Genomic DNA, 57,671 nt, shown 5'->3' with positions numbered 1-57,671 from the left:
GTTGAGGTCGCCGGACGCCGACAGGACGGAGGCGGCGGCCGTCGAGGTCTCACTGATGGCGTCGCGGAGCGAGCCGATGTTCATGACCAGCGTCTGGTTGCCCTGGGCGGTCGACTGCGCGTTGGTCGAGATCTCCCGCGTCGCCTGGTCCTGCTGCTGGATGGCATTGGAGATGTTCGAGGTGATCTCGTTGATGCCGCGGACAGCCTGGCCGATCTCGCGGACCGCGTCGACCGCGGTCTTGGTCGAGGCCTGGATCAGGCCGACGTTCTGGCTGATCTCCTCGGTCGCCTTGGCCGTCTGCCCGGCCAGCGCCTTGACCTCGTGAGCGACGACGGCAAAGCCGCGGCCGGCCTCGCCGGCGCGGGCGGCCTCGATGGTCGCATTCAGAGCGAGGAGGTTGGTCTGCTCGGCGATGGTCTGGATCAGGGTCAATACGCCGTCGATGCGCTGGGTGGCGGCGGCAAGGCCCTCGATCTCCGTGACCGACTTCTCGGTGCGTTGGCCGGTCTGCTCGACGGCGCCGGCCGACTGCCGGATCTGCCGGCCGATCTCCTCGACGGACGTCGACAACTCCTCGGCGGCGCTCGCGACGGCGGAAACGTTGGTCGAGGCCTGCGACGTCGCGCCGGCTGCGGTGACCGCGCGCTCGTTGGCGTCCGCCGTCAGCCGTGTGATCGCCTCGGCGGTGGCGCGCATCGCGGCGGCGTTCTCGGTGACGGTCCGCATCACGCTGCCGATTGCGGTGCGAAATTCCTCGACCGCGGTTTCGATGTGGCGGGCCCGGGCTTCGCGGATTTCGGAGTCCTGCGAGACCTGGACATTGAGGTCGCGGTTGTGGGCCATCGCCTGCTGGAACACGCCGATGGCGCGGGCCAGCTCGCCGACCTCGTCGGCGCGCCCGGCATACGGCACTTCGACGTTCTCGGCGCCGGTGGCGACCTGGCGGATCGTCTCGGTGATCTGAGACAGCGGCCGAGCGATCGAGCGAGCGATGATCACCACGCCGGCTGCGACCAGAACCAACATCAAGCCGCCAAGGCCTGTCAGCATGAGCGAGAGCTTGTTGTTCAGCGCCGCCTTCTCGGCGATCTTTCCTCCGCGCTCGACATAGACTTTGGACAGCGCTTCGAGGTCCGTGTTGAGCGCCTTGCGCACGGAGCGATTGGCGTCGTTGTCGCCCCACTCGCGTCCCGCAGCCGGGCTGATTTCATTGGCGCGGCGGACCAGTTCGGCGCGGAATTCGACGAATTGCTCGATCCGCTTCTTGAACGTTGCGAATTGCTGGGCGTCGTCGGCCTGTACGATCGCCTGCCACTTGTCGACGACCTTCAGAATCTCGGCGTTGAATTTGAGCAAGCCGTTGCCGTATTGCTTCACGACGGCCGGATCTGTCGACATGTAGACGCCACGCGACTCCATCACGACGGCATAGACGAGGCCGTTGACCAGCTGAACGTTGTGAGCGGCGAGATTGACCGTCTCGATGGCTTTGATGAGCTCCGTGGCCCGCCGCGAGTTGTAGTCGGACAGCCAGGTGATTGCGGCGGTCAATAGCGCAAACAACGCGAAGATTGCATAGAGCTTGACTGCGATGGATCGGCGCGTGGCCGTCTTCGTTGACGTCGGGCGTGAGGTCATGAGGTGAGACACCGCGAGTTTTTGCTGCGACGGAGGAGGCGCTTGATTGTTAATAGTTATGCAAAACCTTCATGGAGAAAGCGTTAAGTGGACACCGTCAGTATTATACAACCACAGCGTACTTTGCTTGGCGTTTCAATCGATTAGTTGGTGCTCCGCAGCAGGGGCGGGCGCCGGGGCGTCCGGTTGACTACGGAGGGCATGCGCCCTTTCGAGGCCCCTCGTTCCCTTGCAAATGCATTGCAAACCAGTGACCGCGCGCACGCGCGCTCAGCAATTGGTCGCCGATCGGAGACAGGCGGGAGCGGTCGTCGCGCTCGACCGATCGATGATCCATCTGATTGGAACCTTGGATCGCCCGTCGCATTCCGCCATCCGTATTGCGATACATTGGATCAGGTCGCCTCATCAGGTCGCGTCTGATCATGCCTGGCAGCGTGAGCATCGGGCACGCGGCGGGGACGTCGCGCCTTGCGACAGGAGCGGAAAACTCGATCGCACCTCAACTTTTCCGGAAGGGGTGGCGAAGCCTTGTCTTCGGCCGTAAGGTAACCAGTTAGCGGGTTGTCGCGAGGGGCAGTCGATGAGATTCGAGGGCATCGAAACGGTACGTCGCATTCTCTGTGTGTTTCCGCGCTACACCTCGTCGTTCGGAACCTTCGAGCATGCCTATCCGCTCACCGACGGCATCCAGGCCTTCATGCCGCCGCAGGGGCTGCTGCTGATCGCGGCCTATCTTCCAAGCTCCTGGCAGGTGCGCTTCATCGATGAGAACATCCGCCCGGCGCGGGACGAGGATTTCTCCTGGGCCGAAGCGGTGTTCGTCAGCGGCATGCACATCCAGCGTCAGCAGATGAACGACATCTGCCAGCGGGCGCACGCGTTCGACCTGCCGGTCGCGCTCGGCGGCCCTTCGGTCAGCGCCTGCCCGGACTACTATCCGAGCTTCGACTATCTGCATGTCGGCGAGCTTGGCGATGCGACCGACGAGCTGATCGCGCGGCTGGCGCGGGATCCGTCACGGCCTGCGCAGCAGGTCGTGCTGCGGACCAGCGAGCGGGTGGCGATGACCGATTTCCCGGTGCCGGCCTATGAGCTCGCCGAGGTGAAGAAGTACTTTCTCGGCAGTATCCAGTATTCCAGCGGCTGTCCCTATCAATGCGAGTTCTGCGACATCCCCGGCCTCTATGGGCGCAACCCGCGCATCAAGTCGCCGCAGCAGATCATCGCCGAGCTCGACAAGCTCAGGGAATGCGGCGTCACCGGCTCGGTCTATTTCGTCGACGACAATTTCATCGGCAACCGCAAAGCGACGGCGGAGCTGCTGCCGCATCTGATCGAATGGCAGAAGCGCACCGGCTATGTGATGCGGCTCGCCTGCGAGGCCACGCTCAACATCGCCAAGCGGCCCGAGATCCTGGAGAAGATGCGCGAGGCCTATTTCATCACCATCTTCTGCGGCATCGAGACGCCCGATCCGGATGCGCTGACGGCCATGCAGAAGGATCACAACATGATGGTGCCGATCCTGGAGGGGATCAGGACGATCAACAGCTACGGCATGGAGGTCGTCTCCGGTATCATCATGGGGCTGGACACCGACACGCCGCAGACCGCGGACGCGCTGCTGCAGTTCGTCGAGGAGAGCCGGATCCCGCTGCTCACGATCAATCTGCTGCAGGCGCTGCCGAAGACGCCCCTGTGGGATCGCCTCGAGCGCGAGGGCAGGCTGGTCCACGACGACGGTCGCGACTCCAACGTGAAATTCCTGATGCCCTATGACGAGGTGGTCACGGCGTGGCGGCGCTGCATGGAGGTGGCCTATGAGCCGGAGCGGCTGTTCGCGCGCTACAAGCACCAATGCGACACCACCTACGCCAACCGCATCGAGGTGCCGGTCAGCGACGAGATGAAGAGCTGGCCGAACGTCAGGCGCGGCCTGGTCATGATGGGCAAGATCTTCTGGAAGGTGGGCGTGCTCGGCGACTACAAGCGGCCGTTCTGGCGCTTTGCCTGGAGCCAGCTCAAGCGCGGCGAGATCGAGAATTTCATCGCCGTGACGCTGATCGCGCATCACCTCATCATGTTTGCGCGCGCCGCCTCGCGCGGGCATCAGAACGCGTCGAACTACTCGATCCGGCTGCGCGAGGCCGCCCTTCCTGCGGGGTGATGGCCTCGCCGGGGCAGGGCAGCGGGGCGCTCGCCGGCGCCGCGGCCTGCTCCGGCAAGGACGGCTCAGTCGGATACCGGTCCTTGAGTCGTTCAGGTTTCGAGCCCCGCGTCCGTCGGGGCCGTCCACCTCTTTTCAAGCACGGCAGAATCGTGGCGTGATCGGAAGCCGTCGCGGCTCGCCGTCTTGTGTGGCCGCGCAAGGTTGCGGCCGGGGAGTGAACCCTGCTAGACCGCCTCGACGAATTTTCACGTGTTTTCAAGGATTAGCTTCGGCTGCGGGCCACAATGCGGTCATCTCTGCTTCGCTGAGCGGCCTTATTTCTGCCCTATGCGCTCAGGCCTTCCGAATTGGGCCGCGCCCCAACCACTGGACACCGCATGCTGGAAGTCAGGCACGACAACGAAGTCCATGTCGAGAAGGTCGAGCACCGGCCGGCCGACAGCATCGCCTTTGGCATCGAGCGGCTCGGCCTCCTCGCGGTCAAGGCGCCGATCTTCTCCTGCGTCGTCCTGCTCGTTCTCATCGTGGCGGCGGTGTTCGGCATCAAGCGCATCCAGATCGACGATTCGCTCAGCCAGCTGTTTCGCTCCGACAGCAAGGAATTCCACCAGTACGAGGAGGTGACGAAGAAGTTCCCGGCCGAGGAATTCGACGTCCTCGTCGTGGTCGAGGGCAAGACCCTGCTGGCCCGCCAAAACCTCGAGAAGCTTCGTGACTTCGTGACCGACCTGCAACTGGTCGAGGGTACCCGGGGCCTGGTGTCGCTGTTCTCGGCCCGTCAGGCGCCGGCGCCCGGCAAGCTGCCGGCCGCGCTGTTTCCGTCGGATCTGCCGGAGGGCGAGGCCTACGACAAGTTCATCGAAACGGTGAAGTCCAACGAGATCATCCGTGGCAAGCTGTTGTCGGAGGACGGCACGCTGGCCCTGATCGTGCTGTCGCTCGAGCCCAAGGTGGTCGCCTCGAACGATCTCGGGAAGGTGGTGGGCGACATCCGGAAGCTGATGGCGGATGACCTCGGCGACACCGGCCTGAATGTCCAGCTTTCCGGCGTGCCGGTCATGCAGCTCGAGATCCGCAACGCGGTGGAGCGTGACGGGCTGACCTACAACATTCTCGGCATTCTCGCCGGCTGCGTCATCGCCATCATCTTCTTCCGCAAGGTCTCCTTCATGATCGCGGCGGCGTTTCCGCCGCTGATCGCGATCATGCTCGCGCTCGGCGCGCTCGGGTGGGCCAATTTCAATCTCAACATGTTCCTGAACGTGATGACGCCGCTCATCATGGTCATCAGCTTCTCCGATTCGATGCAGCTCACCTTCGCCGCTCGCGACCGCCTGATCGCGGGGCAGGACAAGGTGACGGCGTTCAAGAACGCCGTGCTGGTCGTCGGCCCGGCTTGCGTCCTGACCCACGCCACCGCCGGCATTTCCTTCATCGCCCTGCAGTTCTCCGACAGCGACCTGATCCGCAAGTTCGGCGAGGCGGGGCTCGCCGCCACCATCATCGCGCTGGTCGCGGTGCTGTCGCTGGTGCCGGTGTTCGGCGTGCTGCTGGTGCGCAACGAGAAGACGTTCGCGGTCAAATTCCAGGGCGCCGACGCCGGCGTCCAGGCGCTGCGCAATTTCTGCTACTGGATCGCGGTGCGCATGGTCGGCCGTCCCGGCCTGTTCAGCCTGATCGCGGTGCTGTTCGTCGGCTCGCTCGCGGTGGTGTATTCGACCCTGGAGCCGCGCTATCGCCTCGCCGACCAGGTGCCGGACAAGCAGCAGGCGGTTGCGGCGAGCAACCGGCTCGATGCCAAGCTGACCGGCGCCAATCCGGTCAACGTGCTCATCCAGTTTCCGAAGGGCGCCTCGCTGTATGCCCCGGAGACCCTGCAGACCATCGCCGACGTCCATGCCACGGTCGAGAAGACCGCCGGCGTCGGCAACGTCTGGTCGGTTGAGACGCTCCGGCGCTGGCTGGCCGAGAAGGCCGGCTCGTCGGATACGGCGACGTTGCAGGAATACGTCAATCTGATCCCCGAGCACCTCGTGCGCCGCTTCATCGACAAGGAGCAGGATGCCGTCGTGGTCGCCGGCCGTGTGCCGGATATCGATTCCAGCCAGCTGCTGCCGGTGGTCGACAAGCTCGACCGCGAGCTCGATGCGGTGAGAAAGAAGCATCCCGGCTATGAAATCGCCGTCACCGGTCTCGCCGCCATCGCCGCGCGCAACTCGGCCGGCATGATCGAAAAGCTCAACCATGGGCTGACGATCGAGTTCGCGCTGGTGGCGATGTTCATCGGGCTGGCCTTCCGGTCCTGGGTCGTCATGCTCGCCTGCATCCTGCCCGGCATTTTCCCTGTCGTGATGTCGGGGACCGTGCTGTGGGCCATGGGGGAGGGGCTGCAATTCGCCAGCGTGGTGGCGCTCACGGTCTCCTTCGGCCTCGGCCTGTCGGCCACCATCCACTTCCTGAACCGGCTGCGGATGGAGAGCGCGCCCGGCGTCAGTGCCGCGGTCGCAGTGGAGCGTGCCACCGTGTTGGTCGGACCGGCGCTGATCCTCACCACCGTGGTGCTGGCCTGCGGCCTGGTCGTCACCGTGTTCTCGGATCTGCCGTCGCTGCGGCTGTTCGGTTGGCTGAGCGCGTTCTCGATGGTGGCGGCGCTGTTTGCCGACCTCTTCATCCTCCGCCCGACCGCGATGTTCCTGATCAACCTGTCGCAGAAGCTGAAGCGCAAGCCGCTCTAGCCCAGGCTGTTGCGTAAACCAGGGCCGTTATACCCGCGAAAGCGGGTAATCCAGTACGCCGTGGCCTATCGGTTCAACTACGACAGCCTCTGGAACACTGGGCGCCCGGTCCTGTCTGCGCCTTCGGCTTCGACGCGGCTAAACACCTTGAGGGCGCGCCGAAGCGTGAGCGAAGGCGGCAAACCGGGCGACGACAACGGTGGGTCTCATTCGTATCCGACGGCTGCGGAAGCACCGCAAAACAAAACGGCCCTGACATTGTCAGGGCCGTTTGCGCATTCGACTGCCCGTGAGCGCGCGACGCGCTCCGGTCCAAAGATCAGGTCTTCGACATCGTGATGTTGACGCCGCGAATCTCGCCCTTGGAGGAGATCTGCACGACCTGCTTGTTGCCGCTGGTCCGCAGGGTGATGCTGGCGGCGAAGCCGGCGGCCTGCACGAACACGTCGATCTGGCCGTTGCCGGCGGTGCCCTGCAGCTCGCCGTTCACGTTGCGGCTGGATTCGCTCCAGTTGCCGGAGATGCGGTCGCCCTGGCTGGTGACGTCACTGGACAGGAGGAACTTGTAGCTGTCGCTGGCGCATTGCAGGCTCTGCTTCAGATTGGCGCCGGCCACCTTGTAGCTGGCCTTGCAGCGGATGCGCTCGGTGGTGCCGTCCGACAGCGCGACCGTGCCGTTGCCCGACCACGAGCCGTCGAAGCCGGCGAACGGGCCCGACTGAGCCTGAACTGCGGTCGCCGCCACGAACAGTGCCGCTCCGAGACCGGCGGCCTTGACGACGTGCCCAGAGAAAGGTGAGCCGAACAGTTTCATATCGAGTTTCCCATCCAAAATGACACCGCTGTGTCGGCGTATGCCGCCGCTTCGAACACTTGGTGTTCTCGCCGAAGGTTAGGTTCAAATGACGGCCGGTCGGGCGCTGCGACCGGATGCCATGATGCCCGCCGATACCGTGCGACCGGTCGGCGCCGAATGGTCGTCCTCGCAAGACGGCTGCACGCAAGCCGCCTCGACGGCGCCCGCATCTAACGGTCCGCGCGGCATGCTTGCAACAGCCAAATGCGAAAAACGTGTTCCGAGAATAACGCCCTAGTATCAACGCCTTGTTTGTGCCAAAGCTGTGATCTCCGAGCTTGATCCGCTCGGCATCATAGGGCGCAAATTTGGCCGCATTTGGCAGCGTACCTCCGGCGCTGGGGGGCTTGCGGTCCTTGCCAAACCAAACAGGTGTTTCCCGGGCAGCATCGGCGATCCGGGAGGTCTCCTCTGCTGTCAAAATGAAGGAACACGATGCGTAAGATTTTCCTGGCACTTTCCCTGCTGTCGTCGGTGTCCGTTTCCACCGGTGCGTTCGCGCAAGGCCGCGGCGGCACGCCCGAAGAGCAGGCGGCCTGCACGCGTGACGTTCAGAAGTTCTGCCGTGCGGTCATCGATCAGGGTGACTTCACGATTCTGGCGTGCCTCAAGGAGAACCGCCCCAAGATCAGCTCGGCCTGCGATCAGGTGCTGAAGACCCACAACCAGTAAGCGGTTGCCGTTCGGAACGGTTGTTTCCGAACTCTCTTGGTTAACGACCGCCGGCCCGCCCCCTCGGGGCAGGACGGCGGTTCGCTTCTATGGGCTGCCCGACATCGATTGCATTGGTTTTGGCGGGATCTTCGCCTATATGGGGGGCGAGCAATCCGTTCGCATGAGCGAAGCGGCGGGCATTGTTTTCGGTAGCGCCCCTTCAACCTGATAGCTGTTTCGTCCATGACCACCGCGAGCGATTTGCGATCCGGCAAGACACACCGGGACGAGAACTTTCCGGTGGCGTCGTGGATCATCCGTCCTGAGCATCGGGCGCTGATCCTCGCCTTCTACAATTTCGTGCGCACCGCCGACGACATCGCCGACCATCCGAGCCTGCCGGGCGACGAGAAGCTGCGGCTGCTCGACCTGCTCGAGGCTGAGCTGACGGGAACGGGCGAGACCCAGGACGTCGCCGTCAGCCTGCGCCGGGCGCTCGCCGGGCGCGGCATGTCGCCCCGGCACGCGCTCGATCTGCTGGTTGCCTTCCGGATGGACGTGACCAAGCTGCGCTACGAGAACTGGGACGAGGTCATCCACTACTGCCGCTATTCGGCGATGCCGGTCGGCCGCTTCATGCTCGATGTGCACGGCGAGTCCACCGCGACCTGGCCGGCCTCGGACGCGATCTGCGCCGGCCTTCAGATCAACAACCACCTGCAGGACTGCGGCAAGGACTACAAGGCGCTCAACCGCGTCTATCTGCCGCGCGACGCGCTGGCCGAAGCCGGCGCCACGGTCGAGATGCTCGGCGCAGCCAAATCGTCGCCGCAGCTCTTGAGCTGCCTGCAGAAGCTCGCCGTCCGCAATGCGGCGCTGCTCGAGGAGGGCAGGGACCTCAACAGCGGCGTCAAGGATTTCCGCTTCGGACTGGAGATCGCCGTGATCCAGGCCTTCGCCGACCGCATCGTGGCGTTGCTGAAGGTGCGCGATCCGCTGAGCGAGCGCGTGCACCTGTCGCCCATCGGCATGCTCGGTCTCACCTTCACCTCGGTGATGGGCGAGATCGGCCGCCGCGTGGCCGGGCGTCATCCCCAGACCAAATCGGCAGCCGGCGCATGACCCTCGAGGCGACCGCGGATAACGTCGATCACGGCACGGCGGCCTCCGGCAGCTCGTTCTATGCTGCCATGCGCATCCTGCCGCGCGCCCAGCGCGATGCGATGTTCCAGGTCTACAGCTTCTGCCGCGAGGTCGACGACATCGCCGATTCCGACGGCCCGCGGCCCGAGCGGCTGGCGGCGCTGCAGAAATGGCGCGACGACATCGACGCGCTGTACCAGGGCAACCCGCCGCCGCGGCTGCGCGACTATGTCGCGTCGGTGAAGACCTTCGGACTGAAGCGCGAGGACTTCCTCGCCATCATCGACGGCATGGAGATGGACGTGCCGGCGGAGATCCGCGCGCCCGATCTCGCCACGCTCGACCTTTATTGCGACCGCGTGGCGAGCGCGGTCGGCCGCCTCTCGGTGCGCATCTTCGGCATGCCCGAGGAGGACGGCATCCTGCTCGCGCACCATCTCGGCCGCGCGCTGCAGCTCACCAACATCCTGCGCGACATCGACGAGGATGCCGGCATCGGCCGGCTCTACCTGCCGCGCGAGGCGCTGCTGTTCGCCGGCATCACCAGCGACGATCCGGTCAAGGTGATGCAGGAGCGGGCGCTGCCCAAGGTCTGCAACTCGGTAGCGGTCAGGGCCAAGACGCATTTCGAGAAGGCCGACGAGATCATGCGGCGAAATCGCCGGCGCGCCGTGCGGGCGCCGCGGATCATGTCGAAATATTATCGCGCCGTGTTCGACCTCCTGCTCGAACGCGGCTTCGCGCTGCCGCGCGAGCCCGTCCGCGTGAGCAAGCTCACGAAGATCGGCATCATCCTCCGTTACGCAATCATCTGATGCAGAAGACAGCTCACATCATCGGCGCCGGCGTGTCCGGCCTTTCCGCCGGCGTGCGGCTCGCCAACGCGGGCTACATCGTGCACGTCCACGAGGCCACCCAGCAGCTCGGCGGCCGCTGCCGGTCCTATTACGACGCCGCGACCGACCTGGTGATCGACAACGGCAACCATCTGCTGCTGTCGGCCAATCATCACGTGCTGTCCTATGCCCGTGCGATCGGCTCGGAAGCGGGGCTGGTCGGGCCGGAGAAGGCGCAGTTCGCATTCGTCGACATCCGGAGCGGCCAGCGCTGGCTGCTCGATCTCGGCAACGGCCGGCTGCCGCTGTGGGTGTTCGACGAGGGCCGCCGCGTGCCGGATACCAAGCTCGGCGACTATCTCGCATTGTCGCCGCTGATCTGGGCCGGCACGTCCAAGACCATCGGCAGCACGATTCCCTGCAAGGGCGCGCTGTACGACCGGCTGGTGCAGCCGCTGCTGCTCGCGGCGCTGAACTGCGATCCGCCGGAGGGCTCGGCGGGGCTCGCCGGCGCCATCGTCCGCGAGACGCTGTTGGCCGGCGGTCAGGCCTGCCGGCCGCTGATCGCGCGCGACGGGTTGTCGGGCGTGCTGATCGATCCGGCCGTGAAATTCCTGGAAGGCAAGGGCGGCAGCGTCCGGATCGGTCGCGAGCTGCGCGGCCTCGACAATGCAGGCGGTCGCGTCACCGGGCTCAGGTTCGGCGGTGATGAAACCGTCGCGCTCGGTTCCTCCGACGTCGTGGTGCTCGCCGTGCCGCCGCGGCCGGCGATGGCGCTGCTGCCGGGACTCACGGGGCCGACGAAATATCGTGCCATCGTCAATGCCCATTTCCGCATCACGCCGCCGCGCGATGCACCAGCTCTGCTCGGAGTGGTCGGCGGCCTGGTCGAGTGGCTGTTCGCCTTCCCGCAGCGGCTCTCGGTCACCATCAGCAATGGCGATCGCCTGGTCGACATGCCGCGCGAGGAACTCGCCGCCGCGATCTGGGCCGACGTCTGCAAGGCCGCCGGGATCTCGGGCGAGCTGCCGCCGTGGCAGATCGTGCGCGAGCGTCGCGCCACCTTCGAGGCGACGCCGGAGCAGAACGCGCTCCGGCCCGGAGTGAAGACGGCGTTCGGCAATCTCGCTCTGGCGGGGGACTGGACCGATACCGGCCTGCCGGCAACCATCGAAGGCTCGGTGCGCTCCGGCGACCGCGCCGCGAATCTCCTGCTCGGGCACGGCTGACGGGCGCAGGGCTGCCGAATCTGGACGCGCCGTCAGGCCGCCTGCGCCGCGAGTCTCACATTTTCGTGGCGTAGTTCTTGCTTAAAGTTCCACGCCTGGAGGCGCTGGCGCGATCTGTTCCAGGGCGGAACAGGGGGCGGCGGGGCCAAATGGCAACACCCGGCAAAAAACGCATCGGGTGCGGGTGCAGTGCGGCGCAAACGGGGTTTCCTCGTGGAAATTTTCTGCGTAATCCTCGGTTTGTTAAGGTCTTTCCGCTCTGGCGCCGCCGCGGCTGAGGCTTTGGAACAAGAGACGGAGACGTCGGATCACGCGACGTCCGAGAAGGTGTCAGGGGTCGGATTGTGAAGTTGGGGATGGGGGACGACACGTCCGCGGATCGCCCGATTGATCCGCGGCCGGTCTTGGTCGTGACGGGCTTGGTGCAGGAGGCCCGGATTGCTGCCGGGCCCGGCATGATGGTGATCTGCAGCTCGAGCGACCCCAGGCAGTTGCGCTCGCTGCTCACCGTGTTCGATCCGACCTCGATCCGCGGCGTCGTCAGCTTCGGCGTGGCCGGTGGCCTCGATCCGAGCCTCAAGGCCGGCGACATCGTCGTCGCCACCGAGGTGACCGCCGGCGATGCCCGCTGGCTGTCGGGCCTGTCGCTGCGCGAGGAGCACATCGCCCGCGCCGCCCTGAAGAAGCGCCGCGTCGTGCGCGGCGTGCTCGCCGGGGCCGAAGAGGTGGTGGTGGCGCAGGCCCGCAAGGCGGCGCTGCGCATGAAGACCGGCGCGGCCGCGGTCGACATGGAGAGCCACATCGCTGCCGCCTATGCCGCCGAGTACGGGCTGCCGTTCGCGGCGCTGCGGGTGATCTCCGATCCCGCCCATCGCACCCTGCCGTCGCTCGCCAAGGATGCGATCAAGCCGAATGGCGACATCGACCTGCCGATGATCCTGCGCGGTGTCGCCCGCAATCCGGCCGTGCTGCGTGGCCTGGTGTCGACCGGCATCGAGTTCAATCGCGCCCTGCGCTCGCTCCGCGGCGCCCGCGACCTGCTGCTGAGCGGCCTGCTCGCGGCTGAGCATTTCCTCGAGACCGAGCCGCTGGCCGTCGCCGAGGCGTAAGGCTCCGGCTGGCGAATGATCGTCGGCTTTATCGGCTAAGGCTCCGATAATTCCCGCTTGCTCCGTGATTGCGAGCGCAGCGAAGCGATCCAGAGTGGTGTGCGGAGCCCTGGATTGCTTCGCTGCGCTCGCAATGACGTGTGGAGAGAGCTTCGCTCAGAGGCGCAATCCCTGCACTGGGGCGGAGCGGCGCCTACGAGCCCATAGCACCTCGACGAAAACGGCCGCCGGTTGCCCCGGCGGCCGCTTCGCTGTGGTTTGATGGTCGGGCGGCTCAGGCGGCCGTCGAGGCCTTCTGCTGCGCCTCGATCGCTTCGTCCTTGCGGATCTCGGAGAGGCGCTTCTGCACCTCAGACGAGAACACGTATTGCGCCGGGCGCTGCTTGGAGAGGTCGATCTCCGGCGCCATCGGGCCTTCGGTCTTGATGCCGCGCAGCGACACGAACATCGCCTTGATCGGGTTGGTCAGCGCCGCATTGGCGGCGGTCGCCTCATAGCCGCAATGCGCCATGCAGTCGGCGCACTTCTCGTACTTGCCGGTGCCGTAGGAATCCCAGTCGGTGGTCTCCATCAGCTCCTTGAAGGTCTTGGTGTAGCCTTCGCCGAGCAGATAGCAGGGCTTCTGCCAGCCGAAGATGTTGCGCGCAGGCATGCCCCAGGGGGTGCACTCGAACTCCTGGTTTCCGGCGAGGAAGTCGAGGAACAGGCCGGAATGCATGAAATTCCACTTCTTGCCCTTGCCGAGCTTGAAGACGTCGCGGAACAGTTGCTTGGTCTTGGTGCGGTTGAGGAAGTGCTCCTGGTCCGGCGCGCGCTCATAGGCATAGCCGGGCGACATGGTCACGCCGACGCCGAGCTCGGTCGTGAAGTCCAGGAACTTGGCGATCTCCTCGGCCGGGTGGCCGTCGAACACCGTGGCGTTGACGTTGACGGTGAAGCCGCGCTCCTTGGCGGCCTTGATCGCGGAGACGGCGCGGTCGAACACGCCCTTCTGCGACACCGCCTTGTCGTGATGCTCGCGCAGGCCGTCGAGATGCACCGAGAAGAACAGGTAAGGCGACGGCTCGAACAGGTCGAGCTTCTTCTCCAGGAGCAGCGCGTTGGTGCAGAGCGAGACGAACTTCTTGCGCGCGACGAGGCCGCGCACGATCTCGCCGATCTCCTTGTGGATCAGCGGCTCGCCGCCGGGGATCGCGACCATCGGCGCGCCGCATTCGTCGGCGGCGTCCCAGCACTCCTGCGCGCTCATGCGGCGGTTGAGGATCGCGTCGGGATAGTCGATCTTGCCACAGCCCGCGCAGGCCAGGTTGCAGCGGAACAGCGGCTCCAGCATCAGTACGAGCGGATAGCGTTTCCGGCCGAGAAGCTTCTGCTTCATCAGATAGGCCCCGATACGCAGTTCCTTATGGAAGGGGATTGCCATTACGTCTCTTCTTTCTGGACCAAACGAGGACCGATCAGCCCGCGACCAGCTCGGCCGGCAGGCGGAATTCGATGTTTTCTTCCCGCCCCGGGACCACCGCGACCTCGACCGGTCCGATGCGCCGCAGGGCTTCGATGACGTCGTCGACAAGCACTTCGGGAGCCGAGGCGCCGGCAGTGATGCCGACGGCCTTGGCCCCCTTCAGCCAAACCGGATCAAGCTCGCTGCCATCAGCGATCAGATAGCTTGCGACCCCGGCCTCGGTGCCGATCTCGCGCAGTCTGTTCGAGTTGGAGCTGTTGGCGGCGCCCACCACCAGGATGACGTCCACCAGCTTGCTCAAGTCCCTTACCGCAGATTGGCGGTTCTGTGTCGCATAGCAGATATCCCGGATATCGGGACCTTGAAGGTCTGTAAAGCGGGCTTGAAGGGCTAAAATGATGTCCCGGGTGTCGTCCACGCTGAGCGTGGTCTGGGTAATATAGGCCAAGGGGGTGTCGAGCGGCAGAGGCAGGGCGGCCACATCGGCCACGTTCTGCACGAGGTAGACCGGGCCGGGAACCTGGCCCATGGTTCCCTCCACCTCCGGATGGCCGGCATGACCGATCAGTACCAGGGTACGTCCCTTGGACATGTAGCGCTTGCCCTGGTTGTGAACCTTCGTCACCAGCGGGCAGGTGGCATTGAGCACCGGCAGCCCGCGGGCGGCCGCTTCCTCCTCGACCGTCCGGGCGACGCCGTGGGCGCTGAACACGGTGACGGCGCGCGGCGGCACCTCGGAGAGGTCCTCGACGAAGATGGCGCCCTTGGCCTTCAGGCTCTCGACCACATGCTTGTTGTGGACGATCTCATGACGCACGTAGACCGGCGGGCCATACTTCTCCAGCGCGCGCTCCACGATCTCGATCGCACGCACGACTCCAGCACAAAAACCGCGCGGCTGCGCGAGATACACCTGCATGGGACGTCCAGCCACGTTGCCTCACTTTCGACCCGGCACCTCCGTGCGTGCGACAGGGTTGCAATAATCGCACCAGCGAGTGCCCCCAATGGCCCGCCACACGGATGGAAACGCAGGGCTTTGTGTCAAAAATCGAGCGAAGAGAAAAGCCGGTCTGCAAGTCGCTCGCATGTGATGCGTCGCACGCAGCCCCCGAGAGGTTGCAGGTAATTTAGTAATTATAAATTAGATCAATCAATTGAGTTGGTTATGCTCTCACTCGTTCGTCACTTTACCGCCGAGAACAGCCGCTATATCAGCCGGCCCGACGGTTCCGTGCATCGTTCAACTTGATCCGCCGTCGAGGGACCATCCTCGTCTTCAAGGTTGGGCCAGGCCGGGTCGGGGCGCGCTCAGGATGTGTGCGTCCGGGGCTCGCCCTGATCGGGGAACTCCGCCATGAAGCGGACGTTTCCGCCCAGCTCTCTAAACATTAGAAAGTCACGAAGTGCTGACCACGTTTGTCGTCTCGATCGTCAAGGCCTGCACCCGGTTTGCCTGGCCGACATTGATTGCGGCCCTGCTGCTCTCCGTCGGCGCGGGCTTCTATACGGCGCGTCATTTCTCGATCAATACCGACATCAACAAGCTGATTTCGCCTGATCTCGACTGGCGCAAGCGCGACCAGCAATATGAGCAGGCGTTCGATCGCGATCGCATGATCCTGGGCGTGGTCGAGGCGGCGACACCGGAGCTGACCGGCGTGGCGGCTGATGCGCTTGCCAAGAAGCTCAAGGGCGACACCGCGAACTTCTCATCGGTCGAGCTGCTCGGCGGCGGCGAGTTCTTCGCCAGGAACGGCCTGCTGTTCCTGCCGACCGAGGAGGTCAAGCAGCTCACGGACCAGTTCACGGCGGCGGCGCCGCTGGTCGAGATCATGGCCGGGGACCCCTCGATCCGCGGCCTGACCGGTGCGCTGGAGACCGGCCTTGCCGGCGTCAAGCGCGGCCAGGTCAAGCTCGACAATGCCGCGCGGCCGTTCGACTACATCTCTCAGACGGTCGAGACCGTGCTCGACAAGGGCGATGCGACCTTCTCCTGGCGCCAGCTGATCTCCGACAAGCCGCTCGAAGACAGCGACAAGCGCGCCTTCATCCAGTTCAAGCCGATCCTCGACTACCAGGCCCTGGAGCCCGGCAAGGCGGCGACGGATGCGATCCGTCAGGCGGCGGCCGAGCTCGATTTCCCGCACCGCTTTCACGCCCGCGTGCGGCTGACCGGGCCGGTGCCGATCGCCAACGAGGAATACGCCACCGTGCAGGAAGGCGCCGTCGTCAACGGCATCGGCACCGTGGTCGTCGTGCTGATCATCCTGTGGCTGGCGCTGCATTCGGCCAAGATCATCTCGGCCGTGTTCATCAACCTGTTCATCGGCCTCGCGCTCACCACGGCCGTCGGCCTGATGATGGTCGGCTCGCTCAATCTGCTGTCGGTCGCGTTCGCCGTGCTGTTCATCGGCCTCGGCGTCGATTTCGGCATCCAGTTCAGCGTGCGCTATCGCTCCGAGCGGTTCAAGAACGACAATCTTCCGGAAGCGCTGGCGGAAGCCGCGCGCCGCTCCGCGGTGCCGCTGTCGCTCGCGGCGATGGCGACGGCTGCCGGTTTCCTGTGCTTCCTGCCAACCGACTACAAGGGCATCTCCGAGCTCGGCGCCATCGCCGGCGCCGGCATGATCATCGCGTTCCTGTCGTCGATCACGGTGCTGCCGGCATTGCTGAGGATCCTCAATCCGCCCGGCGAGAAGGAGCCGGTCGGCTACGCCTTCCTGGCGCCGGTCGATCATTTCCTCGAGAAGCACCGCGTGCCGATCATCGTCGGCACGCTCGGCCTGGTCGTCGCCGGCCTGCCGCTGCTCTACTACATGAAGTTCGACTTCAACCCGATGAACCTGCGCAATCCGCGCGCCGAGTCGATCGCGACCTATCTCGACCTGCGAAAGGATCCGAACACGGGCGCCAATGCGATCGACGTGCTGACGCGCTCCGAGACCGAGGCCAAGGCGATCGAGGCCAAGCTGGCGAAGTTGCCCGAGGTGGCGCGCGTGATGTCGCTCGACAGCTTCGTCCCCGAGGACCAGCCGGCCAAATTGAAGCTGATCGCGCAGGGCGCGAAGGTGCTGGGGCCTGCACTCAACCCCGATCAGGTCGATGCGGCGCCGAGCGACAAGGAGAATGTCGACGCCCTGAACTCGACCGTCGACAATCTCCGGCGCACCGCGGGCGAGAGCAACGGGCCGGGCGCGGTCGCGTCGCGGCGGCTCGCCGACGCGCTTGCCAGGCTCGCGGGCGCCAGCGAAACGGTTCGCAACAAGGCGCAGGCGGTGTTCGTCGAGCCGTGGAAGATCACGCTGACGCAGCTCAGCGCCACTCTCCAGGCGCAGCCGGTCAGCCTCGCGAACCTGCCGCCGGAACTGGTGTCGCAGTGGAAGAGCAAGGACGGACTGATTCGGGTCGAGGCGCAGCCCAAGGGCGATCCGAACGACAACGACAATCTCAGGCGATTCGCCAACGCCGTCCTGACGGCCGAGCCCAACGCGATCGGCGGTCCGGTCTCGATCCTGAAGTCCGGTGACACGATCGTGAAGGCATTCATCCACGCCGGCATCTACTCGCTGGTCGTGATCAGCCTCCTGCTGTGGGTGACCTTGAAGCGCTTCAGCGACGTGCTCATGACGATCGTGCCGCTGCTGGTTGCGGGCGCCGTGACGCTGGAGATCTGCGTGCTGATCAAGCTGCCGCTGAACTTCGCCAACATCGTCGCCCTGCCGCTCCTGCTAGGCATTGGCGTCGCGTTCAAGATCTACTACGTGGTGGCGTGGCGCGGCGGCCGCACAAATTTGCTCCAGACCAGCCTGACCCGGGCGATCTTCTTCAGCGCACTGACGACGGCGACCGCATTCGGCAGCCTGTGGCTGTCGAGCCATCCCGGCACGTCCAGCATGGGCAAGCTGCTGGCGCTGTCGCTGGTCACCACGCTCGCCGCCGTGCTGCTGTTCCAGCCGGCGCTGATGGGCAAGCCTCGCGAGATCAAGGAGCAAGAGGGCTCGTGATCACGGAATAGAAAAAGCGGCCGATCTCTCGGCCGCTTTTTTTTGTTCGCGTGACGGACGCCCGTTAGTTAGCGGGGGCGCGCGATCTCGGGCAGCAGGCAGATATCGCCGACCTGGTCCGCGGGCTTGTGTCCCGGCTTGGCCGATGCGGTTGCGCCACTGCCGACGCCGGTGGTCGTCTTGGCCGCCGGAGCAGGGGCCGGCGCGATTGGTTTCTGTGTACCTTTGGCCATGCTGTTCACAGGGCTCGACGGAATCGGCGGAGCAACCCGCGTCCAGGTCTCGCCGCCGCACAGGAAGCCGAGCACGCAGCCCTTGATCTCCAGGTGATCGGGGTCGACCGGCGTGATGGTGGAGCTGTAGAGCTGCCCATCCTTGGCGTTGTAGACTTGGCCTTCCCACGCGTCTGCGCCGGGCTTCTTCTTCATGTCGATCAGGATCGGCATGCCGAGCGTCGGGCGGCTCTGGCGGGCCGGATCGGGGTTGTTGCTGTCGCGTCCGCCCGGGGTCTTCTCCCAGGCCACGACGCCCCACATGCTGCCATTACATTGTGCGACTCGGATGTTCGCGACGCCGTCGGCAACCCGCCAGTCGCCGGTGGGGTCGGCCGCGAGCGCGGAAGAAATTCCTGCTGCGAACACGACTGCGGAGTATGCTAGTGTCGTCGACATGAGATATCTAAGGCGATGCAACATTGGCAGAAACCCGTGCTTGCTTTGATGGTGCGAATGAGGGCAAAACGCCGCATTGCGCGTTTTCAGTTGACGTCACGTCCATCAACCGAAGTATGTAGCCGATGCTAAAACCCAATCTAGACGTTTCCGAGATGTTTGTGGAGCGCCAAGCGCAGCGCAGCACGATGCACTCTCGGCATCTGAACGAGCAGCTTGTCCGCGTTCTCAAAACGATTGGATATGATGTTGGGTTCCAGAAAGGACAAGGGCAATATCTCTACGATCGTGATGGGGCCCGTTATCTTGACCTGCTCAGCGGTTTTGGCGTCTTTGCAATCGGCCGCAATCATCCGACACTGCGCGCCGCGCTGAAAAGCGTCCTCGACACCGACCTGCCGAATCTCGTTCAGCTCGACGTCTCGACCTTGGCGGGCGTTCTTGCCGAGCGGCTGCTGGAATATGTCCCGTATCTGGACAAGGTGTTCTTCGCCAATTCCGGCGCCGAGACCGTGGAAGCCGCGATCAAATTCGCGCGTGGCGCGACCGGCCGGCCCGGCATCGTCTATTGCGGGCACTCCTATCACGGTCTCACCTATGGCGCGCTGTCGCTGACCGATGATTCGAACTTCCGCAACGGCTTCGAGCCGCTGCTGCCGGGTTGTACGGCGATCCCTTTCAACGATCTCGCCGCGCTCGAGCAGGCGCTGTCGTCGCGCGAGATCGCAGCGTTCATCGTCGAGCCGATCCAGGGCAAGGGCGTCAACATGCCCTCCGACGAGTTCCTGCCGGGTGCCGCTGCGCTCTGCAAGAAATACGGCACCATCTTCATCGCCGACGAGATCCAGACCGGCATGGGACGCACCGGCCGGTTCCTCGCCGTGGAACATTGGAACGTCGAGCCCGACATGGTGCTGCTATCGAAGGCGCTGTCCGGCGGCCATGTCCCGGTCGGCGCGCTGCTGACGCGCAAGCAGATCTTCGACAAGATATTCAACCGCATGGATCGCGCCGTGGTGCACGGCTCGACCTTCGCCAAGAACGACCTCGCGATGGCCGCCGGCATTGCCACGCTCGAGGTGATGAAGGCCGAGAAGCTGGTCGAGGCCGCCGCCAAGCGCGGCGCCGAGCTGCGGCTGGCGCTGACCCGGATGGTGCCGGGCTACGAGCTGCTCAAGGAAGTCCGCGGCAAGGGGCTGATGATCGGCGTCGAGTTCGGTCCGCCGAAATCGCTGCGCCTCAAGGCGTCGTGGACCATGCTGGAGAGCGCCAACAAGGGCCTGTTCTGCCAGCTCATCACGGTGCCGCTGTTCAAGGATCACAAGATCCTGACCCAGGTCGCCGGTCACGGCCTGCACACGATCAAGCTGCTGCCGCCGCTGACCATCACCGAGGAGGACTGCGCCTGGATCGAGCGCGCCTTCGACGACGTCATCGCGCAGAGCCACAAGGTCCCCGGCGCGATCTGGTCGCTCGGCAAGACCCTGGTCGACAACGCCATCCGCAAATCGGCGTGAGCTGACGAACATGTAGGGTGGGCAAAGGCGCGACGCGCCGTGCCCACCATCTCGATCCTCGCAGGACCTTTGGTGGGGCACGCTACGCTTTGCCCGCCCTACGAAGGGCTTGTCATGGCGAGCGAAGCAATCCAGCCTTCCTTCGCGCCTCGGGATTGCGTCGCTTCGCCCGCAATGACGGAGCGCGCGAGAGCGACTCAGCTGCTCCCACCCATCTTCCGCTCGAACCGCTCGCCGAACTCCTCGAGCTCGTCGCCGCCGATATCGCTGATCGCCCAATAGCTGAGGCCGCGGTCGCGCCAACTCCTGATATTGAAGCCCTGGATCGTGTCCATCCGTGCGGCGCGGCGCTCGGTGGACGAGGTCTGCGCCACGAACAGATTGATGACGTGCTGGCGGCGGCGATAGACCACCGCGCCGATCGGGCGGGCATCGACATAATCGAGCCGCCCGCCGATCAGGGTGAATCCCTCAGCGGTGAGGTCGATCACTGGCGGCGCCACGTCGAGCCTGCCGTTGAACCAGGGCTTGACGGTGTGCTGGTCGGTCGAGATCACGTCGGTCAGGTGGCCGGCCTGCAGCGAGCGCAGATGCGCCGAGACGATCTCGGCCTCGATCCGCTGCTGGTCGTCATTGCGCAGCACGATGGCGACGAGACCGGTGGCGGCCAGCGCCGACACGGCCGAGCCCATCGCAAAGCCCTTCAGCAGCGAGCGGCGGCTCGGCCGGACGGCAAACGGAGTAACGACGGCCGCCTCGACCGGCGGCAGGGCGGCTTCGATGCGCTGGCGCAAGGCGGCGGGCGCCTTGTAGCCGAGGTCGGCGCCGGCGAGCATCTGCTTCATCTCCCTGATGGCAGCAAGCTCCGCAGCGCAGCGCGGGCAGGTCGCGACATGGGCTTCGACCTCGAGAGCGTGGCCGGCGTCGAGCTCGCCATCGGCCAGCGCGTGGATCAGGATCTCGGCTTCATCGCAGGTCATGGCTAGAGCTCCTCCTGCGCGAGCCAGGCGGCGCGCAGCATCGCGCGGGCGCGGGCGAGACGCGACATCACGGTGCCGACCGGCACGCCGGCGGCCTCCGCGATCTCGCGATAGGACAGATTGTTGACCTCGCGCAGCACGAACGTCTCGCGGAACGGCTCGGCCAGCGTGTCGATCATTCGCCGGATCGCCGAGGCATCGCGCTCGCGCAGCACGGCGGCTTCCGGCGTCTCGGTGCTCTCCTGCCACAGCGGCGGCTGCTCGGCCGCTTCGGGCGCATCGTCGAGCGCCTTGACCGGCGCGCCGGCGCGGCGCGCGAATTCGGCGTGGCAGACATTGCGCAGGATCGCAAACAGCCACGGCTTCATCGCCGGACCACGGTAGGTGTCGAAATGCTTCAGCGCGCGCAGGTAGCATTCCTGCACCGCGTCCTCCGCGTCGGCGGCGTTGCGCAGCAGATAGCGCGCCAGCGTGTAGACATCGTCGAGATGCGGCAGTGCCGCCTCGCGGAAGCGTCGCGCCCTCTCGGGATCGTCACTGGCTGTCGTCACCGGCGTGGTCTCCGGCCCGGTTCGCGGTCGCACGGCGCGGCCGGCGCTACGCCGCCGACCGGTCCATGCGACGATGCTCATGCCCTGGTTCGCGATGCTACTCAACCTTGACCAGCCCCGTCATGTGCGGATGCAGCGAACAGAAATATTTGTAGTCGCCGGCGGCTGCGAAGGTGAAGGAGAAGCTGTCGTCGGTATCGAGCGTTTTCGACCGGTATTTCCCAGCCGACACCACCGTGTGCGGGATGTCGTCGTGGTTGGTCCAGGTCACGGTGTCGCCGACCTTCACCGTCACCGCGGCCGGGGTGAAGGTGAAGTTGTCGATGGTGACCTTGATGGTCTCGGCGCGCAGCGGCGTGGCGCCGAGAAGCAGCGCGGCGGCGAGGCAGGCGCCGCGAACAACAGACTGGCTCATTGCGTTTCCGTCCTCAGCCGGCCAGCGGCGTGTCGATGATGGCGAGCCGCTCGGACCCGACCTTGAAGTCGATGCTGGCGATGCCGAGCAGGCTGCGCAGCCTGGCGTCCTCGACCTTCATCGGGCCGGGCGAGGGCGCCGTGCCCGGCGCCGGCTGCGGAAAGGCGGTCGAGCGCGCGGTGTGGAAGGTGACGTTACCCTCGACCTTCTGCATCACCTGATGAATATGGCCGTTCAGCACCGTCACCGAGCCGAACCCCTTCAGGCTGTCCAGCGCGCGGCCGCCATCCTCGGTGCCCCAGCCCCATTCCGGATATACGGTCCACAACGGGATGTGCGCGAACACGACGACCGGGGTCGATTTCGAGCGGCCCTTGAGATCCTGCTCCAGCCAGGCGAGCTGCTCGGCGCCGAGATTGCCGAGCCCGCCGGCCTTGAGATCGACCACGTTGACCAGCCCGATGAAGTGTACGCCATTGGCGTCGAACGAATACCAGCCGGAGCCGCGCGTGCCCTTGCCGTAGCGCTCCTTGTAGAGCTTGACGTCCTCGTCGAGGAAGTCGTGCTCGCCGGGCACGTAGTGCACGTCGAGCCGCGTCTGCGAGATGATGCGATCGGCGTCGTCGAACTCGGCCGCCTTCGACAGATGCGAGATGTCGCCGGTGTGGATCATGAAGGACGGCTTCACCGGCATCGCCTTGATGCGGTTGACGGCCTCCTCGAGCGTGCCGAGCGCGTTGGGATTGGCCGGCTTGTCGAAGCCGACATGGCTGTCGCTGATCTGCAGGAAGGTCAGGCCGGAGGCGGGCTGCTCGGCCGCCCGCGCGGCGTCGACCAGGCCGAGCGAACGCGGCACGCCGCCCGACAGCGTCCAGAGCACGCCGGTGCCTGCCCACGTCATGCACTCCAGCACCTTGCGACGGCTGACGCCGTTCTCGTCGTGATCACCAAGGCTCATCGTCATCTCCCGTTGCCCGTCATCGGGCTTGCGGGTGAGAAGAGCGATGGCGGCCCGGTTTTATTCCCGGCTTCTCGCGATCGAAACGCGATGACGTGTTCGTGATCATGCCGGCCATGGCCGGCGGCTCACCTGCTCGCGCAGGATGTCGGCGCAGGGCCGCGCGAAATATACAAGCGGCGTGCGCCGCCGAAGGGCGGCTGAGGGACTGGATGCGACGTCGATGCATGAGCGCGTGATCCCCAACCTGCAACGAACCGAGCTGTCTGCCGATCGGATCGTGCCGCTCGATCGCGCCAGGACGTTCATCACGCTCTCGGTCGTGCTCTATCACTCCGCCATCAACTACACTCATTTCGGCCAGGGCGGCGACCGCATGCACTGGCTCGGCTTCGACCTCGTCGCGCTGTTCAACGACAGCTACTTCATGTCGTGCATGTTCTTCATCTCCGGCCTGTTCGTGCCGGCAAGCCTGGCGGGCCGGGGCGCGTCGGACTATGTCGGGCGCCGCGCGCTGCGGCTCGGCGTGCCCTACATCGTGTCGATCCTCGTGATCATGCCGATCGCCTATTACCGATACTACGTGGCCGAGGATCAGTTCGCCGCGGTGTGGTGGCGCATGATCAGCGAAGGGCCGTGGCCGTCCGGCTCGGCCTGGTTTCTCGGCGTGCTGCTGGGGTTTGATATACTGGCTGCGCTCGTCTGCGTCCTGGCGCCGCAGGCGATCGGCGCAGTCGGGCGCTGGGCCGGGGCGTTGCTGCACTATCCGCTCACTGGCTTCCTGATCTTCCTCGTGATCGCCAACCTGGCCTATCTGCCGCCGCATCTCGGCTTCGGCGACGGGCTGTGGTTCATGCCCGGACATTTCCCGCTGCCGTTGCAGGCGAGTCGCGCGCTGCTCTATCCGGCCTTCTTCATCGCCGGCGTGGCGATGGGAGCAGGGGGCCTGCGCACGGGTCCGTTGGCGCAGGACGGTGCGCTGGTGCAGCGCTGGTCGATCTGGTTCGGTCTCTCCTATGGCTGCTATGGCGCGATCCTGTTGCTGGCCTACGCCCATCACAACTGGATCGCGGACTTCGACTCGCCGCCGCTGTGGTGGCGCGCCGCCTATGGTATGGCGGTGGCGAGCTTCTGCGCGTCGATGGCGTTCGGCGTGCCGACCTTCTTCCTGCGCTGGGCGAAGGCCCCCCTGACGCTGATGGACCGCATGCAGCCGTCGGCCTACGGCATCTATCTGCTGCACTTCCTGCCGCTGCTGTGGCTGCAATATCTGGTCTACGACCCGGCGTGGCCGGCCGCCGTGAAGTTCGCGATCGTGCTGGTGGGCACGCTGTCGGTGAGCTGGCTGGCGACCGTGCTGTTGCGCCGGATTCCGCTGGTGGCGCGGATCATCTGATCCGTTATGCGCGGCGGCAGCTACCGTCGAATTCCTCACCGTAACACTTGGAGTCAGCAAGACGAGGCGTGGTGCGAGTGAATGCGCCCTCGCGCTTTGTGGGAGAGGGCATGTAGGACGGTGCAGCAAGCTCGGTTGGGTGAAGGGTATGCCTCAACGAGCGTCGCTCGCCGAGAGATACCCCTCACCCAACCGCGCGCGTGGATAGGCCGAAGATGCCTTCTCCCACAAGGGGAGAGGGCGCTGTATCGTACAGCGCTGTGTGTCGACGCCATCGATGCCGTGGGAACTGCGCGCGCGAGTTCAGCGCAAGGCGAGCGGGGTCGCATGCGCGCTTTGTCCCGGACGATCGTCAGCGCCCATCCTCCAAAATCATCGTCGCCGCCTTTTCCGCGATCATCGCGGTCGGCGTGTTGGTGTTGCCGGAGGTGATCGTCGGCATGATCGAGGCGTCGGCGATGCGCAGGCGGTCGATGCCGCGGAAGCGCAGCCGCTCGTCGACCACGGCCATCGGATCATCGGCGGAGCCCATCTTCGCCGTGCCGACCGGATGGAAGATCGTGGTGCCGATGTCGCCGGCGGCCTTGGCCAGCGCCGCGTCGTCATCGCCGACAGAGGGGCCCGGCAGGTATTCCTCCGGCCTGTAGGCGGCGAGCGCATTCTGTTTCATCAGCCGGCGGGTGACGCGGATGGCGTCGGCCGCGACCTGGCGGTCGTCCTCGGTCGCCAGATAGTTCGGCGCGATCGATGGCGCTTCATCGATTGCTGCGGAGCGGATGCGGACGCTGCCGCGCGAGGTCGGGCGCAGGTTGCAGGCGCTGACCGTGATCGCGGGAAAGCGATGCAGGGGATCGCCGAACTTGTCGAGCGACAGCGGCTGCACGTGGAATTGGATGTTGGCGCGGTCGCGCGTCGCATCCGAGCGCGTGAAGATGCCGAGCTGCGACGGCGCCATGGTCAGCGGCCCGCGGCGCCGGAACGCGTAGTCGAGACCCATCAGGCCGCGGCGGACCAGCGAGTAGTAGGTCTCGTTCAGCGTCTTCACGCCCGTGACCTTGTAGATCGCGCGCTGCTGCAGATGGTCCTGCAGGTTGCGTCCCACGCCCGGTCTGTCGAGGACGAGGTCGATGCCGAGCGCGCCGAGCCACTCGGCCGGGCCGATGCCCGAACGCTGCAGCACCTGCACCGAGCCGATCGAGCCGGCGCTGAGGATGACCTCGCCCCTGGTGCGGGCCTCGATGGTCTCGCCGTTCTGCCGGAAGCGCACGCCGACGGCGCGGCCGTTCTCGATGATCAGGCGATCCACCATCACCTGCGTTTCCAGCCGCAGGTTCGGCCGGCTCAGCGCCGGCTTGAGGAAGCCCCGCGCGGACGACCAGCGCCGGCCGCGCTTCTGGTTGACGTGGAAATAGCTGATGCCCTCATTGTCGCCGGTGTTGAAGTCGGGGATGCGGCGCAGGCCCATCTGCTCGGCGGCGTCGCCGACTGCATCCAGCACCGCCCAGGACAGCCGGGGCGCCTCGATCCGCCAGCCGCCGCCGACGCCATGGTGTTCGCTTTCGCCGAGAAAATGATCCTCCAGCTTCCGGAACACCGGCAGCACGTCGGAATACGACCAGCCGGCGAGCCCGAGCTGGCGCCAATGGTCGTAGTCGGCGGCCTGGCCGCGCATCGAGATCATGGCGTTGATCGCCGAGCAGCCGCCGATCACCTTGCCGCGGGGGTAGGCCAGCGAGCGGCCATTCAGCCCCGGCTCGGGCTCGGTGCGAAACATCCAGTCCGAGCGCGGGTTGCCGATCGCGAAGAGGTAGCCGACCGGAATATGGAACCAGATCCAGTTGTCGTTGCCGCCGGCCTCGAGAATCAGGACGCGGGCCTTCGGATCGGCCGAAAGGCGGTTGGCGAGGATGCAGCCGGCGGTGCCGGCGCCCACCACGATATAGTCGTAATCCCCCTCGAGCTGTCTCGGCATCGGCATTCCCTTCCCATCGTTGCCAGCTTTTAGTCAGCCCGGACCGACCCGGACAAGCGCCACGTTCATGGCTGGTTGACCGAGCCATGAGACGGGCGCAGCCCTTATCTTGGGCGGTGCGGCTTTTGCATGCTAAACAGGCGCAAAATCCCACCGGAGTTACGAGATTCCCCATGCCCATCGTCAACCGCGTCGCCGATCTGCAGCCCGATATCCAGGCCTGGAGGCGGGATATCCATTCGCATCCGGAGCTGCTTTACGACGTGCACCGGACGGCGGCCTTCGTCGCGGATCGGCTGCGCGAGTTCGGCTGTGACGAGGTCGTGACCGGCCTCGGCCAAACTGGCGTCGTCGGGGTCATCAAGGGCCGCAAGCCCGGCCATGGCGAGGTGAAGGTGCTCGGACTGCGCGCCGACATGGACGCGCTGCCGATCGTGGAGGCGACCGGACTGCCCTATGCCTCGAAGACCCCGGGCATGATGCATGCCTGCGGCCATGACGGCCATACGGCGATGCTGCTCGGCGCCGCGCGCTATCTGGCGGAGACCCGCAACTTCGCCGGCGAGGTCGCGGTGATCTTCCAGCCGGCCGAGGAGGGCGGCGGTGGTGCGGACGCGATGATCAAGGACGGCCTGATCGACCGTTTCAAGATCGACCAGGTCTACGGCATGCACAACGGGCCCGGCCTGCCGGTCGGCGCCTTCGCCATCCGCCAGGGGGCGCTGATGGCGTCGACCGACGCGATCGACATCACCATCGAGGGTCATGGCGGTCATGCCGCCAAGCCGCACAATTGCATCGACTCGCTCCTGGTCGGCGCCCAGCTCGTCACCGCGCTGCAGCAGATCGTGTCGCGCAGCGTCGATCCGCTGGAGGCCGCGGTGCTGTCGATCTGCGAGTTCCACGCCGGCAATGCCCGCAACGTGATTCCGCAGAGCGCGGTGCTGCGCGGCACCGTGCGGACGCTGACGCCGAAGGTGCGTGAGCTGATGGAGAAGCGGGTGCGCGAGGTCGTGACCGGCGTCGCCCAGATGACCGGCGCCAGGATCGACCTGAACTATGCGCGCGGCTATCCCGTTGTGATCAATCACGCCGAGCAGACCGAGATCGCGATCCGCGCCGCCAAGGAGGTCGCGGGCGACGCCAACGTCCACGAAATGCCGCCGATGATGGGCGGCGAGGACTTCGCCTACATGCTCGAGGCGCGTCCGGGCGCCTTCATCTTCGTCGGCAATGGCGACAGCGCGGGCCTGCATCACCCCGCGTACAATTTCAACGACGAGGCGATCGTCTACGGCACCTCGTTCTTCATCAAGGTGGTGGAGAACACGCTGGCGGCGTGAGGCTCGTCATCGCGCATGGAAGTGTGGCGGGCCCGCGCGGTGAGCGCGGGCCTTTTGCTTGTCCTATGCACGTTGGGGTTCGATGACCTAACCGAAACTGCTGCGTGTGCGCTGCGGTGGAACGAGGTGCGACGATATGCCTTGCGACGACATTCGCGGGAGCAGGGGTGCATCGTCCGCAGCCTTTGCAGGCATCCGAGGCGATCGCAGCATGTCCTCGATGCAAGCAATCAGCAGGTGTATCGATCCGACTACTCTATTGTGCCTCAAATAGCTTCATGTTAGTTTTTTTCGGCTTCAGCGACTGGCTGAGTGTGGACGGCCTGAGCGAAGTGGTTAGCACAGCTACATCGTTCCCAGATATGGGTTCCAGGATCGGTGTTCCAAGAAGTGTCTTCAGACGAGTGTTCCAAGATCTGTGAGTTCAGGGCGCGAGGTCACAGGACTTGTACCGGGACGTTGCTATTTCCTTTCTGAATGAATGGCGGTTCTCAACCGACTGGGAGTTTTAGGAATGGCTGATCGCGATCCGGCGGAAATGCGCAAGAAGGTCGATCTTGCGTTGAAATCCGTAGTAGATTCAGAGATTGCACGTGCCTCTCTGAAGATCGACATCATGGCGGAAGGCGTTCCATTCTCGCGCGGAGCGATCTTCAGCAAGACCAACCCGTTTTCGCGCGGCATCGTCTTCAGCCGCCTCGCGGCGATGGAGCGTCCGGACGAGATGGAACGCGAAATCGCCAACGATCCTGCGGTCTTGGGGGCTCTTGCTGAGCGCCTCACGCAGGTGCGGGCGGTGAAGGACCTCAAGGGTCAGTTCAACGTGTCTCAGGCACCGGCCGCGCCGAAATCGACCAGGTGAACGGATCGATCGTTCGGCTCAGACCAAGCGAAGCGGGCCTGCCATGTCGGATCTTGCCGATGTGACTGGTCGTGGCCCGCTTGCGCCTGACCATTGTGTATGACGGGACGTGGTCGCCGTCGTCCGCATGAGCTTTCCTGATAGCTGCTCTTGATACCGGCATCGGTTGCGGTCCTGCCTCGGCAGGAAAGCTTGCGGCTGGCTTCGTTGGCGTATTTCCGGAGGCATGCTCGATCATGAGTGACGCTTGGACCTGGCGACCGTCGAAATCTGCCTGGCATGAGAAATTCAGCGACAAGATCCTGAGATGGCAGCCCGAGGAGCGCCTCGGCCTGGATGGCGAGCCGCTCAAGGCATCGCTCATCGAAGCCAATGCGCATGAAGCGGATTGGCTTCGCCATCCCTGCATGAACTCCATCACCTATGAGGGACACGACAAAAGCCCGCAGCGCGATCTGCAGGTCGCGATCTGGACGGCTGCCAATGCGCCGACTGCCTCCACGTCGCTGACGGCGCCGGAGCCGCTGACCTTATGGTCGCCGGTCGGAGGCTATCGGATCGAGGCCGGCACGTATGACCTGAACGAGCTGGCCGGACTGCTTCCGATGAAGGAGTGGCCCTACGACATATCCGTCGATGTGGGGTGCCACTCGCTGGGATTTCCGATCCCCGATACCTGGGCCGAGCACACCGATCTCTCGGCCGACGAGCGGGCCCAGATGACGCGCGAGGTGACGAACTCTCTCGAGATCCTCGTGACCGCCGCGAAGAAGTTTCCCGAATGCGTGAATTGGGTGTCCGACGTGACGCGGGTCCTGATCCCCTTGCGCAGCAGCGAGCGATCCTATTTCCGCAGCGGATCGCAGGCCGACGTGCCCGGCATGGTCTATGCCGACCTGTTCGGCGGCCTGATGCAGGTGATGGAGGCCATCGTCCACGAATCCGCGCATCTGCATCTGTTCATGGCGGAGGCCTCTGGACCCCTGGTGGATCCGCAGCACCAGGGCCGCTACGCATCGCCGCTGCGACCGGAGCCGCGGCCCCTGCGCGGGATACTGCTGGCGTTTCACGCCATCGCCTACATCTGTGCCTTCTATCGCGAGGCCGAGAAGCAGGGGTTTGGCGGATCGGCCGAGTATGATGCCGAGCTTGCCAACATGCTGACCAAGCTCAAGGAGGCGCAGGTCGTATTGGGTGATGCCCGACAGTTCCTGACCGAGGATGGCCGCATCTTCGTCGATCGCACCGCCGAGATAGCCTACCAATGAAGGACGGTCCGCATCTTCACTTCGTGTTCAAGGTCGCGTCGCGTTGCAATCTGAACTGCTCCTATTGCTACGTCTACAACAAGGGCGACAGCACCTGGAAAGAGCGCCCCGCGATCATGGACGATGAGGTCGTCGAGATCGCGATCGACCGCATCCGCCGCCATTGCCTGGCAACAGGCCAGACCTATTTGACGATCACCTTTCATGGCGGCGAGCCGTGCCTGGTCAAGCATGAGCGGTTCAGCTCCTGGTGCCAGAAGATCAAGGACGGGCTGGCGGGCGTCGCGCGGGTGCAGCTCTGCATGCAGACCAACGGCACGCTGCTCGACGACGGCTGGGCCGAGATCATCAAGAGGTTCGACATCGATCTCGGGATCAGCATCGATGGAACGCCGGAGGTGCACGATTCCCTGCGCGTCGATCATGCCGGGCGGGGCTCCTATCACGACGTCGAACAGGGCCTTTCGGTGCTGCGCCGCGCCGGGATTCCGCTGCGCTTCCTGTCGGTGATCCAGCTCGGGGCCAGCGGCGCCGCGGTGCATCGCCATCTGACGAGCCTGAGCCCGGCCTCCATCGACTATCTGCTGCCGGATTTCACCCATGACACCATCGCGGCGGTTCGCGACCGTTATGGGCCGACGCCCTGTGCCGATTTCCTGATCCCGATCTTCGAGGATTGGTGGCGGGACGGCACGCTGGATCTCCGGATCAAGATTTTCTGGAATATCGCCTGGCTGGTTCAGGGCGGGGAGAGCCGCATCGACATGCTCGGCAACCAGCCGCTGACCTTTTTGTTCGTCAACACCGATGGCGAGATCGAAGGGCTGGATGTGCTGCGGGTCTGCTACGACGGCGCCGCGCGCACCGGCCTGAACGTGCGGACCTCCGATTTCATGGACGTCCAGCACGCCGGCGAATTCCATCGCGCGGCGGTGTTCGAGGGCATGCCGCTGCCCGACGGCTGCCGCGCCTGCCGCGAGCGCGATACCTGCGCCGGCGGCTATCTTCCGCATCGCTATGCATCGCAGACGGGATTCAACAATCCGACGGTGTGGTGCGCCGATCTCCTGAAGCTGTTTGATCACGTCCGCGAACGGCTGGGGACGTCGGTGGAGGAAACGAAGCTCCGCCGGGCCCATTTCATCGATATGGCGCTGCAGCGGGCGGTGGGGTTGCAGCAGGAATTGCCGGCCATCGGCTGAGGCGGGACCTGATCGCCGTCTTAGCAGCGATCGCGCCGGGACTGCGGCGAGAGTGGAATGCGGAAGCGGAAGGAGTGCGCACGATGACGATCACCCGGATGCCCGACGTTCTGCGCTGGAACGATTACGACGCGGTGTGCGACGGCGTGCTCGCCGCCTATGGCGACCGGCTCGCGCGGAAGCTGGGCGAAGCCCTGGGCGAGATCTGCCGCGACGATCCCGCGGGCGGGGACGAGCTGCGCAGCTTGATGGATCGCGTCGCGGACGATGGCTTCATGCGGGTTCTCGATGCCCCAGAGACCTCGTTCCGTCTGCTGTCGGCACCGGGCCGGCACGCCGAGGACAAGGGACGATTTCTGCGCGATGCGTTCGTGGCCGAGGCGTTGCGCCAGGAGCTCGACGTCGCCGCCGACCGGGACGTGTGGACCGCGCTCGGCGACCGCGGCTATCTCCGTGACGGCGCCTGCATCTGGCCCCAGGTCGAGGGCATGCCGGTGACCGATTACGGCAGCCCGCATGCGCTCAGGGTGGACCTGTCCGGCCAGGACCGGCCGGTCCCGCCGCCGCGCCCGCCGTTCTCCGACAGCGAAATCGACCGGCTGCATGATCTGCTGCGCCGGTCGCGGGCGGCGCTCGAACGGACCGAGGCGGGGCTTCCCCGCTTCGTCGCGCGCTTCAACATCGCACTCATCCTGCAGAAGGACCCGGAAAGCCCGGGCAGCTTCTCGTCGGGGTCGAACGGCTACTACATCGGCCGCACCTTCCTCGCCAATCCGCATCTTCCCGAGATCGACGAATCCCACGTCGCCGATGCGCTGGTCCATGAGGGCATCCACGCGCTGCTCTACATGCAGGAGCAGGAACAGCCCTGGTTTCTCGATTCGACGGCGAAGGGGTCGCTGCCGCGCATCACCTCGCCCTGGAGCGGCAGCCGGCTGCCGTTTCCGTCGTTCCTGCAGGCCTGTTTCGTCTGGTACGGCCTGCTGCATTTCTGGAGCCGGGCGATGCAGTCCGGCGCGTTCGAGCAGGGCGTCGCAATCAAGCGCATCCAGCTCTGCCTGCGCGGCTTCTGCAAGCAGCCGCTGCTCGACAGCATCGCGGGGTTCACGTCGGTGGTCGACGCCGATGTGCAGAAGACCATCGAGGAGATGCAGAACGTCGTCGTCGGCGCTTTCGCCGATGTCCGCCATGCAGGCTGATGCGACGACGACGTCGGTGACGGTTGAGTGCGGAGGCTGCGGATGGGGAGTGGAACGGCACTGCATCGGGATCGTCTGGCCGCGCATCCGGTCCAGAAGAGCTTTCGATCGGGAACGCAGCGGTCGGTGCCGCCGTCGCAGACGGTGGAGCGGGTGCGTCCTTACCTCGCCGAGATGGGGATCACGCGGGTGGCCGACGTCACCGGCCTCGACCGGGTCGGCATTCCCGTCACCATGGTCTGCCGGCCGAACTCGCGCTCGGTCTCGGTGTCGCAGGGCAAGGGGTTGACCCTGGACGCCGCGAAGGCGTCGGGCCTGATGGAATCGATCGAGCTGTTTCACGCCGAGACGATCACGCTGCCGTTGAAGCTTGCGACCTATGCCGAGCTGATCCGCGACCATGACGTGGTCGACGTCGCCGACCTGCCGCTGATCGCCGGCGGGCGCTTCCATCCGGATCTGCAGATGCTGTGGATCGAAGGCCGCGATCTGATTGCGGATGCCGATGTCTGGGTGCCGTTCGAGATGGTGAACCTCTCGACATCGCGCCCCGAAATGCCGGCCGGCAGCTTCATCTCGTCGTCGAACGGCTTGGCGTCCGGCAACCACCTGATCGAGGCGCTGCTGCACGGCATCTGCGAGGTCGTGGAGCGCGATGCGACCACGCTCTGGCACCTGCGCAGTCCGGACGAGCAGCAGGGCCGGCGCATCGCGCTCGACACGGTTCAGGACGAAGGCAACAGGCGGCTGCTAGAGATGTGCGAGCGTGCGGGCCTCGAGGTGGTGGCGTGGGACATCAGCTCCGATGTCGGGCTCGCCGCCTGCCAGTGCCTGATCTTCGATCGTGACGAGGAGCTGGGGCGGGATCTCTATGCTGCGTTGGGCATGGGCGCGCATCTGTCGCCGGAGATCGCCTTCCTGCGCGCGCTGACGGAAGCGGCGCAGAGCCGGCTGACGCTGATCGCGGGGGCGCGCGACGACGTGTTTCGCGAGGAATATGACGAGACGGCGCTGGCCGCGCAGTTTCTCGGCGAGCAGCGGGCGTTGCTGCGAACCAGCCCGCCGAAACGAAGCCTGCGCGAAACGCCGTCGCTGGCGTCGGAGACGTTCAACGACGATCTCGCCGTGGTTCTCGAACGGCTGCAGTCCGCCGGTGTCCGGCAGGTGATCGCAGTCGATCTCACCAAGAGCAGGTTCGAGATCCCCGTGGCGAGGGTCGTCATTCCAGGGCTCGAGACCTTCGACAAGAATCCGGACTACAGCCCGGGGCGGAGGGCGCGGGCCTTCGCCGATGATCAGCTCTCGCGGCGCCAGCCATCGGGGCATCCGCTATGACATGCATCGTGTTCACCGGGCCGACGCTGCATCCGCGCGACGCCGCGCTCGAATTGGAGGCGGAGTATCTCCCGCCGGTGCAGCAGGGCGACGTCTATCGCGCCGCGCTGGCGAAGCCTGCGGCGATCGGGATCATCGACGGCTATTTCGAGCAGGTGCCGTCGGTGTGGCACAAGGAGATCCTGTGGGCGATGGCCAACGGCATCCACGTGTTCGGCAGCGCCAGCATGGGCGCGCTGCGCGCGGCCGAGCTGCACGCGTTCGGCATGGAGGGCGTCGGCAAGGTATTCGCGGCGTATCGCGACGGCGTGTTCGAGGCCGACGACGAGGTCGCCCTGATTCACGGGCCGGCGGAGCTCGGCTTTCCCGCGCTGTCCGAGCCGCTGGTCAACATCCGTTTCACCCTGCAGAAGGCGGTCGCCGCTGGGGTGATCTCGGAGGCGTCCCGTCAGATCCTAGAGGCGCTCGGCAAGGCAAGCTTCTATCCCGAGCGCAGCTACCCGGCGCTGCTGCAGGGCGCGCGGTCCGATGGCCGCCTGACGTCGCAGGAGATCGCCGCGCTCGAGGCCTGGCTGCCGGATCACCGCATCGACCAGAAGCGCGAGGACGCGCTGGAGATGCTGCGGACGATGCGGCGCCGGTTCGCCGGCGACGTGGTGCCCAAGGCGGTCGAGTACGCCTTCGAACACACGCAGTTGTGGGATGGGCTGATCCAGGACGCGCAGCGCTCGGCGGCAGCAGAACGCGAGTCCGGCATCCCGGACGGGACGCCGCAACTGATGGACGAGCTGCGGCTGCTGGCGGTGCGCGGCGGCGACCTGTCCGACAAGGCGATCGCGCGATTTCTCGCCGCATCGGAGGCCAAGCGCCGCGGCGTCAGGGTCGACGCCCAGGCGCTGAGCGCGGAGATCATCCGGTTTCGCCAGAGCAGGGATCTGATGGACCCGGCCGAGCTCGAGGCGTGGATCGCGCGCAACGGCCTGACCCGCTCGGAGTTTCTGGAGCTGATGCTGGACGAGGCGCGCATCCGCTCGTTCAGGAAGGGGCTCAACGGCTCGGCCCTGAATGCGCTGGCCGACTGGGCCCGGATCGACGGCCATTTCGAGGATCTGCTGGCGCGCGCCCGCGACAAATGCGAGGTGCTGAAGCAGACGGAGATCGATGGCGGCGGCTGTCCGGCCGATTTCGGCATCAGCGAGGACGAGCTGATGGCGAGATATCTGCCGGCAGCGCCCGACGACGGAGGCCAGGACGAGGCGGAGTTGGCGGGATCGCTCGGGTTTCCGGATCGCGCCGCGCTGATCCAGGCCCTGCTGCGCGAGCACGTTTACACCTCGCGCAAATCCTGACCGACGGTTGCCGCGTTGTGCTTTACGCCCGATGGCGGGGAGGCGGTCATGCCGCGTGGGCGCGCTTGAGCGCGGCGGCGGCGATCTTCAGGTCTTGCACGAAGAGTTCGTATTCACGCGCCTTGGCGTCGGCGTCGGGCAGGCGCAAGAGATAGGACGGGTGCACCGTGATCATCGCCCTGACACCATCGGGCAGGTCGACCACATGGCCGCGATTCTTGGTGACCTGGGTGATCTTGCCGAACACCGACTGCGCCGCGGTGGCGCCCATCGCCACGACCAGAGCGGGCCGGACGGCGGCGAGCTCGCGCTCGTACCATTGCCGGCAGGCCTTGATCTCCGGCGTGGCCGGCTTCTGGTGCAGCCGGATCTTGCCGCGCGGCACGAACTTGAAATGCTTCACCGCATTGGTGACGTAGACCTTGGACCGGTCGATGCCGGCCTCTGCGAGCGCACGGTCGAGCATCTGTCCCGCCGGGCCGACGAACGGATGGCCGGCCAGATCCTCTTTGTCGCCCGGCTGCTCGCCGACCAGCATCAGCGGCGCATGCTCAGGACCTTCCCCGAACACGGTCTGGGTCGCATCCTTCCACAGCGGGCAGGCGCGGCAGGACGCGGCTTCTTCACGCAAGGTCTCAAGGTCGGCGGCGACAACATCACGTGAGGTCTCAGCAGCAGCATGCGCGTGGGCTTTCGGCTTGCGGGTCATCGCGGTCTCCTCGACGCGCTTCTGTGGCTTGTGCGGTTCGGTGCCAGGTTCGGCGATCATCTCGGTGGTGCGCCGGGCGGCAGCCGCGATCAGCGGCTGGATCAGCTTGGCCTCGGGCAGGTTCTGCCAATATTTCTTCGGCATCTCCTTTTCCATTGCCTTCACTTTGAGCCGTGCCGGATTGAAAATGCTGGCATAATAGCGCAGCCACACCTCTTCGAGGCGGTCTTCCGACGGCGCTTCGGCCTTGCTCACACCCGGCGTGAACGAGACGTGGCTGCCGTCCCAATGCGCGCAGATTTCCGGGGTGAGGATCGACCAGGGCATGTCGGCGAAGCGCCGGGCGAAGAACGGCGCGGCGCGCTCGACGATGTGATGCTCCGGCTCGAACCAGGCGACGTAGCGTGACTCGCGCTCGCGGCCGACCTCGCGGAAACGGACGAAGGCGTGCATCTTGTGGACGTCGCGGCGCACCGCGCGCGCCAGCGCATTGGCCTGCGCGACGTCGGGATCGGTGGCGATGTCCATGAGATCGTGGTTGGTCCGCAGCCGCCACAGCAGCCGGTAGAGCAGGGTGAAGCGGCTGGGGTCGCTGTGCAGGATCGCGCTTTCAGCAAGCTCCATGAAGCTCGCCGGCACCGAAAACGCGCCCTTGGGCACCTCGGGCAGCTGGGTGTCAGCATGGTCGTCGAACAGATCGGGCGCCGCGCCCTTGATGCGCCATGTGACATCCGCCGGCCTGACGTCGTTCATCGCCAGCGCCCGCGCCGCCCGGCGCCAGCCGTCGAAATCGGTGTCGCTGTCGAGGGTTACGACGTGCATTTGTCTCCTCACGTCATTGCGAGGAGCGAAGCGACGAAGCAATCCAGAGTCGTCGTGTCGCCCCTGGATCGCGTCGCTGCGCTCGCGATTACGGCTTCCGTCAAAATCCAAATCCCAGCTGCTGCGGCTTGGGCCGCAGCCGGGCTCTGAGGCTGGCACCGTCGAGCAAAGACGGAGACGGCCGGTGGTCGGAGAGAACGATGAACGGCAGCGCCTTGTTCCGGACGACGTTGAGCCGGGCGAGATCCGCAAGGCGGATCGTGGTGGTGCGCCGGGTCGCGAGGATGCGCTGCACGGTGCGGGTGCCGAAGCCGGGTACGCGCAGCAGCTCCTCGCGGCTTGCGGTGTTGATGTCGAGCGGGAAGCGGTCGCGGTGGCGCAGCGCCCAGGCAAGCTTGGGGTCGATGTCGAGCGGCAGCATGCCCTCGTTCTCCTCGACGATCTCGTCGGCGTCGAAGCCGTAGAACCGCATCAGCCAGTCGGCCTGGTACAGCCGGTGCTCGCGCACCAGAGGCGGGGCCTGCAGCGGCAGCGCGCGGCTGGCATCGGGGATCGGGCTGAAGGCGGAGTAATACACGCGCTTGAGCTTGTAGGCGCCGTAGAGATTGGCCGAGGTCGACAGGATGACGCGGTCGTTGGCCGCGTCGGCGCCGACGATCATCTGCGTGCTCTGGCCGGCCGGCGCAAAGCGCGGCGGCTTCGCCCGGCGCACCGTCTTCTTGGCTTCCGCCGTCTCGTCGAGCTTCAGCCTGAGACGGCCCATGGTGCGGCGGATCGCGCGCTGGTCCTTCTCCGGCGCGAGCTGCGTCAGGCTCTCTTCCAGCGGCGTCTCGATGTTGATGCTGAGCCGGTCGGCGTAGCGGCCGGCTTCCGCGATCAGCGCCTCGTCGGCTTCGGGAATCGTCTTCAGATGGATGTAGCCGCGGAAGCGATGCTCCTCGCGCAGCTTGCGCGCGACGCTCACGACCTGCTCCATCGTGTAGTCCGGGCTGCGGATGATGCCCGACGACAGGAATAGCCCCTCGATGTAGTTGCGGCGATAGAAGTCGATGGTGAGCTTCACCACCTCGTCGACCGTGAAGCGGGCGCGCGGCACGTTGGAGGAGGCGCGGTTGACGCAATACAGGCAGTCGTAGTTGCAGGCATTGGTCAGCAGAACCTTGAGCAGCGAGATGCAGCGTCCGTCCGGCGCATAGGAATGGCAGATGCCCATGCCGGGCGCGGTCGAGCCGAGACCCTTGCCGTCGCGGGAATCCCGCATCTCAGTACCGCTGGAGGCGCAGGACGCGTCGTACTTGGCGGCATCGGCCAGGATCTCCAGCTTGCGGAGCAGCTCCATACCTTTGAATCCCTTTGATTCCATTCGTTGAATCGTATCCGGGGCAATCCCGATTGACTCTCTCGAAGGCGTTAGCTTTATATTAGAACGTATCATGAACAAAGAGGGTCGTCGCGGGTTCAACTGCCTGCTTCACTTGAGAACGGCAGCGCCCGCACGATGGATTGAAGAGGAGCGGCGACGGATGACCGGCGCACGCATGGATACGCTCGCGCGTCTGCGCGGCCGCATTGCCCGTCTCGAGGCGGGAGATGGCGCACATGATTTGCGCCGGGTCGCGCTCGGCCATGACGCGGCCGATGCGGTGCTGCAGGGTGGGCTCGCCACCGGCGCGCTGCATGAGGTGTTCGCCGAGACCGGCCGCCAGGCGGCGGCCGCGACCGGCTTCCTGTGCGGGCTTGCCGCGCGTGTCGCCGCGCGCCGGCCGCTGATCTGGATCCGGCAGGATTTCGCCGAGCGCGAGATGGGCGCGCTGTCGATGAGCGGGCTCGCCGAGCTCGGCCTCGATCCGCGTCGGATCGTGATCGTGCGCGCGCCCGATCTCGATCACGCCCTGCGCACCGCCGCCGACGCGCTCGCCTGCGATGCGCTGGGCGGTGTGATGCTGGAGGTGTGGGGCGAGACGCAAAAGCTCGATCTCGTCGCCAGCCGCAAGCTGACCCTGGCGGCGCAGGAGTCCGGGGTGACGGCGCTCATGCTGCGCATCGCGGCCACGCCCGAGCCCTCGACCGCCGAGACGCGCTGGATCGTCCGCACCGCGCCGTCGCTGCCCTCGGCGCCCTGGATGGCGTGGGGCGCGCCGCGCCTCGATGCCGAGCTCATTCGCAACCGTCACGGCCAGACCGGACGATGGATCATGGAGTGGACCCCCGATGCATGCCGTTTCAATGAACCGGCGGCGGATCCTCAGCTTGTGGCTGCCGCGCCTGCCCATCGATCGCATCAAGCGCAGCCGCGCCGCCGATCCGCATGATGGCCTTCCGCAGGCCGTCGTCCTCAAGGATGCCAATGTGCTGCTGATCCATTCGTTGGACGAGGCGGCGGCGCGTCACGGCGTCAGCCTCGGCCAGCCCTTGGCGAATGCCCGCGCGGTCTGTCCCGATCTCGTCGTGCACGAGGCGGATTTGGCGGCTGATGCAAAGATGCTGGAGGGCATCGCCGACTGGTGCGACCGCTTCACGCCGCTGGTGGCGCTCGATCCCCCGCATGGGCTTTTGCTCGACATCACCGGCTGCGTGCATCTGTTCGGCGGCGAAGCCAGACTGATGCGGTCGGTCTGCGACGCGCTGACCGCGCACGGCCTCATTGTGTCGGCGGCGATCGCCTCCAACGCCGTCTGCGCGCGGACGCTGAACCGGCAGGTGCACGGCCGCATCGTGCCTGATGGCGAGGAGGCGACTGCGGTGGCGCCGCTGCCGGTGGCCGCGCTGGGCGGCAGCGAGGCGATCACGCTCGGCCTGCGCCGCGCCGGCTTGAAGACGATCGGCGACGTCGCCGCGCGCGGCCGCAACGAGATCACCGCGCGGTTCGGCGCCGCTTTCACCCGTGTGCTGGCGCAGGCGCTGGGCGAGGCCGATGCGCCGATCAGCCCGCGAAAGGTCCCGCCGGACTACATCGTCGACAAGCGCTTCGCCGAGCCGGTCGCGACCGACACCGTGATCGCGGCGAGCCTCTCCAGTCTGGCCGCGATGCTGGTGGCGGCGATGGCGCAGCAGGGCAAGGGCGCGCGGCGGCTGGAGGCCTGCTTCTTCCGCACCGATGGGCTGGTGCGCGTCATCGCGGTCGACACCGGCCAGCCGGTCACCGAGGCCGCCGTCATCGACCGGCTGTTTCGCGAACGGCTCGAGGCGCTGAATGATTCGCTCGATCCCGGCTTCGGCTTCGACATGATGCGGCTGTCGGCCAGCCGCAGCGAGATCGTGGTGCAGCAGCAGCGCGATCTCGACGCGCATGTTCATGACAATGATGAGCTGTCGGCCCTGATCGACCGCATCGCCGCGCGCATCGGCGGCAAGCGTGTGGTCGTGCATCTGCCGGTGGACACGCATATTCCGGAACGCGCGGCGCTGCCGCTGCCGGCGCAGCAGCATCTGGCGGCTTCGAATGTTGCCGACTGGCCGGAGCGCAGCGAAGGCGAGCCGCCGCTGCGGCCCTTGCGGCTGTTCGCGCGTCCCGAGGCGATTCAAGTGATCGCCGGTGTGCCCGACGGCCCGCCCGCGCGCTTCGTCTGGCGTCGTGCCGCGCATGCGGTGGTGCGCGCCGAAGGCCCGGAGCGCATCGCGATGGAATGGTGGCGGCCGGACGGGCAGGGCCTCACGCGTGACTATTTCCGCGTCGAGGACGAGCACGGCCTGCGCTTCTGGCTCTACCGCGACGGTCTGTATGACCGCGAGCTCAAGCAGCCGGAGAACGGTTTGCCGATGCAGCCCGCCTGGTACATGCACGGGCTGTTCGCATGAGGGCGGGAGCGATCACACACATCTCGCGGCAAGCTCGCTACTTCCCCTTTGGAGAGCAAGTTAACGCACTTGTCTGGAAATTGGATCCGAGCACTTGCAGCGCGGACGGTGCGCTCCCTCTCCCCGTTCTTCACGGGGAGAGGGGTGGGGTGAGGGGCAGCCGCACGGGAAGTGTTCGTGGTGAGACCTGTACCCCCTCACCCGGATTGCATCTGACGATGCAATCCGACCTCTCAGCGCGAGCGCAGCTCGTCGCGCCCCCGCAAGCGGGGCGAGGTGAGGGCCGAGCAAGCCGCGAGATGCGCGCTTACATCGTCCTGTTAAGGGACAGGCATCGTGCCGCCGCCCCAGCCTCGGCGATCACGCGATGACTCCCGTCCCCTATGCCGAGATCGGCATCACCACCAATTTTTCCTTCCTGCACGGCGGCTCGCATCCGCAGGACTATGTGCATCAGGCCGCCGAGTATCGCCTCACCGCCATCGGCATCGCCGACCACAACACGCTCGCCGGCATCGTCCGCGCCTACAGCGAGCTGAGTAGTGACCGGCTGAGCTGCAAGCCGAAGCTGCTCTACGGCGCACGGCTGGTGTTCACCTGCGGCACGCCGGACATCCTGGTCTATCCGCGCGACCGCGCCGCCTACGGCCGGCTGTGCCAGCTGCTCACCCACGGCAAGCGCGGCAGCGATCTCGACAAGGTCGCCAAGGGCGACTGCCGCATGAGTTTCGAGGATCTGTTCGAGTTCATCGAAGGCCAGCTCGTGGTGCTGATGCCGCCGCATCGCTTCGACGAGGCTGTGCTCGGCAAAATCCTGGCACGGCTGAAAGACAGCCCCGCCGAAGGCGTGTGGCTGGCCGGCAGCCTGCTGTATCGTGGCGACGACCGCCGCCGGCTGGCGCGGCTCGCGCGCCTTGCGGCTTCAGCCAAGGTGCCGCTGATCGCCACCAACGACGTGCTGTATCATCACCCAGGGCAACGGATGCTGCAGGACGTGCTGACCTGCATCCGTGAGAAGGGCACGATCGAGACCATCGGCCGCCGCCTGCAGGCCAATGCCGAGCGCCATCTCAAGCCGGGCCACGAAATGGCGCGGCTGTTCCGTGACCACCCCGACGCTGTGACCGAGACCATCCGTTTCACCGACCGCATCGTCTTCTCGCTCGACCAGCTCAAATACCAATATCCGGACGAGCCGGTGCCGCCCGGCAAGACCGCGCAGGGGCATCTGCAGGATTTGACCTGGGCCGGCGCCAAGACCTGTTTCGGCGACCATCTCGATGACAAGCTGCGCGCTGTTCTCGACAAGGAGCTGGCGCTGATCGCCGAGCTCAACTACGCGCATTACTTCCTCACCGTCCACGACATCGTCCGCTATGCCCGCAGCCAGGGCATCCTGTGCCAGGGCCGCGGCTCGGCGGCGAATTCGGCTGTCTGCTACGTGCTCGGCATCACCTCGGTCGATCCAACCAAGATCGATCTGCTGTTCGAGCGCTTCATCTCCAAGGAGCGGCTGGAGCCGCCGGATATCGACGTCGATTTCGAGCATTCGCGGCGCGAGGAGGTGATGCAATATGTCTATCGCCGCTACGGCCGCCACCGCGCCGCGATCATCGCCACCGTCATCCATTATCGCCCGCGCAGCGCCATCCGCGACGTCGGCAAGGCGCTCGGCCTGACCGAAGACGTCACCTCCGTGCTCGCCGACACCGTGTGGGGCAGCTGGGGCGACGGCCTGTCGGACATGCAGGTGCGCCAGGCCGGGCTCGATCCCGCCAACCCGATGATCCGTCGCGCGGTGGAGCTGGCGGGGGAGCTGATCACCTTTCCGCGCCATCTGTCTCAGCATGTCGGCGGCTACGTGCTGACGCAGGATCGGCTCGACAGCTACGTCCCGATCGGCAATGCCGCGATGGACGACCGCACCTTCATCGAATGGGACAAGGACGACGTCGATGCGCTCAGCATGATGAAGGTCGACGTGCTCGCGCTGGGCATGCTGACCTGCATCCGCAAGAGCTTTGCGCTGATCGAGCAGCATAAGCATATTCATCACGATCTGGCGTCGGTGCCGCGGGAGGATTCCAGAGTCTACGACATGCTGTGCAAGGGCGAGTCGCTCGGCGTGTTCCAGGTCGAGAGCCGGGCGCAGATGAACATGCTGCCGCGGCTGAAGCCGCGCACCTTCTACGACCTCGTGATCGAGGTTGCGATCGTCCGGCCCGGGCCGATCCAGGGCGATATGGTGCATCCGTATCTGCGACGTCGGAACAATCAGGAAAAGGTGACCTATCCGTCGCCGTCGCCGGATCACGGCCCGGCGGACGAACTCTACAAGGTGCTGCACAAGACGCTCGGCGTGCCCTTGTTCCAGGAGCAGGCGATGCGGATCGCGATCGAGGCGGCAAAGTTCTCGCCGGAGGAGGCGAACGGCCTGCGCCGCGCGATGGCGACGTTCCGCAACGTCGGCACCATCGGCTCCTATGAGGAGAAGATGGTCACGAGCATGATCGCGCGCGGCTACGATCCGGCCTTCGCCAAGAGCTGCTTCGACCAGATCAAGGGCTTTGGCTCCTATGGCTTCCCGGAAAGCCACGCCGCGAGCTTCGCCCAGCTCGTCTACGTCTCGTCCTGGCTGAAATGCTTCCATCCGGATGCGTTCTGCTGCGCGTTGCTGAACTCGCAGCCGATGGGATTCTACGCGCCGGCGCAGATCGTCGGCGACGCCCACAAGAACGGCGTCGAGATCCGCAACATCGACGTGTCCCACAGCTTCGCCGACAACACGCTGGAGAACACGAACGACGAATACTGCGCCGTCCGCCTCGGCTTCCGCCAGATCGACGGCTTCCGCTGGATCGACCGCGACGAGGAACGGATCAGGAAATTGTCGGAGAAGATGCGGAGAGAGACGCTGGCTGATTCCACACCTTTATTGCCAGCTGTCTCCCCGGTGTCATTCCGGGCCTGCGCCCAAGAGGGCGCATCCCGGAATGACGGTGGGGATACAGCGGGTGACTCACAAAGACTTGATGCGTTTCGAGGGCTCGACGCTGTCGCTTCGCCTTGGAATGGCAACGAGCAACAAATTCACTTGTCACTCCCAAACGACGACCGCGAAGACGACTGGGCCGACCGCATCATCAAGGCCCGCGCCCGCGGACCGTTCACCTCGCTGGAAGACTTCGCCCGCGACACTGCGCTGCCCAAGCGCGCGCTGCTGCTGCTGGCCGATGCCGATGCGTTCCGATCGCTCGGGCTCGACCGTCGCGCCGCGCTCTGGGCCGTGCGCCGGCTGCCCGACGACGTGCCGCTGCCGCTGTTCGAGGCCGCCATCGCCCGCGAGCAGCCGGACGAGGGCGCCAGGCCGCTGCCCGAGATGCCGCTGCCGGAGCACGTCGTCGCGGACTATCAGACCATCCGCCTGTCGTTGAAAGGCCACCCGATGGAGTTCCTGCGCCAGCGCTTCGCTGCCGAAGGCGTGCTGGCCTGCCGCGACGTCAACCACGCCAACGATCGGCGCCGCGTCCGCTGTGCTGGCGTCGTGCTGGTGCGGCAGCGGCCCGGCAGCGCCAAAGGCGTCGTGTTCATGACCCTGGAGGACGAAACCGGCATCGCCAACATCGTGGTTTGGCCGAAGGTGATGGAGACCTTCCGCAAGGAAGTGATGGGTGCGCGCCTCGTGCTGGTCGAAGGCCGCATCCAGAGCAGCCCCGAGAAAGTCGTTCATCTCGTCGCCATCAGCCTGGTCGACCGCAGCGCCGACCTCGCCTTGCTGTCAGACGACCGCCTCGGCGCCGTCCCGCATGGCGCCACGCCCGCCGAGCCGCTCAACGACGACCGCCGCGACCACCCCGACACTCCCTCCCAGCGCGTCAGCCACCCCCGCAACGTCCGCATCCTGCCGCGCTCAAGGGATTTTCATTGAGGTACGGAGAGGTGTTGCCACATGGCTCGCCTAACATGTTGGGCGCGGTGTTTCGTGCGATGCTTCGCATCGCCCGAAGTAACTTCCTCCACCAAGTGCAATGACGATCCGCATCAACGATTGGAATTATCATCGCGGTGTTTGCACGTTGAAAGATCGTGCGCAGTGCAAGTGAATGCGCCCTCTCCCCTTGTGGGAGAGGGCATGTAGGAAGGTGCGGCAAGTTCGGTTGGGTGAGGGGTCTGTCTCCACGGTCGTTGCTTTCGGACAGATACCCCTCACCCAATCGCGTTTGTGGACAGGTCGGAGATGCCCTCTCCCACAAGGGGAGAGGGCGCTGTATCTCACAGCGCATCCAGGACCTAACTTAAGCTGATAACGGCGCTGCGCGACCCACCGGCAGAGGTCGCATCATTGGAATTCAGAAATCCGGAAAACTTCGCTCCACTCCAAAATTCCTCTTTCATTTTTTCAGAAATCATGCTCTATTCCGCGCATCCCGCTCCATGAAGAAGGGGCGTAGCGCGCGATCGTCACGACACGCGGGGCGGGGAGCGATGGCCGTGGTCATGCCGCAGCGTAGCTTGGCCTACGTGGACGAACGGCGTGACACGGACGGAAAGGCGTGTGGTCCTGACGCCCCGATGCTGGCGTCAAGTTCGCGGGGGATGATGCTCCCGCCGACGACGGTGGCTAACAGCCGGACACCGGGGAGAGCGCGCTATAACCGTGAAAACCATCGCGCAGGGAAGGCCGGGCGTTCTCGGCTGCACCTGTGGTACCTGCCGCCTGCATTCTTTTCGCAGGCGGGCCGCAGGCGCCAGCCGGCGCCTGGCCTTCCCTGCGCCCTCTTCACGAGAGGGTGAAGCGATCGGCAAGAAAATCAGCAAGACTCGGACGCATCTGCGCCGCGAGAGGCGTCTTCATGTGCGCGTCACAGTCACCTGATCGAGGCTGCCATCGATGATCGCATGGCCGTCAGCCATCGCAGGGCCATGGAAACCATGACTCGATTTTCGCGAACACGCACGACGTTGCGATCTCGCCCGAGCCGGAGCGCAAAAGGTGAGGCCGGAGTAGGGGCGTACCCGCGGAGGTTGGCTCATCGACCGGCGACACCGTCCCGGCGATCCGCGGCGCCGTTGATGCGTCCATGGTGCGCCGCGGTGCAACCGCGATTGCCCGGAACGAGCTGAATGCAAGCTGAACGGCTGTCGTTGAACTTTCAAATTTTTAAAGCAAAGCAGGGACGAGTTGGGCGATTTTTAGGTTGTTTAAAGCTCCAGTTCCGCACTATTAGCGCCACGATGAGACCGCCAGAGCCGGAATCGTCGACAGATAAAGCGAGCCTATCTGACCAGCCATGGCGTCTGACATGAACCCATCCCCGCAGATGCTCAGCACCAAGCGGCTGCTGATCGGCCTGGCTGCCCTGGCGGTGGCCGGCGCGGGCGGCTATGGCTATACGCAATTCCAGTCGGGATCGGCTGCGAAAGACAATATCGAGCTCTCCAGCCAGTCCAAGCGCAACGGCACCACTTTCACGCCGTCGGCGGCGGAATGGTCGACGCTGACGATCGAGCCGGTGTGTGAGAAGATATTTCGTGCCGAGCACATGACCGAGGGCAAGGTTGCCGTCGACGAGGACCGCTCGACGCCGGTGTTCTCGCCCTATGCCGGCCGCGTCACCAAGCTGTTGGCCCGCCCGGGCGACAACGTCAAGCAGGGCCAGCCGCTGTTCGTGATCGAGGCCGCCGACACGGTGCAGGCCCAGAACGATTTCATTGCGGCCATCACCTCGATGAACAAGGCGAAGTCCGCGCTCGATCTCGCCGACATCCAGTACAAGCGCGCCAAGGACCTGTTTGAAGGCAGGGCCATCCCGCTGAAGGATTTCCAGCAGGCGGAGGCGACCTCCGTTCAGGCCCAGAATGACATGCGGTCGTCACAAACGGCGCTGGAGGCCGCCCGCAACAAGCTGCGCATCCTCGGCTTCACGGATGCCGCGATCACCGATTTCCAGAGCAAGGGCGTGATCGACCGCGAGATCACGATCTATTCGCCGATCGCCGGCACGGTCGTGCAGCGCAAGGTCGGCCCCGGACAATACGTCAACTCCGGCGCGAGCGACCCGGTGTTCGTGATCGGCGATCTCTCCACCGTCTGGCTGACCGCGTTCGTCCGTGAGAGCGATGCGGCGCTGGTGAACATCGGCGAGGAAATCCTCGTCAACGTGCTGGCGCTGCCCGGCCGGCCGCTCAAGGCCAGCATCAACTACGTCGCCGCTTCGATCGACCCGGCGAGCCGCCGGCTGCTCGTCCGGGCGACCATCGACAACAAGGACGGCCTGCTGAAGCCGGAGATGTTCGCCAATGTGACGATCTATTCGCCAGGCGAGCAACCCGCCGTCGCGGTGCCCCGACAGGCGCTGATCTACGAAGGCAACCAGGTTCGCGTCTGGGTCGCCCGTCCCGACAAGTCGATCGAGCTGCGCAAGATCAAGACCGGTCTGATCAATGGCGATCAGGTCGCCGTCGAAAGCAATCTGAGCGCAGGCGAGCAGATCGTCACCAAGGGCAGCCTGTTCATCGATCGCGCAGCCTCGGGCAGCTGAGATGCGCGCCTCCCGCCTGCCTTCCTGAAAGTGCCGATCTGAATGGACCGCCTCGTCGCCATCGCCGTCCAGCGGCGCTTCCTGATGGTCGGAATGTTCGTCGCCGTCCTGATCGGCGGCCTGATCGCGTTCCGGCAGCTCAACATCGAAGCCTATCCCGATCCGACCCCGCCGATGGTCGACATCGTGACGCAGAGCCCCGGCCTCTCGGCCGAGGAGATCGAGCGCTACATCACGATCCCGATCGAGACCCAGGTCGCCGGCATCAAGAACCTGCGCACCATCCGCACGATTTCCTTGTACGGCCTGTCCGACGTCAAGCTGCAGTTTTCGTTCGACTACACCTACGACGAAGCTTTGCAGCAGGTGCTGAATCGCCTGTCGCAACTGTCGCCGCTGCCGGGCAATGTCACGCCACAGATCTCGCCGCTGAGTGCGGTCGGCGAAATCTATCGCTATCGCTTGCGCGGTCCGCCGGGCTACAGCGTGCTCGACCTCAAGACCCTGCAGGATTGGGTGCTGCAGCGCCGCTTCCGCGCCGTGCCTGGCGTCATCGACGTCACCGGCTGGGGCGGCAAGACCAAGACCTATGAGATCCAGGTCGACTTCAACAAGCTGGTCGCCAACGGCCTGACCCTGCCTCAGCTCTTGCAGGCGGTCGGCAACTCCAACATCAATGTCGGCGGCAACACGGTCGAGATCGGCACGCAGTCGGCAGTCGTCCGTGGCGTCGGCCTGATCCGCTCGATGGACGACCTCGCCAACACCATGGTGTCGCAGAGCGGCGGCAACCCGGTGCTGGTGAAGGACGTCGCCAACGTCACGGTGGCGGAGAAGCCGCGGCTCGGCATCGCCGGCCTCAACAACAATGACGACATCGTCCAGGGCATCGTGCTGATGCGGCGCGGCGAGCAGAGCTCGCCGACCATCGCCCGTGTCGAGCAATTGGTCGACCAGATCAACAACTCCACCATCCTGCCGCCGGGCGTGCGGATCGAGCGCATCTACGACCGCAAGGACCTGATCGATACCACGACGCACACCGTGCTCCACAACATGGTGGTCGGCATCGGCCTCATCGTGCTCTTGCAATGGGTGTTCCTCGGCAATCTGCGCAGCGCGCTGATCGTCGGCGCCACGATTCCGTTTGCGCTGTTCTTCGCCGTCATCATCCTGGTGCTGCGCGGCGAGTCCGCCAACCTGCTGTCGGTCGGTGCGATCGATTTCGGCCTGATCGTCGATGCCACCGTCATCATGGTCGAGGCGATCTTCCGCCGGCTGACGCAAACCACGCCATTGTCCGAGGCCGAGGAGAGCCACATCTCGCCCGAGACGATGATGGGCATGAAGAGCCACGCGATCCTGTCGGCGGCCGCCGACGTGTCGCGCTCGATCTTCTTTGCCGCCGCGATCATCATCGCCGCGTTCCTGCCGCTGTTCACCCTGAGCGGCGTCGAGGGCAACATCTTCGGGCCGATGGCGCGCACCTATGCCTATGCGCTCGCCGGCGGTCTGCTTGCGACCTTCACCGTGACGCCGGCGCTGAGCGCGATCATCCTGCCCGCACATGTCGAGGAGACCGAGACCCGGCTGATGCGGCTGCTGCACGCGATCTATTCGCCGGTGCTGCGCTGGGCGGTCGGCAACCGCAATCTGGTGATGACCGGCGCGATCGGTCTCGTGCTGCTGACCGTGGTGGTCGGCCGGCTGCTCGGGCTCGAATTCCTGCCCAAGCTGGAGGAGGGCAATCTCTGGATCCGTGCGACCCTGCCGCCGACGATTTCGCTGCAGGAGGGCAACGCCTACGTCAACGAGATGCGCAAGATCATCCGCGCGCGGCCCGAGGTCGATGCGGTGGTCTCGCAGCACGGCCGTCCCGACGACGGCACCGATGCCGCGGGCTTCTTCAATGCCGAGTTCTTCGCGCCGCTGAAGCCGGTGAAGGACTGGCCCGGCACCAAGGACAAGGATCAGCTTACCGCGGAGTTGCTGAAGCAGCTCGACGACCGCTTCCCCGGCGTCGAGTTCAATTTCTCGCAATATCTGCAGGACAACGTCTCCGAAGCCGTCTCCGGCGTGAAAGGCGAGAACTCGATCAAGCTCTATGGCAATGATCTGCAGGCGCTGACGGATACCGCCAACAAGATCAAGCAGGTGCTGTCGACGGTGCAGGGCATCACCGATCTCGCGGTGTTCACCTCGCTCGGACAGCCGACCGTGCAGATCGACATCGACCGCGCCAAGGCGGCGCGCTACGGGCTCGCGCCTGGCGACATCAACGCCACCATCAAGGTCGCGATCGGCGGCGACACCGCGGGCGATCTCTACGAGCCCGGCTCCGACCGGCATTTCCCGATCATCGTTCGTCTGGCGCCGGAATATCGCAAGAGCGCGGAGGCGATCGAGAATCTGCGCATCGGTGCGCAGGGGCCGAACGGCATTACGCAAATTCCGCTGAGCGAGGTCGCCACCATCAAGCTGGTGTCGGGCGCGGCCTATATCTATCGCGAGCAGCAGGAGCGCTATCTGCCGATCAAGTTCTCGGTGCGCGAGCGCGACCTCGGCAGCGCGATCCAGGAGGCGCAGCAGAAGGTCGCCGACCAGGTGCAGTTGCCGCCGGGCTCGCATGTCGAGTGGGTCGGCGAGTTCGGCAATCTGCAGGATGCGATCAAGCGGCTGTCGATCGTGGTGCCGATCAGCCTCGCGCTGATCGGCGTGCTCCTGTGGTTCAATTTCGGCTCGATGGCCGATACCTTGCTCGCCATGAGCGTGATCCCGATGGCGATCTTCGGCGGCGTGGTCGGCCTCGTCTTGACCGGAATCCCGTTCAGCGTCTCGGCGGCGATCGGCTTCATCGCCTTGTTCGGCATCGCCGTGATGGACGGCATCATCATCCTGTCGCAGTTCAACCAGCTGATCGACGAGGGTGTCGACCGCATCGAGGCCGTCATCCGCACCGGCGAATTGCAGTTGCGTCCGGTGCTGATGACCTGCGTCGTCGCCGGCATCGGCCTGATGCCGGCCGCGGTGTCGACCGGCATCGGCTCGCAGGTGCAGAAGCCGCTCGCGATCGTCGTGGTCACCGGCATGATGCTGGCCCCGATGGTCATCCTAATCACGCTGCCGGTGCTGATCTCGCTGTTCTCCCGCCGAGGCGTTCGCTAGATCCGCATGTGCTCGTCGATGCGCGCGGCGGAGTCACGGTCGACCGCGGCGGCATCGACGATCTCGCCGCGCTTGAACACGAGGTATCTGTCGCTGATCGAGAGCGCGAACGGCAGATGCTGCTCGACCACGATCATCGAGGTGCCGATCTCGCGGCGAGCCCGCACCAGCACCTCGGACAGCCGGTCGACGACGGACGGCTGCAGACCTTCCGTGACCTCGTCGAGCAGCAGCACGTCGGGCTTCGCCATCAGCGCGCGCGCCACGATCAGCATCTTCTGCTCGCCGCCGGACAGTGTGCCGGCCCGCTGGCTCAGCCGCTTGGTGAGCACGGGGAACCAGCCGCCGACCTGCTCGAAACGCGCGGTCATGTCGTCGTCCGTGAGCACGCCGAGCCTGAGATTGTCGCGCACCGACAGATCCTGGAACAGCGCATGCTCCTGCGGCACATAGACCAGCCCCATCTTCCGCTTCAGATGCGGCGCTATCCGCGTCACGTCCTTGCCTGCAAGTCTCACTCGGCCGCGCCAGGCCGGCAGGAAGCCGACGATGGCCTTGAGCAGCGACGTCTTGCCCATGCCGTTCTTGCCCACGATCGCGAGGGTTTCGGCTTTGCCGAGCGCAAAACCGACATTGCTGATCACCTCCGACGAGCCGTAGCCGCTTGCCAGCTCGTGAACATCCAGAACGCTGCTCATGCGAGGGCCTCCGCATGCGGAACATGCTGTCCGGTGTATATTTCGCGCACCAGCTCGCTGTTCACGACCTCGTCGACCGAGCCGTCGAGCGCGAGGCGTCCCTGGTGCAGCACGATGATGCGCGACGAGATCTCGCGCACGAAATCGAGATCGTGCTCGACCAGGAGAATGCAGAGCCGGTCGCGGCGGGCGAGGGCGGTGAGGATGTCGGCGAAGCTCTGCCGTTCCGCGCGCGTCAGTCCGGCGGTTGGCTCATCCAGCAGCAGCACGTCGGGCTCGAGCGACAGCACCATCGCGAGCTCGAGTGCCTGCTTGAGCCCGTGGCTCAGATTGCGCGCTTCCTCATCGAGCCGCTCGCTGAGCCCGGAGCGTTCGACGACCGACATGGCTGCAGGCGGCAGCGCCAGCGTCACCGCGCGCGAGGTCAGTGCGGGAGGATCAGCATGTGTCCGCGCGACGCGCAGGCATTCTGCGACGGTCAGCGTCTCGAACACCGATGCCGTCTGGAACTTGCGTCCCAGGCCAAACCGAACGACGCGATCCGGCGGCAGCCGTACGATGTCGTGGCCGGCGATCGCGACGTCGCCGGTCGAGCGTTCGCGGCCGTCGGACAGGCAGCGGATCAAGGTGGTCTTGCCAGCCCCGTTGGGACCGACGAGGCTCAGCAATTCGCCGCGATATGCCGTGAACTGCACGCCGTCCAGCACTGCGAGACTGCCATAATGCTTGCCGAGCGCGCGAACTTCGATGGCAACGGCGTCCGGATTGCTGACCGCCGTGGCGGCAGCGGCCGGCCGCAGCGTCGTCGCAGTGCGCCGTCCCGAACCGCCGCGCTTGACCAGGCGCATCACAGCGCCAAGCAGGCCGTCCGGGAAGACAAGGATCACGATGATCAGCGCAAGCCCGACGATCAGCTCCCACACATAGGGGAGGCTATTGGCAAGGTAGGCGCTCGCCACCTCGATGCACAGCGCGCCGATCACCGGACCGATCACGGTGCCGCGGCCGCCGAGCGCGACCATGATCACGAGGTTGGTTCCGAAGCCGAAGCTCGCGTTTTCGGGCGCGGCGATACCGCCGAATCCGGCATAAAAGAATCCGGCCAGCGCGGAGACGATCGCGGACAATACCAGCACCGTGATACGCAGCCGCGACGTGTCGATGCCGAGATAGGTGCAGCGTGCGTCGTTGTCGCGCAGCGCCGCCAGCAGACGTCCGGTGTCACTGCGCATCACGACGAGCGCGAGCGTCGCCGTCGCCAGCAATCCGAAACCAGCGAGTCGCAGCCAGGTCTCGATCTCCAGATCGAAGCTTTCGAAGCCGACAAGTCCGCTCGACGAGCCGGTGAATGTGCCGCCGGAATAGAGGATCTGCACCAGCACGATCGGCACCACCAGCGAGATCACGGAGGCGTAGAGCGGCGTCGAGCCAGGGTAGAACGACAGCCAGCCAGTGAAGGCGGCGACAGCGGCCGCCACCACCACGGCTGCGCCGATCGCGGCGCAGATCTGCCAGGGGCCGAAGCCATATTCGGTGAACATGATCGCGAGCGCATAGGCCCCGATGCCGAAGAAGGCGGACTGGCCGAACGTCAGCGTGCCGCAATAGCCCCACATGATGTCGACGGTGATCGCCGCGATGGCGACGAAGCAGGCGCGCACCAGGATGTTCACGAGGTAGGTATCGAGCAGCAGCGGCGCCACGACGATCACGCCGGCGGCGAGCGCGACCAGCAACGCGGGGACGATCAGGAGCGGCATCGCGCGCTTCGTTGGGGACACAGGAGAGGCGAGGGGGCGCGCATCAGGCACGGGCAAAACCCTCCGGGCGGATCCGCAGCACGACGGCGGCGCAGATCGCGATGGTGAGACCGCCGAGGATCGGATTGACGAAGGTCGAAACCAGGACCTGGAGAGTGCCGAGGACCGCGCAGGAGCCGGCCAGCGCCAGCAGCGAGCCGCCGGACACCATGACCAGCATGAACGCACCGATCAGCCAGGGCACGCCCATGTTCGGGTCGACGCTCGACAGCGGCGTGATCAGTGCGCCCGACAGCGCGGCGAGCCCGCTGCCGAGTGCGAAGGTGATCAGCCTGACCCGTGAGGAGTCGACGCCGAGGCCCTGCGCCAGCATCTCGTTCATGATCACGGCCTTGGTCGACAGACCAAGCCGCGTGCCGTTGAGAAGAGCGGTGAACAGCAGGCCGACGATGATGGCCGCGGCGATCATCACCAGCCGGTAGGCCGAATAATCGGCGCCGAACAGATGCACCGTTCCCGAGATCGGCGCTTGCACAAACTGCACCTCGCGGCCGAACATCAGCGTGATGAGCTGCCCGAGCACGATGCCGAGGCCCCAGGTGGCGAGGATCGCATCGAGCGGACGCTTGTAGAGCCGGCGGACGATCACGATCTCCGTCACGCCGCCGCAGACCGCGCCGGCGACGAAGGCGAGCGGCAGGATCAGAAACCACGGCAGGCCCAGTTGCGCGCCGACCAGGGCTGCATAAGCGCCCACGGTCAGGAAGGCGGCATGGGCGAAGTTGATGATCTTCATCACGCCGAACACGATCAGAAGGCCGGCGGCGATGATGAAGAGCATGGCGGCCGTCGTGACGGCATCGAGGGCGACGGTCAGCATGGTCATTCCCGGTCGAGAGGTTGCGGGGCGGACGCGCGTCCGCCCCGCGGGAGCATACGCGATCAGGACTTGCCCGGGCACTGCGCTCCGGGATCGACGTTCGCAAAGCTCTGGATCACCTTGACGCTGCCGTCGGCCTGGACCTGGCCGAGATACATCGTCAGCGGCGCATGGCGCTGCTTGTCCATCTTGATCGTGCCGCGCGGGCCGTCGACCGAGACCTCGGCCAGCGCCTTCAGCACCTTGTCCTGGTCGGTGCTGCCGGCCTTCTCGACCGCCGCCTTGTAGGCGTACACCGCCTCATACTCCGGAACCGACAGATCGTTCGGCGTCTTCAGCTCGGCACCAAACTTCTTGGCCATCGCCGCCAAAAAGGTCTTGTTGGGGGGGGTGTCGATGCCCGTGACGTACGAGGCCGACAGATAGATGCCGGCGGCATCAGCACCCATGCCCTTGGCGGTGCCCTCGTCGACGGCGAGGTTGCCGTAAGGCAGATTCACGCCGGCGGCGCGCAGTTGCTTGGTCAGGGTCACGTTCGGCGCGCCGCCCGCCGTCGAGGTGATCAGCGCGTCAGCCCCGGAAGTCTTGAGCTTGGAGATGATCGAGGTCCAGTCCGAGCCGTCCATCGGCAGATATTCCTCGCCGACCACCTTGCCGCCGGTCTTCTCGATGTAGCTCTTGGTGAAGCCGAGCATGCCGCGGCCGAAGGCGTAGTCGGAGCCGATCAGGAAATAGTTCTTCGCCTTCTTCTCCTTGTTGAAGTAGTCGACGATCGGCGGCACCTGCTGGTCCGGCACCCAGGCGTTGACATACAGATAGGGGCTGCAGGACTTGCCCTCGTAGAACGAGGTGTAGATGTAGGGCGTCTTGCCGCGGGCGACGATCGGCAGGCCGGCGTTGCGGGCCGCGCTGGTCTCCATCGAGATCAGCACGTTGACCTTCTTCTGAAAGATCAGCGCGTCGAATGCCTTCTGGGCGCCGGCCGCGCCCGAGGCGTCATCGGCGACCTCGAGCGCGAGCTTGCGGCCGAGCACGCCGCCCTTGGCGTTGATCTCCTCCACCGCGAGCTCGGCGGATTGCACCACCGACGGTGCAACGACGGAGTTGGCGCCCGACAGGCCGACGGGAACGCCGATCTTGATCGGATCGGCGGCCAGAGCAGGCGAGAGTGCCGTTCCCGCCGCAAGGGCGAGCGCCAGCGAGGTGGTGATCAAACGCGACGTCATCGATTGTCCTCCGTGAATGGTCGAGATGAAAATTGCCGTGGAGCAGTCAGTACCACCCCCGTTTGACCTCGCTGCCGAGCATCTCGTCATAGACATCGGAGCGGCGGTCGCGCAGGACCTGGTTGAAGGCGTTCCAGTTGCGGGCGCGGCGGGCCTCGCCGAGCGAGACGTCGGCGACCACGATCTCCTCCTTGTCCCGGCTCGCGGGACCGGCGACAGGCCAGCCGGTGTAGCTGACGATCAGGCTCTGACCCTCGAACGGCTGGCCGCGCTCGATGCCGACACGGTCGGCGCAGGCGATGAAGATCGAGTTGGAATGTGCGGCGGCCATGGCGAGAATGTTGGCCATCGCCTCGCGGCCCGGCGCCTGGCCGGGGATTGGCACCCAGTTGGTCGGCACGCAGACGATGTCGGCGCCCTGCAGCGCATTGAGACGATAGCTCTCCGGGAACCAGCCGTCGTAGCAGATCGCCATGCCGATGCGGCCGATCTCGGTGTGGTAGACGGGGAAGCCGAGATTGCCGGGCTCGAAATATAGGTTCTCCTCGTTCCACAGGTGCACCTTGCGGAACGTGCCGATATAGCCGTTCGGTCCGATCAGCACGGCGCTGTTGTAGAGCTTGGCGCCGTCGCGCTCGCAGATCCCTGCCACGAGATGCAGGCCGTGCTCGGCGGCGATCTCGCTCCAGGCGGTCACTGCGGGACCGCCTGGAATGGTCTCGGAGGCGGCGAAGGCCTCCTCGCGCGATTTGAATACGTAGCCGGAGGAGGCGAGCTCGGGGAGCACCACGAGCCTGGCGCCTTGCGCCACGGCCTGGTGAATCAGGTCGAGGCTGTGGGCGAGGTTGGTTGCCAACTCGCCGACCATCGGCTGCATCTGAATGCAGGCGATCCGCACTTTGCTGTCGTCATCCGTCGTCAAGGCACGAGTCTCCGTTGCGTTCGCGAGGGTCGCGCGCGCCAAACAAAAAGCCCCCGACTGCGCCTTGCGGCGCAATGCGAGGGCTGCATAGCCTGATGTGAAATGGCCGACCGGCCATTGGCGGACATCCGATGTCCGCGACGTCCTCAAGTAATTCCCATGCTTGATACGAAGTCAACGCCATCGGCTGCAAAAATTTCGGGCCGCGGCTGCCCAGCGCATGAGCGCGGAAACACCCGCTCAGCGCGAGGTCGGCGCATCCAGCACACCCAATCCGCCGAGCGTCTCCTGCGCATTGATGATCGAGATCGCGATATCCGCCATCGCGACGCGCTTCTGCGTCGCCTGGGCGCGGATCAGCTCATAGGCCTCGACCTCGCCGACCTGCTTCAGCCCCATCAGGATCTTCACCGCCTTGTCGACGTCGCGCCGCGCCTTCAAGGTCTCCTCCAGCTTCTGCACCTTGCCCTCGAGCCTGCGCGTGTAGCCGCGTAGCGAGCGCGCGAGCACCAGCGACGACAAGATGCCGAACGAGCGGATCGGCTTGTTGACGACGCCATGCGCGTTGCTGTCGAGCAGCCGCTTCAGGATGGTCGGATTCTCGTAGTCGACGATGGCGATGAAGGTGAGGGGATGCTCGCTGGTGCCTTCTGGAAAGATCATCTCCTCGGAGGTCTCGATCAGCTGGAACACGGTGTCGATGTCGTGCGGGATCGCGGCCGGCGGCGGCCACACGCCGCGCACGTTGCAGCCGATGCGCTTGAGCTGGTCGATCAGCGCATCGCCCTCGGCATCGCGCGGATGGATCACCAGCACGCGCGCGCCGCGCAGCTCCTCGATCAGCCGGCGCACCCCCGGCTTCATGCGGTCATCCGGTCTCATGCTGAGAGCGCCTCTTCGCTCAGCCAGCGGCCACCGATCGGCGAGACTGACAGATACGGGTCCGGCTTGATCGGGCTCTTGCTCTCCCAGACGATGTCGAACTGCCCGTCGGCGCGCACGCGCCCGATGCGCGGCGTGGTCCAGACGTGGTTGTTGTCGGGATCGATCCGCATCGGTCCCTCCGGCGCCTCCAGGCTGAGGCCGAGCGCGGCTTCGACCAGCTTCTGGGTATCGAGGCTGCCCGCCTGCGCCAACGCCAGCGCGAACAGCTTGATCTGCGCATAGGCCGAGGCGCTCCACATGCTGACCGGCTTGTCGGCGCCGAAGGCGGCCGCGAACGCCGCCTTGAAGCGGTCGTTGCTGTCGCGCGCGAGCGTGCCGAAATAGCTCGCCGCAGTGAGGTGGCCGGCGCAATATTCGGGACCGATGGCGCGGACCTCGCCCTCGGCCATCGTGAGACTGGCGATGGGCAGCCGCTTCGGGTCGAAGCCGGCCTGCGCATACATCCGATAGAAGCGCTGTGCGGTGCGGCCGACGATGGTCGAGAACACGACGTCGGGCGCGGCATCCCTGATGGCATCGAGGCCGCGCGAGAGCTCGGCATCGGTCGCCTCCATCGCCACATATTGCTCGCCGACGACGCGGCCGGCATAGGACTCGACGAGGTCGCGCATGATGCGGTTGGATTCGCGCGGATAGATGTAGTCCGAGCCGATCAGGTAGACCCGCGGCCCATGCTTGCGCACGATGTATTCGGCAAGCTGGAACGCGTTCTGGTTCGGCGCCGGCCCGGTGTAGATCACGTTCGGCGAATATTCAAAACCCTCGTAGAGCGAGGGATACCACAGCAGGCCGTTACGACGCTCGATCGCCGGCAGCACCGCCTTGCGCTCGGCCGAGGTCGAGCAGCCGAAGATGACGGAGGCGCCGTCCTCGGTCAGCAGCCGATCGGCGAGCTTGCGGAACGTCTCTGGCTGCGAGCCCGGATCATAGGCGATGACCTCGATCTCGCGGCCGAGCACGCCGCCATCCCGGTTGATCTCCTGGATCGCCAGCGCGGTGCCGAAGAAATGCTCGGACTCCGTGACCTCCATCAGGCCGCTGCGCGAGAACAGCACGCCGACGCGCCAGACATCCTTGTCGGATGATTTTGCGGTCGGTCTCGTCGTCATCATCATGCCTCCAGGTCGACGGGCCGGTCGCGCCGGCTCGGAAGCGCTGTTTATTGCGACTCATCGCGCGGTTGGCAACCGGGGCGGAGGCCGCAGACGAGGATCGGGATCAGGACGAGCCGCAGCATCGCCGCGACGCCCAGTGCGTCCGGGTCATGCGATAGGCGGGCCCTCGTGACATGATGAGGGCGCAGGGAATGCCGGGCGCTGGCCGCACCCATGGCCCGCC

At 65.6% G+C, this 57,671-nt stretch carries 41 protein-coding genes (1 of these 41 only partly in view); 22 read left to right on the top strand and 19 right to left on the bottom strand.

What is annotated here, in order from left to right:
- A protein-coding gene (locus tag QW845_RS09185) for a methyl-accepting chemotaxis protein (protein ID WP_315801269.1) crosses the window boundary here: on the bottom strand, window positions 1–1,641 show its 5' portion. It extends 96 nt beyond the left edge of the window; the window shows 1,641 of its 1,737 coding nt (coding positions 1–1,641); the start codon lies at window positions 1,639–1,641; its stop codon lies beyond the left edge, outside the window.
- A gap of 583 nt (window positions 1,642–2,224) precedes the next feature.
- Here QW845_RS09185 and QW845_RS09180 point away from each other — a divergent pair.
- A complete protein-coding gene (locus QW845_RS09180) occupies window positions 2,225–3,811 on the top strand; it encodes a B12-binding domain-containing radical SAM protein (RefSeq protein WP_315801268.1) in 1,587 nt (528 codons plus the stop codon).
- Window positions 3,812–4,191: 380 nt separating this feature from the next.
- Window positions 4,192–6,549 (top strand): efflux RND transporter permease subunit, encoded by a 2,358-nt coding sequence (locus QW845_RS09175; RefSeq protein ID WP_315801267.1) that lies wholly within the window; start codon window positions 4,192–4,194, stop codon window positions 6,547–6,549.
- Window positions 6,550–6,868: 319 nt separating this feature from the next.
- On the opposite strand, the gene QW845_RS09170 is transcribed toward QW845_RS09175, so the two are convergent.
- Window positions 6,869–7,363 (bottom strand): hypothetical protein, encoded by a 495-nt coding sequence (locus QW845_RS09170; protein WP_315801266.1) that lies wholly within the window; start codon window positions 7,361–7,363, stop codon window positions 6,869–6,871.
- Window positions 7,364–7,840: 477 nt separating this feature from the next.
- On the opposite strand from QW845_RS09170, the gene QW845_RS09165 reads away from it, so the two are divergent.
- The 5 genes from QW845_RS09165 (at window position 7,841) to QW845_RS09145 (ending at window position 12,376) form a co-directional block, all read left to right on the top strand.
- Window positions 7,841–8,077, top strand: a complete 237-nt coding sequence (locus tag QW845_RS09165; RefSeq protein WP_315801265.1) for a hypothetical protein — start codon at window positions 7,841–7,843, stop codon at window positions 8,075–8,077.
- A gap of 225 nt (window positions 8,078–8,302) precedes the next feature.
- The gene (gene hpnC, locus QW845_RS09160; RefSeq protein ID WP_315801264.1) at window positions 8,303–9,181 is read left to right on the top strand and encodes a squalene synthase HpnC; all 879 of its coding nucleotides are present in this window, start codon (window positions 8,303–8,305) and stop codon (window positions 9,179–9,181) included.
- Window positions 9,178–10,017 carry a presqualene diphosphate synthase HpnD gene (gene hpnD, locus QW845_RS09155; protein ID WP_315801263.1) on the top strand — a complete coding sequence of 280 codons (840 nt, stop codon included), beginning with the start codon at window positions 9,178–9,180 and terminating at the stop codon, window positions 10,015–10,017. Before hpnC ends, hpnD begins: the two co-directional genes overlap by 4 nt.
- Window positions 10,017–11,267, top strand: coding sequence for a hydroxysqualene dehydroxylase HpnE (gene hpnE, locus QW845_RS09150; protein ID WP_315801262.1), 1,251 nt, complete (start codon window positions 10,017–10,019; stop codon window positions 11,265–11,267). The genes hpnD and hpnE overlap by 1 nt, the downstream gene beginning before the upstream one ends.
- A 344-nt stretch (window positions 11,268–11,611) precedes the next feature.
- On the top strand, window positions 11,612–12,376 hold the full coding sequence (locus QW845_RS09145) for a phosphorylase (protein ID WP_409997887.1): 765 nt from the start codon (window positions 11,612–11,614) through the stop codon (window positions 12,374–12,376).
- A 274-nt stretch (window positions 12,377–12,650) separates the two neighbouring features.
- Here QW845_RS09145 and hpnH read toward each other — a convergent pair whose 3' ends face one another.
- Together hpnH and ispH are read right to left on the bottom strand one after the other, a co-directional pair.
- Entirely contained in the window at window positions 12,651–13,799 is a 1,149-nt protein-coding gene (hpnH, locus tag QW845_RS09140; protein WP_315801260.1) for an adenosyl-hopene transferase HpnH, read from the bottom strand.
- 34 nt (window positions 13,800–13,833) lie between these two features.
- Window positions 13,834–14,760 carry a 4-hydroxy-3-methylbut-2-enyl diphosphate reductase gene (gene ispH, locus QW845_RS09135; RefSeq protein WP_315801259.1) on the bottom strand — a complete coding sequence of 309 codons (927 nt, stop codon included), beginning with the start codon at window positions 14,758–14,760 and terminating at the stop codon, window positions 13,834–13,836.
- A 487-nt stretch (window positions 14,761–15,247) separates the two neighbouring features.
- Here ispH and QW845_RS09130 point away from each other — a divergent pair, with 487 nt between their 5' ends.
- A complete protein-coding gene (locus tag QW845_RS09130) occupies window positions 15,248–17,848 on the top strand; it encodes an MMPL family transporter (RefSeq protein WP_315801258.1) in 2,601 nt (866 codons plus the stop codon).
- 68 nt (window positions 17,849–17,916) lie between these two features.
- Here QW845_RS09130 and QW845_RS09125 read toward each other — a convergent pair whose 3' ends face one another.
- Entirely contained in the window at window positions 17,917–18,543 is a 627-nt protein-coding gene (locus QW845_RS09125) for a DUF2147 domain-containing protein (protein ID WP_409997886.1), read from the bottom strand.
- A 101-nt stretch (window positions 18,544–18,644) separates the two neighbouring features.
- On the opposite strand from QW845_RS09125, the gene hpnO reads away from it, so the two are divergent.
- Window positions 18,645–20,036: an aminobacteriohopanetriol synthase HpnO gene (gene hpnO / locus QW845_RS09120; protein ID WP_315714885.1), complete on the top strand. Its 1,392-nt coding sequence runs from the start codon at window positions 18,645–18,647 to the stop codon at window positions 20,034–20,036.
- A 197-nt stretch (window positions 20,037–20,233) separates the two neighbouring features.
- Here the strand turns inward: hpnO and QW845_RS09115 are convergent, their stop codons facing one another.
- From QW845_RS09115 to QW845_RS09100, 4 genes are all read right to left on the bottom strand, one after another.
- Window positions 20,234–21,016 (bottom strand): anti-sigma factor, encoded by a 783-nt coding sequence (locus QW845_RS09115; protein WP_315801256.1) that lies wholly within the window; start codon window positions 21,014–21,016, stop codon window positions 20,234–20,236.
- A gap of 2 nt (window positions 21,017–21,018) precedes the next feature.
- A complete protein-coding gene (locus QW845_RS09110) occupies window positions 21,019–21,567 on the bottom strand; it encodes a sigma-70 family RNA polymerase sigma factor (RefSeq protein WP_315801385.1) in 549 nt (182 codons plus the stop codon).
- A 97-nt stretch (window positions 21,568–21,664) separates the two neighbouring features.
- Window positions 21,665–21,982 (bottom strand): cupredoxin family copper-binding protein, encoded by a 318-nt coding sequence (locus QW845_RS09105; protein WP_315801255.1) that lies wholly within the window; start codon window positions 21,980–21,982, stop codon window positions 21,665–21,667.
- Between the two features lie 13 nt (window positions 21,983–21,995).
- Window positions 21,996–22,940, bottom strand: coding sequence for a metallophosphoesterase family protein (locus tag QW845_RS09100; RefSeq protein ID WP_315801254.1), 945 nt, complete (start codon window positions 22,938–22,940; stop codon window positions 21,996–21,998).
- Window positions 22,941–23,163: 223 nt separating this feature from the next.
- Here QW845_RS09100 and QW845_RS09095 point away from each other — a divergent pair, with 223 nt between their 5' ends.
- Window positions 23,164–24,336, top strand: a complete 1,173-nt coding sequence (locus tag QW845_RS09095; protein WP_315801253.1) for an acyltransferase — start codon at window positions 23,164–23,166, stop codon at window positions 24,334–24,336.
- A 352-nt stretch (window positions 24,337–24,688) separates the two neighbouring features.
- On the opposite strand, the gene QW845_RS09090 is transcribed toward QW845_RS09095, so the two are convergent.
- A complete protein-coding gene (locus tag QW845_RS09090) occupies window positions 24,689–26,308 on the bottom strand; it encodes a GMC family oxidoreductase (RefSeq protein WP_315801252.1) in 1,620 nt (539 codons plus the stop codon).
- A gap of 173 nt (window positions 26,309–26,481) precedes the next feature.
- Here QW845_RS09090 and QW845_RS09085 point away from each other — a divergent pair, with 173 nt between their 5' ends.
- The 7 genes from QW845_RS09085 (at window position 26,482) to QW845_RS09055 (ending at window position 34,866) form a co-directional block, all read left to right on the top strand.
- Window positions 26,482–27,651: a M20 aminoacylase family protein gene (locus QW845_RS09085; RefSeq protein ID WP_315801251.1), complete on the top strand. Its 1,170-nt coding sequence runs from the start codon at window positions 26,482–26,484 to the stop codon at window positions 27,649–27,651.
- Window positions 27,652–28,165: 514 nt separating this feature from the next.
- Window positions 28,166–28,513, top strand: coding sequence for a hypothetical protein (locus tag QW845_RS09080; RefSeq protein ID WP_315801250.1), 348 nt, complete (start codon window positions 28,166–28,168; stop codon window positions 28,511–28,513).
- Between the two features lie 236 nt (window positions 28,514–28,749).
- Window positions 28,750–29,781, top strand: a complete 1,032-nt coding sequence (locus tag QW845_RS09075) for an aKG-HExxH-type peptide beta-hydroxylase (protein ID WP_315801249.1) — start codon at window positions 28,750–28,752, stop codon at window positions 29,779–29,781.
- A complete protein-coding gene (locus tag QW845_RS09070; RefSeq protein ID WP_315801248.1) occupies window positions 29,778–30,983 on the top strand; it encodes a radical SAM protein in 1,206 nt (401 codons plus the stop codon). Before QW845_RS09075 ends, QW845_RS09070 begins: the two co-directional genes overlap by 4 nt.
- A gap of 83 nt (window positions 30,984–31,066) precedes the next feature.
- On the top strand, window positions 31,067–32,182 hold the full coding sequence (locus QW845_RS09065) for an aKG-HExxH-type peptide beta-hydroxylase (RefSeq protein ID WP_315801247.1): 1,116 nt from the start codon (window positions 31,067–31,069) through the stop codon (window positions 32,180–32,182).
- Between the two features lie 42 nt (window positions 32,183–32,224).
- Window positions 32,225–33,517 (top strand): YcaO-like family protein, encoded by a 1,293-nt coding sequence (locus QW845_RS09060; protein WP_315801246.1) that lies wholly within the window; start codon window positions 32,225–32,227, stop codon window positions 33,515–33,517.
- Window positions 33,518–33,525: 8 nt separating this feature from the next.
- Window positions 33,526–34,866, top strand: coding sequence for a TfuA-like protein (locus QW845_RS09055; protein ID WP_315801245.1), 1,341 nt, complete (start codon window positions 33,526–33,528; stop codon window positions 34,864–34,866).
- A 46-nt stretch (window positions 34,867–34,912) separates the two neighbouring features.
- On the opposite strand, the gene QW845_RS09050 is transcribed toward QW845_RS09055, so the two are convergent.
- Both QW845_RS09050 and QW845_RS09045 read right to left on the bottom strand, forming a co-directional pair.
- Window positions 34,913–36,397, bottom strand: a complete 1,485-nt coding sequence (locus tag QW845_RS09050; RefSeq protein WP_315801244.1) for a UdgX family uracil-DNA binding protein — start codon at window positions 36,395–36,397, stop codon at window positions 34,913–34,915.
- Between the two features lie 100 nt (window positions 36,398–36,497).
- Window positions 36,498–37,736 carry a putative DNA modification/repair radical SAM protein gene (locus tag QW845_RS09045; RefSeq protein ID WP_315801243.1) on the bottom strand — a complete coding sequence of 413 codons (1,239 nt, stop codon included), beginning with the start codon at window positions 37,734–37,736 and terminating at the stop codon, window positions 36,498–36,500.
- Between the two features lie 184 nt (window positions 37,737–37,920).
- Here QW845_RS09045 and QW845_RS09040 point away from each other — a divergent pair, with 184 nt between their 5' ends.
- From QW845_RS09040 to QW845_RS09020, 5 genes are all read left to right on the top strand, one after another.
- Window positions 37,921–38,709, top strand: coding sequence for a DNA repair protein (locus tag QW845_RS09040; protein ID WP_315801242.1), 789 nt, complete (start codon window positions 37,921–37,923; stop codon window positions 38,707–38,709).
- The gene (locus QW845_RS09035) at window positions 38,609–40,195 is read left to right on the top strand and encodes a DNA polymerase Y family protein (protein WP_315801241.1); all 1,587 of its coding nucleotides are present in this window, start codon (window positions 38,609–38,611) and stop codon (window positions 40,193–40,195) included. The genes QW845_RS09040 and QW845_RS09035 overlap by 101 nt, the downstream gene beginning before the upstream one ends.
- A 367-nt stretch (window positions 40,196–40,562) precedes the next feature.
- Window positions 40,563–44,123 carry an error-prone DNA polymerase gene (locus tag QW845_RS09030; RefSeq protein ID WP_315801240.1) on the top strand — a complete coding sequence of 1,187 codons (3,561 nt, stop codon included), beginning with the start codon at window positions 40,563–40,565 and terminating at the stop codon, window positions 44,121–44,123.
- A gap of 1,375 nt (window positions 44,124–45,498) precedes the next feature.
- Window positions 45,499–46,737: an efflux RND transporter periplasmic adaptor subunit gene (locus QW845_RS09025; protein WP_409997885.1), complete on the top strand. Its 1,239-nt coding sequence runs from the start codon at window positions 45,499–45,501 to the stop codon at window positions 46,735–46,737.
- Window positions 46,738–46,779: 42 nt separating this feature from the next.
- Window positions 46,780–49,902, top strand: a complete 3,123-nt coding sequence (locus tag QW845_RS09020) for a CusA/CzcA family heavy metal efflux RND transporter (RefSeq protein WP_315801238.1) — start codon at window positions 46,780–46,782, stop codon at window positions 49,900–49,902.
- Here QW845_RS09020 and QW845_RS09015 read toward each other — a convergent pair.
- The 7 genes from QW845_RS09015 to QW845_RS08985 form a co-directional block, all read right to left on the bottom strand.
- Window positions 49,899–50,600: an ABC transporter ATP-binding protein gene (locus QW845_RS09015; RefSeq protein ID WP_315801237.1), complete on the bottom strand. Its 702-nt coding sequence runs from the start codon at window positions 50,598–50,600 to the stop codon at window positions 49,899–49,901. The two genes, QW845_RS09020 and QW845_RS09015, sit on opposite strands and share 4 nt — an antisense overlap.
- A complete protein-coding gene (locus QW845_RS09010) occupies window positions 50,597–52,360 on the bottom strand; it encodes a branched-chain amino acid ABC transporter ATP-binding protein/permease (RefSeq protein ID WP_315801236.1) in 1,764 nt (587 codons plus the stop codon). The genes QW845_RS09015 and QW845_RS09010 overlap by 4 nt, the downstream gene beginning before the upstream one ends.
- Before the next feature lie 43 nt (window positions 52,361–52,403).
- A complete protein-coding gene (locus QW845_RS09005) occupies window positions 52,404–53,240 on the bottom strand; it encodes a branched-chain amino acid ABC transporter permease (RefSeq protein ID WP_315801235.1) in 837 nt (278 codons plus the stop codon).
- Window positions 53,241–53,302: 62 nt separating this feature from the next.
- The gene (locus tag QW845_RS09000) at window positions 53,303–54,466 is read right to left on the bottom strand and encodes a substrate-binding protein (RefSeq protein ID WP_315801234.1); all 1,164 of its coding nucleotides are present in this window, start codon (window positions 54,464–54,466) and stop codon (window positions 53,303–53,305) included.
- 46 nt (window positions 54,467–54,512) lie between these two features.
- Window positions 54,513–55,388, bottom strand: a complete 876-nt coding sequence (locus QW845_RS08995) for a nitrilase family protein (protein ID WP_315801233.1) — start codon at window positions 55,386–55,388, stop codon at window positions 54,513–54,515.
- Window positions 55,389–55,628: 240 nt separating this feature from the next.
- On the bottom strand, window positions 55,629–56,252 hold the full coding sequence (locus tag QW845_RS08990; protein ID WP_315801232.1) for an ANTAR domain-containing response regulator: 624 nt from the start codon (window positions 56,250–56,252) through the stop codon (window positions 55,629–55,631).
- A gap of 14 nt (window positions 56,253–56,266) precedes the next feature.
- Complete coding sequence (locus tag QW845_RS08985) at window positions 56,267–57,442, bottom strand: transporter substrate-binding domain-containing protein (RefSeq protein ID WP_315801231.1); 1,176 nt, start codon at window positions 57,440–57,442, stop codon at window positions 56,267–56,269.
- Window positions 57,443–57,671 lie beyond the last annotated feature (229 nt).

This window comes from Bradyrhizobium sp. SZCCHNS3002 (genome assembly GCF_032377435.1).
GTDB lineage: Bacteria > Pseudomonadota > Alphaproteobacteria > Rhizobiales > Xanthobacteraceae > Bradyrhizobium.
Note: the sequence above shows the minus strand (reverse complement) of the source record. Positions and strands in the feature narration are given on the sequence as shown.

Bases quoted from the DNA above. Each gene is read 5' to 3' on its own strand.
- QW845_RS09180 (WP_315801268.1), top strand. From the start codon at position 2,225: ATGAGATTCGAGGGCATCGAAACGGTACGTCGCATTCTCTGTGTGTTT.
- QW845_RS09175 (WP_315801267.1), top strand. From the start codon at position 4,192: ATGCTGGAAGTCAGGCACGACAACGAAGTCCATGTCGAGAAGGTCGAG.
- QW845_RS09170 (WP_315801266.1), bottom strand. From the start codon at position 7,363: ATGAAACTGTTCGGCTCACCTTTCTCTGGGCACGTCGTCAAGGCCGCC.
- QW845_RS09165 (WP_315801265.1), top strand. From the start codon at position 7,841: ATGCGTAAGATTTTCCTGGCACTTTCCCTGCTGTCGTCGGTGTCCGTT.
- hpnC (WP_315801264.1), top strand. From the start codon at position 8,303: ATGACCACCGCGAGCGATTTGCGATCCGGCAAGACACACCGGGACGAG.
- hpnD (WP_315801263.1), top strand. From the start codon at position 9,178: ATGACCCTCGAGGCGACCGCGGATAACGTCGATCACGGCACGGCGGCC.
- hpnE (WP_315801262.1), top strand. From the start codon at position 10,017: ATGCAGAAGACAGCTCACATCATCGGCGCCGGCGTGTCCGGCCTTTCC.
- hpnH (WP_315801260.1), bottom strand. From the start codon at position 13,799: ATGGCAATCCCCTTCCATAAGGAACTGCGTATCGGGGCCTATCTGATG.
- ispH (WP_315801259.1), bottom strand. From the start codon at position 14,760: ATGCAGGTGTATCTCGCGCAGCCGCGCGGTTTTTGTGCTGGAGTCGTG.
- QW845_RS09125 (WP_409997886.1), bottom strand. From the start codon at position 18,543: ATGTTGCATCGCCTTAGATATCTCATGTCGACGACACTAGCATACTCC.
- hpnO (WP_315714885.1), top strand. From the start codon at position 18,645: ATGCTAAAACCCAATCTAGACGTTTCCGAGATGTTTGTGGAGCGCCAA.
- QW845_RS09115 (WP_315801256.1), bottom strand. From the start codon at position 21,016: ATGACCTGCGATGAAGCCGAGATCCTGATCCACGCGCTGGCCGATGGC.
- QW845_RS09105 (WP_315801255.1), bottom strand. From the start codon at position 21,982: ATGAGCCAGTCTGTTGTTCGCGGCGCCTGCCTCGCCGCCGCGCTGCTT.
- QW845_RS09100 (WP_315801254.1), bottom strand. From the start codon at position 22,940: ATGAGCCTTGGTGATCACGACGAGAACGGCGTCAGCCGTCGCAAGGTG.
- QW845_RS09095 (WP_315801253.1), top strand. From the start codon at position 23,164: ATGCATGAGCGCGTGATCCCCAACCTGCAACGAACCGAGCTGTCTGCC.
- QW845_RS09090 (WP_315801252.1), bottom strand. From the start codon at position 26,308: ATGCCGAGACAGCTCGAGGGGGATTACGACTATATCGTGGTGGGCGCC.
- QW845_RS09085 (WP_315801251.1), top strand. From the start codon at position 26,482: ATGCCCATCGTCAACCGCGTCGCCGATCTGCAGCCCGATATCCAGGCC.
- QW845_RS09080 (WP_315801250.1), top strand. From the start codon at position 28,166: ATGGCTGATCGCGATCCGGCGGAAATGCGCAAGAAGGTCGATCTTGCG.
- QW845_RS09075 (WP_315801249.1), top strand. From the start codon at position 28,750: ATGAGTGACGCTTGGACCTGGCGACCGTCGAAATCTGCCTGGCATGAG.
- QW845_RS09070 (WP_315801248.1), top strand. From the start codon at position 29,778: ATGAAGGACGGTCCGCATCTTCACTTCGTGTTCAAGGTCGCGTCGCGT.
- QW845_RS09065 (WP_315801247.1), top strand. From the start codon at position 31,067: ATGACGATCACCCGGATGCCCGACGTTCTGCGCTGGAACGATTACGAC.
- QW845_RS09060 (WP_315801246.1), top strand. From the start codon at position 32,225: ATGGGGAGTGGAACGGCACTGCATCGGGATCGTCTGGCCGCGCATCCG.
- QW845_RS09050 (WP_315801244.1), bottom strand. From the start codon at position 36,397: ATGCACGTCGTAACCCTCGACAGCGACACCGATTTCGACGGCTGGCGC.
- QW845_RS09045 (WP_315801243.1), bottom strand. From the start codon at position 37,736: ATGGAGCTGCTCCGCAAGCTGGAGATCCTGGCCGATGCCGCCAAGTAC.
- QW845_RS09040 (WP_315801242.1), top strand. From the start codon at position 37,921: ATGACCGGCGCACGCATGGATACGCTCGCGCGTCTGCGCGGCCGCATT.
- QW845_RS09035 (WP_315801241.1), top strand. From the start codon at position 38,609: ATGCATGCCGTTTCAATGAACCGGCGGCGGATCCTCAGCTTGTGGCTG.
- QW845_RS09030 (WP_315801240.1), top strand. From the start codon at position 40,563: ATGACTCCCGTCCCCTATGCCGAGATCGGCATCACCACCAATTTTTCC.
- QW845_RS09025 (WP_409997885.1), top strand. From the start codon at position 45,499: ATGAACCCATCCCCGCAGATGCTCAGCACCAAGCGGCTGCTGATCGGC.
- QW845_RS09020 (WP_315801238.1), top strand. From the start codon at position 46,780: ATGGACCGCCTCGTCGCCATCGCCGTCCAGCGGCGCTTCCTGATGGTC.
- QW845_RS09015 (WP_315801237.1), bottom strand. From the start codon at position 50,600: ATGAGCAGCGTTCTGGATGTTCACGAGCTGGCAAGCGGCTACGGCTCG.
- QW845_RS09010 (WP_315801236.1), bottom strand. From the start codon at position 52,360: ATGCCGCTCCTGATCGTCCCCGCGTTGCTGGTCGCGCTCGCCGCCGGC.
- QW845_RS09005 (WP_315801235.1), bottom strand. From the start codon at position 53,240: ATGCTGACCGTCGCCCTCGATGCCGTCACGACGGCCGCCATGCTCTTC.
- QW845_RS09000 (WP_315801234.1), bottom strand. From the start codon at position 54,466: ATGACGTCGCGTTTGATCACCACCTCGCTGGCGCTCGCCCTTGCGGCG.
- QW845_RS08990 (WP_315801232.1), bottom strand. From the start codon at position 56,252: ATGAAGCCGGGGGTGCGCCGGCTGATCGAGGAGCTGCGCGGCGCGCGC.
- QW845_RS08985 (WP_315801231.1), bottom strand. From the start codon at position 57,442: ATGACGACGAGACCGACCGCAAAATCATCCGACAAGGATGTCTGGCGC.